We start from the raw sequence: 55262 nt of genomic DNA on the forward strand, positions 1-55262 counted from the left end.
GCGTTGTTGATCAACAGGTGCAACGGCGAACCCTCGGCTCGGAGCTCCTCGCCGAGCGCGGCCACCGATGCGAGCGACGCCAGATCCAGGTCGTGCAGCCTCACGCGGGCGCGCGGCGCGTCTGAGCGGATGCGGGCGGCCGCCGCATCACCCTTGGTGCGATTGCGGACGGGCAGCACGATCTCGGCACCGGCGCGAGCGAGGCGGGCGGCGATGCGCAGGCCGATGCCGTCGCTGCCGCCGGTCACGAGGGCGCGCCGGCCCGTGAGGTCGGGAACGTCGAGGTGGGGGACGGTGGGGGTCATGGGGGCTCCTCGGTCGGGGTGATCCGAGCATCGCGCCCACCGCGGGCGTCATCCAGGACCCCTCGATCCACGTCTCGCATACGCCTGGGGTGGACCGACGGTCCGTGGCTGCGAGCTGCGCATCACGGTAGGAAGGGCGCATGGAGATCGATCGCGAGGCGCTCGCCGCCTTCCTCAGGCGACGGCGCGAGGCATTGCAGCCCGACGACGTGGGGCTCGCTCGCGGGAGCCGCAGGCGTACCGCCGGGCTCCGCCGGGAAGAGGTCGCAGCGCTCTGCCACATGTCGACCGACTACTACGCGCGCCTCGAGCGGGCGACGGGTCCGCATCCGTCGGCGCAGATGGTGGCCTCGATCGCGCAGGGTCTGCACCTTACGCTCGCCGAGCGCGACCACCTCTTCCTCCTGGCGGGCCACCACCCTCCGGTCGCCGGTGTCTCGGGCGAACACGTCAGTCCCGGCATGCTGCGGATCCTCGATCGGCTCACCGACACACCGGCCGAGATCGTCACGGAGCTCGGTGAGACACTCCGCCAGACGCCGCTCGGTGTCGCCCTCACCGGAGACACGGCATCGCTGGCGGGCTCGGCCCGCAGCATCGGCTACCGCTGGTTCACGGATCCGGCCGCCCGCCGGCTCTACGACCCCGATGAACACGAGTTCCTCTCTCGGCTGTGGGCCTCTGGACTGCGCGAGATCGTCACCCGTCGCGGTCCGGACTCCCGTGCGTCGCGGATGGTGGCCGAGCTCGCTGGGCGGAGCCCGGAGTTCCGCGACGTCTGGTCGCGGGGCGAAGTCGGGGTGCGCCCGCGATCGACGAAGCGGTTCGTTCATCACGAACTCGGGCCGCTGGAGCTCGAATGTCAGACCTTGCTGGACCCGGCGCAGTCGCACTCCCTCCTCGTGTACACGGCTGCGCCGGGGTCGGAGAGCGCGGAGAAGCTGCGGCTTCTGTCCGTCATCGGCGCGGGGCTCTGAGCCGGGACGCGATGTCGGAGGTCCCGCCTAGCGTGAAGGTATGGACGAGGACGACACCTTCGACGACGACCGCCGCATCGCGCGGTCGTGGGAGGCGCCGCCGTCCGGGTTCGATGAGCCCGATCTGATCGACCAGGTCGTGGGCATGGCATCGCTCGTGTCGTCGTTCGCCGCCCAGCGGGCGGTCGCGATCGCCGAGGCGCGGTCGGCGGCACTCGTCGAGTCGGCCTCGCGCGGGGGAGACCGTGGCATCGCCGAGCGCTCGTTCCGGCTCGAGATCTCGCAGGCGCTGCGTGTGACCGAGTCGACGGCCGAGCGATTGGTGTCGCAGGCGGTCGCACTCACCGAGCGTTACGACCGCGTGCTCGATGCACGGGGGCGCGGCGCGATCACCGAGCAGCACGCCCGCATCCTGGTCGACATCCCGAGGCGGTGCGCGGCGTGCGCGCCACGGTCGCCGTCACCGTGCCGGTGCTGTCGTTGCTCGACGACGACGCCGCGGTGAGCGCGCCGGCCGAGCTCGACGGCGTCGGGCCCATCCCGATCCGCACCGCGCGAACCCTCTGCGGAGCCGCGGACGGCTGGATGCGAGTGCTCACCCACCCGGAGACGGGCGTCGTGCTGTCCGTGGGGCGCACGCGGTATCGCCCGCCCGCTGACCTGCAACGCCTCGTGCGGTGGCGGGCAGCACGCTGCACCGCGCCTGGATGCCGAATGTGCGCCGCTCGCTGCGAGATCGATCACACCGTCGCGTGGGAGCACGGCGGCGAGACGCGCGCCGACAACCTCACCCCGCTGTGCAAGGGGCACCACACCGTCAAGCACCACGGTGGCTGGCAGACACGACAACACCCCGACGGCGTGATCATCTGGACATCACCGGGAGGTCGTCGCTACCGCGTCGAACCGGAGCGACGAACACCCCGCTTCGTCCCCGCATCCGTGGGGAGGGTGTCCGGCGCGCCCGAGGGCGGGGCGCCCCCGTTCTGAGCAGTTCGACTCGCGCGGATCAGAGATCCGAGAAGTCGTTGGCGGGTGCCTGGAGCTCGCGCACCGTGTCGCCGTCGAGGCCGAGCATCACGAACTGGATGCCGACGGATCCGGGGTTCACCAGCGACTGGGTCCCGGAGATCTCCACGGAACCGAGATCAAGCCAGTCCGCGACACCGTCGCCGTTCTGGTCATAGCCGTCGCGGGCTCCCGCATCCACCGCGTCCGCCCGCGTCGAGCCGACCGCGATGCCCTCCTGCGTCGTCACCGGGACGCCGTGGAAGGTCGCGGTCTCGACCGTGATGCTGGCTCGGCCGTCAGAGCCCGACAGGATTGAGATCCCGCCGTAGTCGTAGCGCGTCATCTGCATGTCGTATCCGGGAGGGCCATCGACCGTCGCCTGCTCCGGATCCTGATCGCTGATCGAGCGCAGGAGGTCCTGCAGCTGCTGCGACTCCGTGTACGAGACGACGGTGGTGTCGCCGTCGTGGGCATAGGCGACGGCCTGGATGCCGACGATGAGCCGGTCGTCCGCGCTGGAGGGCGCGGTCGCCGTCGTCGTCTCGCTCGGAGCGGGTGCGGCGGCCGGAACGGTGGCGGTGCAGGCGGCGAGCAGCGCTGCGGCAGCGGCGAGCGAGAGGGCGGCGAGCGAGCGTCTCATGTCGTCCACGCTAGCCGGACGCTCACCGCGCAGAACGGGAATCGGCGGCTCGTGCCTTACTGGGAGTCTTCTGAGGACAGCGACATCCCTGCCGTGAACGATATATCGTGAAATATCGTTCATGATCTGAGGAGGTCACGATGAGCAATCCATTCGCGGGTGCAGGATTCGGTGGCGGGCTGCCGGGAAGTCTCTGGGACGCCATGGAGCAGATGCGGTCCTCGGTCGACAAGCGCGTCGGCTTCCGGGTCGGCCGCGGCGATGTCCGTGCCGCCGTCCTGCTTCTCCTCGCAGAGCAGCCGATGCACGGCTACCAGATCATCAGTGAGATCGCCGAGCGCAGCGGTGGTGCGTGGAAGCCCAGTGCCGGCTCCGTGTATCCGACACTGCAGCTTCTGGCCGACGAGGGCCTGATCGTCGCCGAGGAAGCGGGCGGGCGCAAGACGTACTCGCTCACCGAAGCGGGTGCCGCCGAGGCGGAGGAAGCAGCCGAGTCCGACGCTCCCTGGGAGGCGCCGGGGATGCGCGACAGCGGGCGCATGACGGCGCTGCCGAAGGCCGGCATGGAGCTCGCGCAGGTCGTCGCTCAGGTCGCCCGCACCGGGTCGCCGGAGCAGGTGCAGGCGGCCGTCGACGCGCTCGGCGAGACGCGTCGACGCCTGTACGCGATCCTCGCCGAGGACTGAACCCGGTGCCGTCCGCAGGTGACGGCGGAGCGGACCCGGTCGTGACCGATACTCGGGCACGCTACAACCGGATCATCCGCTTCGCCGCGCGCGCCCTCGTCCAGGTGTGGTGGTTCGAGCTCGTCCTGCCACGCCTGGGCCTGACGCGTGTGGCGAAGCGCGGCCAGCCGCAGCGGATGACGCGGCTGGCTCGTCGGTTCCATGCACTCGCGCTCGAGCTCGGCGGCCTCATGATCAAGGTCGGGCAGTTCCTGTCCTCCCGCCTCGACGTGCTGCCGCCCGAGATCACGAAGGAGCTCGAGGGCCTGCAGGACGAGGTTCCCCCGCTCCCGTTCGCGGCGATCCGCGCCGCCGCAGAGGCGGAGCTGGGGATGCCGCTCGAACGCGCGTACGCGCGCTTCGAACCAGCACCCGTCGCCGCAGCCTCACTCGGCCAGGCGCATCGCGCGCGCCTGCACGACGACCTCGCGCAAGAGGTCGGGTTCGCCGAGGTCGTCGTGAAGGTGCAGCGTCCCGGCATCGACGACATCGTGGCGGTCGACCTCGCCGCGCTTCGCCGCGTGGGCGGCTGGCTGCGCCGCATCCGCGTCGTGTCGGAGCGTGTCGACGCGCCGGCGCTGGTCGAGGAGTTCGCTGCCACCAGCCTCGCCGAGACCGACTACCTCCACGAAGCGGCGTGGGCGGAGCGCTTCGCCGCCGACGTCGCCGAGGATCCGCGCGTCGACGCACCCGTCGTGGTGTGGGAGCGCGTCACGCGCCGCGTGCTCACCCTGGCGGACGTCACCGCCATCAAGATCTCGGATGCGGACGCCCTCCGCGCAGCGGACATCGATCCGGCAGCGGTGGCGACCCTGTTCGCCCGCGTCATGTTCGACCAGCTGTTCCGTCGCGGGTTCTTCCACGCCGACCCCCACCCCGGCAACGTCTTCGTCACACCGGACGCCGCCGTGGAAGGGGGTTTCCGGCTGACGTTCATCGACTTCGGGATGATGGGGGAGGTGCCCGACACCCTGCGCGACGGACTCCGCGGTCTCCTGATCGCCGTCGCCGCGCGCGACAGCAAGCGCCTGGTGGAGGGGATCGCCCGGGTCGGCGTGCTCTTGCCGGACGCGGACACCGTGGAGCTCGAACGCGCCATGAGCACCCTGTTCGCGCGATTCGGCGGCATGGGGTTCGCGGAGCTCCGCGATGTCGATCCGCGGGAGTTCCGTGAGTTCGCCGAGCAGTTCGGCGACGTCACCCGTGAGATGCCGTTCCAGTTGCCCGAGAACTTCCTGCTCATCATCCGCTCGATGTCGATCACGTCGGGCGTGTGCAGCACGCTCGACCCGGCGTTCAACGTCTGGGATGCGGTCGAACCCTACGCATCCGAACTCCTGCGCGCCGAGAGCGGCAACCTGATGCGCGACATGCTGGGCGAGGTGGCATCGGTCGCCGCCATCACCGCCGGACTGCCGCGGCGCGCGGACGCACTCATCACGCGCCTGGAGGAGGGACGCCTCACGGTCGACTTCTCGCGTCTCGAACGACGCTTCGCGCGAACCGAGAAGCTGGCGACGCGCGCGGTGAGCGGCGTGATCTTCTCCGGCACCCTCATCGCGGGCGTCCTCCTGCGGCCATCCGACGAGGTGCTCGGCTCGGTCCTCATGCTGCTCTCGCTGCTGCCGCTCGGACACGTCGTGCTGGCCGGCTGGTTCGGCAGGCGCTGAACCGACCACCGCCGGACGCACGATACCGTGGTGGCCATGCCCCGCGCCCGATCTTTCGACGAAGAGCTCTTCCTCGATGCGGCCACCGAACAGTTCTGGGTCCACGGCTATCGGGGGTCCGCTCTGACCGATCTCTCGGCCGCGACCGGGGTGGCCAACGGCAGTCTCTACCAGGCGTACGGCAGCAAGTGGGCGTTGTTCCTGGTGATCTTCCGGCGTTACTGTGCCGGCCGCCTCGACTTCGTCGACGCCGCCCTCGCTCCGGGGCAGGATGTGGCGGACACCGTCCGTTCCTACCTCGCCGCCGTGCGCGCCGATTGTGCGGCACACCCCGACCGTCGCGGCTGTCTCATGCTGAACACGATCGCCGAGTTCGGATCCGACGAGGAGATCGCGCGGATCGTGGCCGGCACGCTGACCCGGATGGAGCAGCGCATGGCCGATGCTCTGGCAGAGGCGACCGGTCGCGACCGATCCGACGAGGACGTGCTCGCCGCGGCGGCCAACGTCGTCGCGCTGTCCCAGTCACTCATCCAGCTCTGGCGCATCGGCCGCGACGAGGGGGAGCTCGCTCGCATGAGCGAGCAGGTGGCGCTCGCCGCGTCGGGAGTGCTCGCCGCCTGATCGGATCAGCGGATCGCGATCGCCGCCTCGGGCGTCGCGACGCGGAAGGTCAGGCTCTCGATCAGGTACAGCTCCACCGCATCGCGGCTGTGCGCGGTGTATCCGAGTGAGATGTCCTGACCGGACTCCAGGATGAAGTCGCCGCCGCGCAGGCTCACCACGACCGCGCCTGTGATGCCGGGCGTCCAGGTCACCGGACCGCCGAGGATGCGTTCCAGGTGACGCTGCAGCACGGCGCCGCCCGCGTCACTCCCGCCGGAGACCTCGGTCCACGTCGCGGTGTCGACGGCGAGGCCGTACGGGCCACCGACCCCGGCGCCCGACAGCGTGGCGATCGCATCGGCCACCAGGGGAGCGAGCCGGCCCGGCGCTCCGGCGCCGCTCAGCGGCGGATGCGGTGACGACGGGATGATGCCGACGAACCCGGCGGCGTCCCAGCCGTGGAAGACCGCGGCGTTCTCCGCGCTCGCGAGCGCGACGGCCGCCTCATCCAGGGGAGTCAGGTCCGTGTCGACGGCGCCGCGGGCGTCGTCGTCGAGTTCGCTGCGCGACAGCGCGAAGTCCGCGCGCAGTTCCGCGAGCGGCAGCACCTGGCGGGTACGGCCGGTGACGCCCGCGAACGGCGTCGAGAAGCTCGTGCCGACGCGGCCCAGAGCGGTCGCCGAGTGCTGCCAGCCGAGTGGGCCCACGAAATCGACCAGCCGCCGGGCGCCCAGGGCCGGCTGCAGTCGGGTGCGTGCCTCGTCGTCCAGCGTGTCCCAGGTCGCGTCGGTGATGGGCGCGAGGTCGCGATAGAGGTGATCCATGAGAGTCCTTCCGATCGTCAGAAGCGCCCGCCGATGCCGAGCGAGGAGTCCGCGACGGGCGCGGGAGGCTGAGGTGTGGCGGGGGTCGTCTGCGTCGGGTCGTCGAGTCCGTCCAGCACGTCGGGACGCGGCGCGAAGAACACGCTGCCTGTCACCGCGGAGGAGAAGTCGAGCAATCGGTCGTGCAGCCCGGGCGGGTCGCCGATGAACATGCGCTCGAGCATCCGCTGGATCACCCAGAGATCACGACAGCATCCGATGAAGTAGGTGCCGAACTCGGCGGCGCCGGGGCGCCCGAACGGCATGTTGTCGCGGAGGATGTCGTGCTCGACGCCCTCGTCGTCGACGATGGTCGCCAGCGTCTTGTGCGCCTTCTGGCCGGTGGTCGCATCGTCGAGCTCGATGTTGTCCGCCTTTGACCGGCCCATGATCGCCTCCTGCACCTCGGTCGGCAGCGCGCGCCAGGCGGAGAGGGGATGCAGGTACTTCTGCGTCACGATGTAGGTGCCGCCGGCGTGGGCGGGATCCTCGTCACCGACGAGCACGGTGTCGGCGATGTCCTCGCCGACCGGGTTGGCCGTACCGTCGACGAATCCGAGCACATCCCGTCGGTCGAAGTATCGGAAGCAGGCCGTCTCGTCCTCGGTCGTCACGCTGTCGCCGAGCGCATCCATGAGCTGCCGCTCGAACTCGAAGCAGATGTCGGTGCGATCGGCGCGGATGTGGAAGAGCAGGTCGCCTGCCGTCGCCGGTGCCGTGTGCGCCTCGCCGACGATGGGCGCGAACGGTCGGAGCTGCGCGGGACGCGGTGTGCCCACGAGCCGCGGCCAGATCTCGCTCCCGATGCCAACGGTGCAGGTGAGCGTCGCAGAGGGATCGCGGAAGGCGACCGCCTTGATCGTGCCCGAGAGGTCCGCGAGGACTCCGCGAACGCGGTCGAGTGCCTCCGCTCCGGCAGCCACGCGCAGCACCAGGAACACGGCATGCGTCGACAGTGGCGAGCCGAACTGCTGCACGGCTCCCGGCACGAACGAGGAGGGGTCGGCGCGGCGCACGTTCTCTGCCATCGGGTTCCCTTCCGACGGCCCAGGAGAGCACCGTCATCGTCAGTATGGCCTCGCCCGGCGTGGGAGCGCTCCGACACCCGACGAACATCCGCCCGACACCCGGCGGGATCTCCGTCGGGGCGGAGTCGCCGCGGGGATGTGGAGCGCCCGCTCCATCACGTACATTCTTCTCTGCGGGGAGGAAGAATCATGGAACGAGAACGCGCACTGGGCGACTATCTGCGCGCCCGACGCAATGTCCGCCAACCCGAAGAGGTGGGCCTGGAGCGCGCCCCGGGCCGGCGTGTACCCGGACTGCGTCGCGACGAGGTGGCGCAGCTCGCCGGCATCAGCGCCGAGTACTACCTCCGCCTCGAACAGGGGCGCGGCGCTCGCCCCTCCGACCAGGTGCTGGGCGCGCTCGCGGGTGTCCTGGGTCTTGACGCGGAATCCCGCGCCTACCTCGGACGCCTCGCCGCAGGCGCTCCCGCTCTGCCGGCTCCGGAGGACGCGGCGGTCGCGGACCAGATCGCGCGCGTGCTGGCGCAGTGGACGCATACACCCGCGTACATGTCGGACCGTCACCGCGACGTCGTCGTGGCAAACCCGCTCGCGGCGGCGTTCGGGTTCGGCGGACTGGCGGCCGGGCAGAACGTCGTGATCAACCTCTTCAACGACCGGATGAAGCGCACGCTCGATCAGTGGGAATCGATGACCAGGGCGGCCGTCGCGACCCTCCGCCGCGATGCGGATCCGGATTCGCCCCGATTGAAGGAGATCATCGAGGAGCTCTCGAAAGACGAGGACTTCGTGCGCATCTGGGAACGTCACGACGTGTCGGGGCCGGAGGACGCGCAGATCTCGATCATCGTCGAAGGTCTCGGAACGCTCGACGTCGAGATCCAGAACTTCAGCGTGCGCTCCCTCCCGGGCTACATCATGACCGTCATGGCGGCGCCGCCGCGGTCGCTGGCGGCCACCGTCTTCTCACGGCTCGTCGAGCGGTTGACTGCGGCGGAAAGTGGTACTACCGGGGCCTCCCAACCCCTGCAACCCCCTCGGTAGCGTTCCGGGTGTCGATCCTCACGAAGGAGCACCCATGACGTATCCCCCCGCGTCCTCCCCTGTCCGAGCGGGCCTTCCGCGATGAACCTGCAAGACGTCGTCGACGAACTGGCCGAGACCCTCGGACGTTCCGTCGTGATCAACGACCTCGCCTATCGTCCGGTCGCGGCCTCCGCCCAGGGCGACGAGATCGACGAGGTCCGGGCGCGCGCCCTTCTTCGCCGCCAGACCGCGCCGAAAGAGCGGGCGTACCTGGAGAGCCTGCGCCTGCTGCAGTCGCGCCGACCGCTCACGATCGACCTGACGCGCTTCAACGCCCGCGAACGGCTCGCCATCCCGATCTGGAGCGACGACGAGCCGGTGGGTGTCCTGTGGCTCATCACGGGAGGAATGCCTGCCCTCACCGAGCATGACTACCGCGCGATCGACGCGGCCGTCGCCGTCTCACGCGACCTGCTGGTCACCCACTCGCGCACGGCCACGGTCTCCGTCCGCGCCACCGTCATGCGCGAGCTGCTGGCCGCCGATGTGCTCGCCCGCCGCGAGGCCCTCACCGCCGCGGTGCGGTCCTATGGCGTCGAGCGGGGACCGGGCAGTGTGGTGCGCGCGGTGTCCGTCGGCTACGACACCGGCGTGGTGCAGCGGGCGGCGCTCGGGCGGGCGCTGGAGAGCCTTCCCGGGGTGCGCCTCACCTTCTTGGGGGAGGACGGTGCCTCGTTGCTCTTTCTCGGGCACGCGTCCGACACCGACGCGACGGATGCGGCGATCGCCGCCGAGACGGCCGCGGCGGACGTGCTCCTTCGCGCCATCGGCTCCGCCAGCCTCACGCGCGAGGACAACGACCTGCGCGAGGTCGCCGATCGCGCCATCGCCGCTGCCGCTGTTGCCGAGGTGCTCCCCTCGCTGGGCGGTCGGGCCGCTGCGGAGGAGATCGGACCCTGGTTGCTGATCTCCGACATCATCGCCGACCCGAGCAGGCTCGCCCGATTCTCGCCGGCGGCGCACGTGCTGCTGAATGACACCGACCCGTTGCGTCGGCAGACGATCGAAGCGTTCCTCGACGGTGCGGGCCGGGTGCGAGAGGTCTGCGATGTGCTGCACATCCACCGCACCACGCTCTACTACCGGCTCGAGAACATGCCGGAACCGGTGCGCGAGGCGCTCGATGACGGCCTGTCGCGCAGCACGCTGCATCTCGCGCTGAAACTCGCCGCCTACTGGGAGCACTCGGGGAGGATTTGATGGCAGGCGCAGTGGTCACGACCTCGGACGGCGTGCGGCTGCGTGTATCGGACACCGGCGGAGACGGCGTCCCTCTCGTCATGCTGCACGGCTGGGGGCAGACGGCGGCGCTCTTCGAGGGCCAGTCGACGAGGGCGTGTGGCGGGTGGTGTCGGAGCAGGTGCACGTGTTCGAGCGGGATGCGGTGTCGTCGCACTTCCCCTTCCTCGAGGCGGCCGAAGCGTTCAACGGGGTCGTGGACGCGTTTCTGTGCGGCATGACGCACGACGCTTCGACAGACGTCGAGAAAAGGGGGGACACCCGGTCGCAGCTCTCGCGGCCCGTCCACGTCTAGCGTCGAAACGAACAGACGCGAGACGAGGTGATCGTGGTGGCCGAGATGCCGACGATCGTGCTGGTGCACGGCGCGTTCGCGGACGGAGCGAGCTGGTCGCCCGTCGCGTTGCGTCTCCAAGGCGCCGGTTTCGAGGTGCGGGTGCCCGCCATCTCCAACCGCAGCCTGGCCGACGATGCCGACTACGTCAGCGCGTTCGTCTCCCGCATCGCCGGTCCCGTCGTGCTCGTCGGCCACTCCTACGGTGCGACGGTGGTCGGAGTGGCGGGTCGCAGTGAGAACGTCGCGGCCGTGGTCTTCGTGAGCGGGTACGTGCTGGATGAGGGCGAGAGTGCGGCGGAGATCCACGCGCGGTTCCCCGCAGCGCCGGCGGTCGAGTTCTTCCGCGAGGTCGCCTACCCCGAGCTCGGGAACGGCACGCGCCGCGACATCTCGGTGGACGAGAGGGAGTTCGCCTTCCTCGCCGCCGCTGGCCTGCCCGACGACGAAGCCGCCGTGCTGGCCGTGACCCAGCGCCCGCTCGATGCGGCGGTCCTCAGCGAGCGGGCTCAGGCAGCGGCGTGGCGGACGACTCCGGCATGGGGCGTGATCGGCCTGTCCGACCGGGTCGTCAACCCCGACGCTCTGCGCTGGGCGTACGAGCGCGCGGGAGCCCGCCAGATCCTCGAACTGGAGGGTCCGCACCTGCTCATGCACACGCATCCGGCGGAGGTCGCCGCTCTCATCGTGCGTGTGGCGGCGAACCTCACCTGAACGCGGCGCGCGGGCCGATCAGTCCCGCAGCAGCGACTGCCAGTCGGCGGGTACCCGATCGGCGGGGCCGGGCGCGGGCTGCGACATGGGATGGGAATGGGCGGGCGCGAGCTCGGGACCGGTCGCCATCGTCTCGGATTCGTAGTCCCAGAACCACTCCTCGCCAGGCTCGAAGCTCTGGATGATGCGATGCCCGGTGGCGCGCCAGTGCGCCGTGGCGTGCTTGCCGAGAGAATCGTCACAGCACCCCACGTGGCCGCAGGCGGCGCAACGGCGCAGATGCAGCCACCAGCTGCCCGTCTGCTCGCACTCGACACATCCCGTGCCGCTGGGCGGCACATCAGCTCTGATCTGAGTCGAATCGTTCATGCCTGTGCCTTTCTCGCTCGCATCATCGTGGCAGCCACCACCGTGGCGATGAAGACCAGCGCTGCGAAGATCAGGAGGACCGCCGTCTGGTCGACGAAGGTCAGGAAGACGCCGACGGCGAGAACCGGAAGCGCCAGTCCGCAGTAGGCGATCAGGAAGATGAGCGCGAGCGTCTCGCCGCGGCGTGACGGATCCGCCAGGGCCGACGCGGTTGCGATCGACGCCTTGAACAACAGGCCTACGCCCACGCCCGACACGACGCCGCCGACCAGGAAGAGTGCCAGATTGGGCAGGACGGCGCCCGCGGCGACCAGCACGAGTCCCACCGCGCACGCCAGCCGGGCGATCCCCAGCTGCACGTGCACGGGCACGCGTGCGAGCAGCACCTGCGCCGCGGCCGCCGCACCGAACACAGAGAACGTCGTCGCGCCGGCGACGAGGTGATCGTGCTGGTCGAAGGTTCCGGCGAGGAAGGTCGGGGCAAGCGAGGTGAACAGGCCGAAGAGAGCGAAGCCGGCGAACGCGCCGAAACCCGCGGCGATGAAGATCCGGCGGGATGCGGGCGGCGCCGCCAGGCGCTGGGGGCGGTACGCGGGGCGCGGCTCCGGCGCCGCCACGGTCTCGGGGACGGCGAGCAGAGCGACCGCCGCGAGCAGCAGCACCACCAGGAAGACCGCATGGGGGAGCACGAGCGGATCGGGCAGGAACTCGGCGAACAACCCGCCGATGAGCGGGCCCAGAGCGAGTCCTCCGATGTTCGCGGCCCCCGCGACGGATGCCGCGACGATCGCGTTCTCGTCGGGTCGGGCCGCCTGGCGCAGCTCCCCGAGGTGGGCTGTCGCGGTGGCGGTGAGGATCCCGACGCTGACACCGTTGACCAGCCGGGCGGCGATCAGGCCCGGCACGCTCATGACGGCGAGGAACATGACCGCAGAGACCGCGGACACGAGCACGGCGATCACGAGCATCCGTCGCCGACCGGTCCAGTCGCTGATATGCCCGAGGAAGAAGAGACTGAAGACGACACCGACGGCGTACGCCGCGAAGATCACCGTGACGATCGACACGGGGAAGTGATCGAGCTCCTGATACAGCGGATACAGCGGGGTCGGCACGGTCGAGTACGCCATCACCAGCAGGAAGGCGATCGCCACGATCCAGAACCCGGCCCCGTGGGACACCTTCCGACCGGTGCTGCGTACCTGCGACATGCTCCGCCTCCCCGGCCGCCCGCGTGCACGGCCACATCCCTCACAGGCTAGGGCCGGGCGGACGCACGGGGTGCGACCCGTGTCGAGCATCGCCTCGACACGGGTGCCGTGCGGCGTCGGCGGAACCGGGCAGACTTCGATGGGCGGAGAGGGTTCTGCGCCGCCTGCGGCGGCGCTAGCCTGAGCCAACGACGAGACGGAGACGGTCATGGCGGAGTTCACACGCGGATTCGGCGGGCGGCGGCGGGAGTCCGACCCGAGACTCCCACCCGGTCAGTACCTCACGGCAGACTTCCCCGTCCTGTCGGCGGGGCCCACCCCGCGCATCCCGGAGAGCGAGTGGTCGTTCTCGATCCGCACCGAGTCGGGGGCGGTCACCTCCTGGAGCTGGTCCGAGTTCCTCGCGCTGCCGGCCGAGGACGTCCACACCGACATCCACTGTGTGACGCGGTGGTCCAAGCTCGACACGACCTGGCGCGGCGTCTCGATCGACACGCTCTTCGCCGGCATCGACACCTCGTACGAGTACGCCATGGCGCACTCGTACGGCGGCTACACGACGAACGTGCCCATGGCCGACCTGCGCGGCGGGAAGGCGTGGATCGCCTACTCGTTCGACGGCGAGCCCCTCGATCCCGAGCACGGTGGCCCTGCGCGTCTGCTGGTACCGCACCTGTACTTCTGGAAGAGCGCCAAATGGGTGCGCGGGATCAGCATGCAGAAGCACGACGACCCGGGATTCTGGGAGCAGAACGGCTACAACCTGCACGGCGACCCGTGGACAGAGGAACGCTACTGGTGAGAACCAGCGACTGGCTCGCCGCCCGGGTGGCCGCCGCCGTCCCCGACACCGCGCACGGCCGCGTGCTGACGCTGGCCGTTCCCGGGTGGCCGGGCAATGCCCCGGGCCAGCATCTCGACATCCGTCTCACGGCACCCGACGGCTACCAGGCGGAGCGCTCCTACTCGATCGCCTCCTCCGGACCGGGGGAGAGCGTCGAGATCGCGGTCGACGAGATCCCCGAGGGGGAGGTGTCGCCCTACCTCGTCCGTGTCGCCGAGCCGGGCGACGCGCTCGAGGTGAAGGGGCCCCTCGGGGCCTACTTCGTGTGGGATGACACCGACCCGTCACCCGTGCAGCTCATCGCGGGCGGCTCGGGCATCGTGCCGCTGCTCGCGATGGCGCGCGCGCGGGCAGCGTCCGGCGCCGGCGCGCCGTTCCGGCTCCTGTACTCGGTGCGCACGGCGGCCGACGCGCTGTACCGGGACGAGGTCGAACGGCTGGGCGTCGCCGGGCTGGATGTGACCTGGGCCTACACGCGCCAGGCGCCCACCGGATGGCCCGGACGCGTCGGCCGGCTCGATGCCGAGCGCATCGCGCAGGCCACGTGGATGCCGGCGCAGCATCCGCTGACGTTCATCTGCGGCCCGACGAGCTTCGTCGAGGCGGCCGCAGATGCGATGGTCGCGGCGGGACACGACCCCGCGCGCGTGAAGACCGAGAGGTTCGGAGGATCCTGATGGACAGCACTCCGCACGTCCGCCCCGACCCGCGCCGCGTCGCCCAGCGCGTCGACGGCAACGCGCTCGCCGGCATGCTGGACGCCTTCGCCGGTCTCGATCCCGCCCTCCTCGTGCTGACCTGCGGTCACTGCGGTCGCAGCGCCGCCCTCGCCGAATGGTCCGTGGAGATGGATGCGGCGGCCGCCATCGTGCGCTGCCGGGGCTGCACACGCACCTTCGCGACCATCTTCCGCCGCGACGGCGGCATCGAGGTGCGCGCCGCCGGGGGATCCATCTCCACCACGTCCGCCGTCTGAGCGGTCCTCGACTCCTGTCGGGGACAGGCGTCGGAGAGGGCGGGTAGCGTCGCCCGCATCCGACGCCGAACGGCGGCCGAGACGAGGGAGAGAGCATGCGACTCGAACGAACCGGAATGGTGTCCATCGACCTGACGGGCCAGACGGCGCTGGTGACCGCGTCGTCGGCGGGGATCGGCTTCGCGATCGCGCTGCGGCTGGCCGAGGCGGGCGCGGAGGTCATCGTGAACGGTCGCAGCGAGGACTCCGTCTCCCGCGCCGTGGCCGAGATCAATGCGCAGGTCGAAGACGCGGCGCGTGGCATCGTCGCCGACGCCGCCGATGAAGCCGGGGCGGCGACACTGGTGGCGGAGGCGGGACGCGTCGATGTGCTCGTGAACAACCTGGGGATCTTCGAGGCCGCCGAGGCGCTGGAGATCGACGACGCCGCCTGGCGGCGCTTCTTCGAGACGAATGTGCTCTCCGGGGTGCGCCTGACGCGCGAGCTGCTGCCGCAGATGATCCGGCGCGGCTGGGGTCGCGTGCTCAACATCGCGAGCGACTCGGCCGTCGTCATCCCCGCCGAGATGATCCACTACGGCACCTCGAAGACCGCCGTGCTCGGAGCCTCACGCGGATTCGCCAAGGCTGCCGCGGGCACGGGCGTCACGGTGAACGCCGTCATCGCCGGACCCACCCACACTCCCGGCGTGGAGGAGTTCGTGGCGCAGGTCGTCGGGCGGGACCTGCCGTGGGACGAGGCGCAGCGCGAGTTCATGCGCACGGCGCGCCCGCAGTCGCTGCTGGGGCGCCTCATCGAGCCGAGCGAGATCGCCAACATGGTCGTCTACCTCGCCTCGCCGCTCGCGTCGGCGACGACCGGCGCGGCGGTGCGCGTCGACGGCGGCTACGTGGACTCGATCGTCCCCTGAGCGGGAAGGGCCGCGACGATCCGCGCGACCACCTCCGGGACGCTGTCGCGCGTCGAGACCGTCACACCCCACTCGTCGGCCTCGAGCGGCTCGAGCGCGTCGAGCTGCGAGGCGAGCAGGGCGACAGGCATGAAGTGATCGGTGCGCGCCGCCATCCGCTTCGCGAGGGTGGCCTCGTCGAGTTCCAGTGCGGCGAAGAAGATCGGCGCCGTGGCCTCGGCGCGGATGAGGTCACGGTACCGGCGGCGCAGCGCCGAGCAGGCGATGACGACGGGACCCTTTTCGCTCGCCGTGCCGAAGGCGAGACCGACGCGTCCGAGCCACGGCGCGCGATCCTCGTCGGTCAGCGGCACACCGGCGGCCATCTTGGCCCGCGCCGCATCGTCGTGCAGATCGTCGGCGTCGAGGTAGACGCCGCCGAGACGCGCGGCCAGGGCGAGGGCGACCGTCGACTTCCCGGCGCCCGAGACGCCCATGACGACGATCCGCATCCGTCCTGCTTCGCTCATACGATCGAGCCTAGGACCGCCGGGTGAGCGCCTGTCACCAGCCGTGAGCGTTGAACCACGCGCTGCGCCGGCCGGCTTCGGCCGCATCGGCGGCACCGCGGAAGGCATCGTGCCGCGCGAGCAGGCCTTCGTCGAGCGGGACGAAGCCCCAGCAGGCCTCGCAGAGAGCCGCGCCGTGCGGAAATCCATCGGCAAGGCGCGGTGCGGGAGTGGCCGGCGCCCCTGAGCCGGAGCACAACGGCGCGTCCGCCTCCCGGTCCGACCACATCCGCGACGTGCCGGACCGGTTGTGCAGACCGGCGTGGCCGCGGGGTCTCGTGCAGACGGCGCCCCGGTGGCGGCTGAGGCACCACGATGCGAGAGCGGTGTTCACGCCATCACGGGGGCGACAGGGGCGCCGAGCGGACGTAGCATGGTCGTCATGTCCACGAAGCCCTCGCCGATCCAGCTGCTGAACGTCCGTCCCGCCGAGGACGAGAACGGCCAGCCGAGCCCGGAGGAGTCCTTCGGCTGCTGCGGCGGCGGCTCCTGCAGCATCGACTGACCCTCACGGACTCGCCTGCGTCAGTGCCCCGCGGGCGGAGCGTCGATCGAATCGGCGGGCTTGCGGATGAGCAGCGCGCCGATGATGGTCGGGATCGCCACGATCGCGGCGAACATGAAGGCGCTACGCGCACCCGCCGCCCACGCGGCGGCGTCTCCGGATGCCTCGTTGGCGACGAAGCCCGCGTTCATGATCGTGATCATCACGGCCACACCGGCGGCTCCCGCCACCTGCTGGACGGTGCTCACGATCGCGCTGCCGTAGGAGTAGAAACGGGGTGCCAGTGAACCGAGCGACGCGGTGAACAGGGGCGTGAACGACATCGCGAGACCCACCGAGAGCAGCGTCTGCGTGACCACGAGCTCCCAGATCGGGGTCGTCTCCGACAGCGTCGTGAACACCCAGAGCAGCGACACGGTGAGGATCGATCCGGGCAGCAGCAGCACGCGGGTGCCCCAGCGGTCGTAGATGCGGCCGATGAAGGGGCCGGCGAGGCCCATCGCGAGAGAGCCGGGCAGCACGATCAGACCGGTCGTGAGCGGGTCGAGGTTCAGCGCGCTCTGTGCGAACAGCGGCAGGACCGTGATCGTGCCGAAGAAGGCGAGCGACAGCACCGCGAAGTGCACGACCGAGATCGTGAAGTTCGTGAAGCGGAACACGCGCAGATCCAGCAGCGCACGGTCCTCCCGCTGCAGGACGAACTGGCGCCACACGAAGCCCGCAAGCGCCAGCACTCCGACGACCAGCGAGATGACGAGCGTCAACGACGAGGCGGTGGCCGCCGCATCCGTCGCGCCGCCGTGCGAGCCGCCGCCGATCTGGCTGAGGCCGAACACGACGCCGCCGAATCCGAACGCCGACAGCACGACCGAGAGCACGTCGATGCGGGCGTGCGTCTGCGCGCCGACGTTGGTGATCCATCGCGCGCCGATGGCGAGGGACACGAGGGCGATCGGCAGCACGATCGCGAAGATCCATCGCCAGCCGAAGTACTGCAGCACGAAGCCCGACATCGTCGGGCCGATCGCCGGTGCGAGAGCCATCACGATGCTGACGCGGCCCATCATCCGCCCGCGCGCGGCCGGCGCGACCACGGTCATGAGGGTCGTCATGAGCAGCGGCATCATGATGGCCGTACCGGACGCCTGCACGACGCGCGCGACGAGCAGTACCTCGAACCCCGGTGCGAGCATGGCGATGAGCGTTCCGAACGAGAACAGCGACATCGCCAGCAGGAAGACCGCGCGGGTCGTCAGTCGCTGCAGCAGGAAGCCGGTGATCGGGATCACGACGGCCATGGTCAGCATGAAGGCGGTCGTCAGCCACTGCGCGAGCACGGCGGTGATGCCGAGATCGGTGATGAGGTGCTTGATCGCCACACCCATCGTCGTCTCGTTGAGAATGGCCACGAAGGCGGCCACGAGCAGCAGCCAGATGATGCGGTTCTCGCCGGAGCGGACGGCGGGGGCGGAGTCGGTCGTGGTGGCCACGGAACCGGTCTGGACGGATTCGGCGTGCATGGTCGTCTCCTCGGAATCGAAAAGGGATGGGGACGGCCGCCGGAAGTGGCGAGCGAATCAGACAACGCGGCGTGCGGGTGGAGCATTCCCGAGACGGCGGAATCCGGTCGGGCCTGGTCGTCGCCCGAGACCGGCACCGATGCGCGTCGGACAAGACTACCGGTTCGGATCCGGGCCCGCGGGGGCGATCTAGGCTGAGCGCATGAGTATGGCCGGCCCGTCGCATCCGCCGGGGTTTCGTGGAGTGGATGCGGCCGCCCAGCGCCTGCGCAACGCCGAGGCTCCCCGCATCCCTCACCTCGGACGTCGGATCGCGGCGCTGTTTCGCCCCTACCGTGCGCGCCTGATCGTCACGGCGCTGCTCGTCGTCGCCGGTGCCGCCGTGGCGGTCGTGCCGGCGCTCATCGTCGAGCGGGTCTTCGACGACGCGCTCTTTCCCGCCGACGGGTCGGGTGTGGACATGGGCCTGCTGGTGCGCCTCGTCGCGATCATGGTCGTGCTCTTCCTCGCCTCGGGCGGACTGCAGGTAGCCCAGACCTGGTTCACCTCGACGGTCGGCAACAACGTCACCGGTGATCTGCGCGTGCGCCTGTTCGATCACCTGCAGTCGATGGAGCTCGGTTTCTTCACGCGCACGAAGACCGGGGTGATCCAGTCCAGGCTGCAGAACGACGTGGGTGCCGTGTCGGGCGTTCTGACCAACACCGTGACGAGCGTGCTGGGCAACACGGTGACCGTCGTCGCCTCCCTCGTCGCCATGGTGCTGATCGATGTGCGGCTCACCCTCATCGCTGTCTTCCTGATGCCGATCCTGGCGCTGATCCAGCGTCGCGTCGGACAGGTGCGCGCGCGCATCGCGGGGCAGACGCAGGAGTCCCTGTCGGAGCTGTCGGCGATCACGCAGGAGAGCCTGAGCGTGTCGGGGGTCCTTTTGGCGAAGTCGTTCAATCGGCAAGGCAGCGAGTCGGAGCGTTACGGAGCGCAGAACCGCATCCAGATCCGGCTGCAGGTTCGTCAGGCCATGAGCGGCCAGGGCTTCTTCGCGCTCGTGGGAGTCATCATGGCGAGCGTTCCCGCCGTCATCTACCTGGTGGCCGGCCTGTTCATGTCGGGCGGAGCGGATGCGGGGATCTCGGCCGGCACGATCGTGGCGTTCACGACCGTGCAGGCGCGCCTGCTGCAGCCGCTCATGGGCCTCATGCGCGTGGCCCTCGACGTGCAGACCTCCGCCGCCGTGTTCGCCCGCATCTTCGAATACCTCGATCTCCGGCCCGCGGTCCGTGACGCCCCCGATGCGATCGACGTCTCCGATGCGCCGGGCCCGGTCGGCCGCGTCGAACTGCGCGACGTCACCTTCCGCTACCCGGAGTCGGCCGCCTCCTCGCGACCCCTGTTGGACGAGGTGTCCTTCGTCGCCGAGCCCGGGCAGCACGTCGCGCTGGTCGGACCGAGCGGCGCGGGGAAGTCCACGGTGCTCTCGCTCATCCCGCGCTTCTACGACGTGGACGGCGGCGCGGTGCTGTTCGCGGGCGCCGATGTGCGCTCGCTCACTTCCGCATCCGTCATCGACCGCATCGGGATCGTCTCGCAGGAGACGTACCTGTTCCACGCGACCATTGCCGAGAACCTGCGTTACGCGAAGCCCGACGCGACGGACGAGCAGCTCGCCGCCGCCTGCGAAGCCGCCAACGTGCACCACGTCATCACGGGTTTCGAGAAGGGCTACGACACCGTCGTGGGCGAGCGCGGCTATCGGCTTTCCGGCGGGGAGAAGCAGCGCATCGCGATCGCGCGCGTGCTGCTGAAGGACCCGCCCGTGCTCCTGCTCGACGAGGCCACCTCGGCGCTCGATACGCGCAGCGAGCGCGTCGTGCAGCAGGCGCTGGACACGGCGGCCCGTGGCCGCACCACGATCACCGTCGCGCACCGGCTGTCGACCGTGGTGGCCGCCGACGTGATCCTCGTCGTCGACGACGGTCGCATCGTCGAGCGCGGCACGCACGCCGAGCTCGTCGCTGCGCAGGGGCTCTACGCCACGCTCGCGGCCGAGCAGCTCACCGTCTGAGCACCGCTCACCAGAGCAGGGCTGCGGAGATCAGCGGCTGCGCGTCGTCGGGGACGACGGCGGTCGCCGCATCCTGCCGCTCGGAAACCGACCGGGCGAAGGCGCCGATCAGTCGGCGGTACTCGTCGTCCGGATGCGTGGCCGCCACCCGCGCGAGCCGCGGGATGTCCATGCGCAGCAGCTGCCCCGCACGTGCCCGAGCGGCGGCCGTGTGTCCGGTGCCCTCGAGTACCCGCATCCCCTCGCTCATCGCGTCGAGACAGTCGCGCAGCACGTCGAGCCGTTCCTCGTGCTGCGTGATCGAGGAGCCGTCCGCACGCTCCCGCCAGTGCACGACGACGTCCGACAACACGTCGAACCGCCGCGCCCTCGCGTACATCTGCTGGGCCACCACCTGGTCCTCGTAGAGCCGTCCCTCGGGAAAGCGCAGGCCCGTGCGCTGCCAGAACTCGGTGCGGCTCAGCTTCGACCATGCGACGACGTTGGCCGTCACCTCCGGGTGCTCCTCGAGGGTGGTCGCCGTCCGCGCGGGCACCGTCGCGCGGCTGACCCACGGCTGCACGTCGCCGGCGGCGTAACCGCCCGACCCGTCCGGACGTAGACGGACATACGCGCCCACCGCGAAATCGCTGCCGCTGCCATCGAGGGTGGCGACGAAGCGCTCGAGAGCCGTGGGGAGCATGACGTCGTCGGCGTCCAGGAAGGCGAGGTAGGGCGTGTCGACCAGGTCCAGAGCCGTGTTGCGGGCGGCCCCGAGCCCGACGCGTCGTGCGAGCCTGACCACACGGAAGCGCGGATCGGATGCGGCGGCCGCGTCGAACAGGTCGCCGGTGCGATCCGATGATGCGTCGTCGACGAGCACCGCCGTCCAGTCCGACAACGTCTGCGCGCGCAGCGAATCGAGGGCGGCCTGCGCCCACGGCTCGACCTGGTAGCCGGGGACGACGACCGTGACGAGGGGACGCTGATTCACGTCGCCGATCGTACCGCTGCGACCGATGCGGCCACCGCCGCAGCGACCGGACCGAGATCGACCGTCAGGTCGTGGGGGAAGGTGAATCGCACGGCGGTCTGCGCCACCTCCGGCGCGATGCCCATCGCCACGAGCACGTGCGAGGGTTCGTCGCTGCCGGCCGCGCACGCCGATCCGCTGGAGGAGACGATGCCGCGCCGTTCGAGTTCGAGCAGCACGGCCTCGCCGCTGGTGCCCGCGAAGGTGAAGCTCGCCGTGGCGGGCAGCCGCTCGATGGGGTGGCCGGTCAGCGCGGCGGACGGCACGGCCGCGAGCACCGCGGCCACGAACGCGTCGCGCGCGGCTCCGACGCGGGCGGCGGATGCGGCGCGCTCCGCTTCGGCGAGTTCGAGCGCGGTGGCCAGACCCACCGCGCCGGCGACGTCCTCGGTGCCGCTGCGGCGGCCGCGCTCCTGTCCGCCGCCGTGGAGGATCGGCTCGACCGGGATGCGGCCGCGGATGGCCGTGGCACCGATCCCCTTCGGGGCGCCGAGCTTGTGGCCGGCGATGGTGATCGCGTCGGCTCCCGTACCGGACAGCGGCAGCCAGCCCGCCGCCTGCACCGCATCGAGGTGCAGGGGCACCCGGGCCGCGGTCGCGACGGCGGCGATGGCGCGCACATCCTGCGCGGTGCCGGTCTCGTTGTTCGCGTAGCCGAGGGTGAGGAGCGCGGTGTCCTCGCGGAGGGCGGCGGCGACCGCATCCGGAGACACCCGACCGACGTCGTCGACGTCCAGGACCGTCACCTCGAAGCCGTGGAGGCGTTCGAGGGCGGCCACCGACTCGAGGATCGATTCGTGCTCGACCGCCGTCGTGACGACGTGGCGACGGCCTCGGGCGAGCATCGCGCCGAGGGATATCCCCTTGACGGCGAGATTGTTGCCCTCCGTGCCGCCGGAGGTGAAGATCACGTCGCCCGTGCGCACGCCCAGCACGGCCGCCACTCGCGCCCGGGCGTCGGCGAGGGCAGACGCTGCCTGCTCGCCGACCTCGTGGTGGCTGGACGGATTGCCGAACGCGCCTCGCCAGTACGGCATCATCGCCTCGATCACCTCGCGGCGCACGGGCGTCGTGGCGGCGTTGTCGAGGTACATGGCTCCACTCACACCGGGTCGGCGAGGCGCAGATCGATGTCGAGACCGAGGTCGAGGCCCCGGGCCGCGTGCGTCAGCGCACCGACGGAGATCACGTCGACACCCGTCTCCGCGATCCGGCGCACGGTCTCGAGCGTGACGCCGCCGGAGGCGTCCACGATGGCGCGACCGGCGATCTGCTCGACGCCTCGTCGGAGGTCCTCGATCGAGAAGTTGTCGAGCATGATGGTGCCGACACCCGCGGCGAGGACGTCGTCGATCTGGTCGAGACGGTCGACCTCGACCTCGACGTGCGTCGTGTGCGGGAGGCGTGCCAGTGCCTCCTGCAGCGCCTGCGTGACGGGGACGCCGGAGGCGGCGAGGACGGCGAGGTGGTTGTCCTTGGCCATCACGGCGTCGGACAGGCTGAAGCGGTGGTTGTGGCCGCCGCCGCTGACGACCGCGTGGCGTTCGAAGGCGCGAAGTCCCGGCGTGGTCTTGCGGGTGTCGGCGATGCGCGCACCGGTGTGGGCGACTTCGGCGACGTAGGCAGCCGTGAGCGTCGCGATGCCCGACATCCGCTGGACGAAGTTGAGTCCCACCCGCTCGGCCGTGAGCACGGAACGAGCGGGGCCGGTGACGGTGGCCAGCGCCGCACCGGCATCGAACCCGTCGCCGTCGGCGACGAGCAGGTCGACCCGCGTCCGGGGATCGACCAAGCGGAACGCGGCGGCGAACACGGCGCCGCCGGAGAACACCCCGCTCTCGCGGGCGACGAGGGATGCGGTGGCGACCGCATCCGCGGGGATGAGCGTCTCGCTCGTGACATCGCCCCAGGGGGCGTCCTCGTCGAGGGCCGCGGACACGACCCGGTCGATGGTGGCGGATGTCAGCATGCCTCGGCCTCCTGGGCGATGGCGGCGGCGAAGGGCGCGCCGTCGCGACGGAAGTGGGCGCCGACCGAGACGGTACGACGGCGCGCCGCGGCCACGAGGTGCTCGGCGACCAGCAGGAGGTTGGCGTCCTCCTGCGCCGCCACGGTCCGGGCGGCGGGCGCGTCGCGGCGCCACGCGGCGATGACGGATGCGGCGTGAGCCAGGCCCGTCTCGTCGCGCTCCAGTCCCGCGTGATCCCAGAGCAACTGCTGCAGGCCCGTCCGGCTGAACCCGGGCGCGTCGCTCGCGGGCTCGGCAGCCGCCGCCGGTGCTGCGGCCGGGAAGTCGGCCGCTCTCACGGGATCGGCGAGCAGGGCCGCCGCCGCCCGTGCGCCGAACACGGCGCCCTCCAGCAGCGAGTTGGATGCCAGGCGGTTCGCGCCGTGGACGCCGGTGCGCGCCGTCTCGCCGACGGCGAAGAGCCCGGGGACGCTGGTGCGCCCGTCGAGATCGGTGAGGACCCCGCCCATCAGATAGTGCGCGGCCGGGGTGACCGGCACAGGTGTCGTCGACCAGTCGATTCCGCGTGCTCTCAGCGCGCTGTCGATCGTGGGGAAGCGGGCGGCGAGGGCCTCGGACCCGCCGAGACCCGTCGCATCCAGCACGACGGGGATGCCCGGCTGGGAGGCGGACTGCCGGGCGATCGCGCGAGCGACCACGTCGCGGGGCGCGAGCTCGCCGTCGGGGTGCGCATCGAACGCGAAGCGTCGGCCGGCCGCATCGCGCAGCACGGCGCCCTCTCCTCGGACGGCCTCGGAGACGAGGAACGGGTCTTCGCCGTCGAAGGCGGTGGGGTGGAACTGCACGAACTCCAGATCGGCGACGGCGGCGCCCGCGCGGATCGCGGCGGCGATGCCGTCGCCGGTCGCGACCGAGGGGTTGGTGGTGTGGGCGTAGAGCTGGCCCGCGCCGCCCGTGGCCAGCACGACGGCGTCCGCGTCGATCCGCTCGCGCCTCCCGGACGCATCGACCACATCGACGCCCGAGACCCCGCCCGCCTCGAGGACGAGGTCGGCCAGGAACGTGTGCTCACGCACGCTCACGGCGCTGTCGGCGAGTCGGGCGAGGAGCGCGGCTTCGATCGCCGCCCCCGTCGCGTCGCCGCCCGCGTGCAGCACGCGGGGCGCCGAATGTGCTGCCTCCAGGCCCCGTCGCAGCTTACCGGCACTGTCGCGGTCGAACGGAACGCCCGCTGCCAGCAGGGCGCGGATCGTCTCGCCACCGGCTTCGACGAGCACCCGCACCGCGTCCGGATCGTTCAGGCCCGCGCCGGCCGTCAGGGTGTCGTCGAAGTGGGCGCCGGGGGAGTCGCTCGCCGCCGTGACGGCGGCGATCCCGCCCTGCGCGTGCGCGGTGCTGCCCGCATCCGCCGCAGCCTTCGTGATGAGCGTGACCTCGGCGCCACCCTCGGCTGCGGCGAGCGCCGCCGTGAGCCCGGCGATGCCGCTGCCGACGACGACCGCTCTCATGCGGCGCTGCCGGAGGGCTTGGCGGCCAGCATCCGCTCGAGGGCGACACGAGCCGGGTCGGCGACGGAGGCGGGCACGGTGATCCGGTTGAGCGTCTCACCGGCGACGAGCCCCTCCAGCACCCAGGCGAGGTAGCCGGGGTGGATGCGGTACATGGTCGAGCACGGGCAGACCACCGGGTCGAGGCAGAAGATCTCGTGCTGCGGGTACTGCGCGGCGAGGCGCTGCACCAGGTTGATCTCGGTGCCGATCGCGAAGGTCGTGGGCTCGGTGGCGGCCGCGATCGCCTTGCGGATGTAGTCGGTGGAGCCTGCCTCGTCGGCGGCGTCCACGACAGCCATCGGGCACTCCGGGTGGACGATCACGCGGACGCCCGGGTGCTCTCGGCGTGCCTTGTCGATCTGGTCCACCGTGAAGCGGCGGTGCACCGAGCAGAAGCCGTGCCAGAGGATGACGCGGGAATCGGTGAGCGTCTGCTCGTCGCTGCCGCCGAGCGGCTTCGTCGGGTTCCACATCGGCATCTGCTCGAGCGGTACGCCCATGGCCTTCGCGGTGTTGCGTCCGAGGTGCTGGTCGGGGAAGAACAGCACCCGGCGGCCCCGCGCGAAGGCCCACTCGAGCACGGTGCGCGCGTTGGAAGAGGTGCAGACGATGCCACCGTGGCGTCCGACGAAACCCTTGATCGCCGCGGACGAGTTCATGTAGGTGACCGGCACGACCGGCACGAGGCCATCGGCGTCGGGGGTGTCCATGTCGCCGTAGAGCTCCTCCAGCTGCTCCCAGCACTCCTCGACCTGGTCGATGTCGGCCATGTCGGCCATGGAGCACCCGGCGGCCAGGTTGGGAAGGATGACGGCCTGCTCGGGCTGCGAGAGGAGGTCGGCGGTCTCGGCCATGAAGTGCACGCCGCAGAAGACGATCGCCTCGGCGTTCGGGTGCTCGAGCGCGGCGTTGGCGAGCTGGAACGAATCGCCCACGTAGTCGGCGTGGCGCACGACCTCCTCGCGCTGGTAGAAGTGGCCGAGCACGACCACGCGTTCGCCGAGCGTCTGCTTCGCGCGGCGGATGCGGGCGTCGAGCTCGTCGTCGCTCGCGTCGCGGTAGGCCGCAGGCAGCATGCCTTGACGCGGGGACCCGGTGGGGATCACATCGCCCATCGAGGCGCCGGGTCCGTATCCGGGGCGCGCGTCGAAGTCCCACGGGCCCGCCGCGAGGTCGGTGTTGCAGGTGGACCCCGACCCGGCACCCGAGACGATCGCCTGGATCTCGTGATCGACGGACGGATCGATGGGACGCGGCTGGATGGTCAGCGTCGTGCTCATGTCGTGCTCGATTCGTGACTTCGCGGGCGGCCGAGCGGGCCACGATCGGCCAGCTCGACGTCCTGGTTGTAGCGGTACAGCCGTGCCGGCCGGTGACTTCCGGTGCGGAACGACTCGGTGGGGATCAAGGTGTTGCTGTTCTCGACCTGCCGGCGGAAGTTGGCGGGGTCGAGCTTGCGGTCCAGGATCGCCTCGTTGACCTCGCGCAGATCCGCGAGGGTGAAGGCGTCCGGGAGCAGACCGTGCGCGATGCGGCTGTAGCCGACCTTGTTGCGCAGCCGCCACAGGGCGTAGTCGATGATCGCGTTGTGGTCGAAGGCGAGGGGCGGAAGATCGGTCGCCGTGAACCAGTCCACGTTCTCGGGCGCGTCTCCCGCCGCCTCGTGCGCGGCGCTCTGCGCATCGACCTCGTCGGAGCGCAGCAGCGCCCAGTAGACGATCGAGACGACGCGACTGGGGGAGCGGCCGATGTCGCCGAACGCGTACAGCTGCTCGAGATAGCTCGCGCTGAGACCGGTCGTCTCGGCGAGTGTGCGAGATGCCGCCTCATCGAGGTTCTCCGCGGCGTCGAGCCAACCGCCCGGGAGAGCCCACAGCCCTTCGTGCGGATCGCGGGTGCGCTTGACGAGGGGGAGGACGAGCCGCGGATCCTCGTCGCCGTCGCGCCGCAGGCTGAAGATCACGGTGGAGACCGCCACGCGCGTCTCGGTGGACTCGGCGTCGGCGGTGTCGGGAGAGGGGTTAGTTCGTGTCATGGTGACCTTAACTCGGGATGATCTTAATGTCATCGCGACCAGAAGTAAAATCCGTCGTCGTCACCGGGGGCTCGCGGCACCCTGTCAGCGCGGCCGCCTACGCTGACCGCATGCCGCCGATCGTGATCGACATCCTGCTGGTCGTGGTGCTGGTGATCGTGCTGATCCAGGGGTGGCGGCGAGGACTCCTGGCGAGCGTCGGGACGATCGCCGGGCTCGTGCTCGGGGCGGTCGCCGCGTGGTGGCTCGTGCCGGTCGTGTCCCGCTGGGTCCCCGACGCCGCCTGGCGCGGCTGGGCGGCGCTGGGTGTCGCCGTGGGACTGCTCGTCCTCGGGGCGTCGCTCGGCTCTGCGCTCGGCCGCGCATTGCGCCGGGGAGCTGCCCGCATCCGCCTGCGGGGGATCGATCGGGTCCTGGGCGCCGGGGCGATGACGGTCGTCGCGGCCCTCGTGCTCTCCCTCGTCGGACAGAGCGTCGCCGCCCTCGGCATCCCGTTCGTGTCCTCGGCCCTCGCGTCGTCGAGTGTGCTGCGCACGATCGACACGCTCACCCCTCGCCCCGTCGACGAAGCGTTGGCGCAGGTGCGATCGAGCGTCCTCGACGACGGGCTCCCGCAGTTGGGGGCGCTGTTCGGAGAACTGACCGCCCCCGCAGAGGTGGCGCCGCCCGTCGACCTCGACGACCCGGCTCTCAGTGCGGCTGCGCAGTCCGTGGCGCGCATCGCCGGCACGGCGTACTCCTGCGGACGCAACCTCACCGGGAGCGGCTTCGTCGTGGCGCCGGATCGCGTCGTGACCAACGCCCACGTGATCGCCGGCGTCGAGCGTCCGATGGTGGAGCTGCCGGGGCGCGCGGCGCGCGAGGGACGCGTCGTGTACGTCGACGCCACGGCGGACCTCGCCCTCATCGCGGTGGACGACCTGGACGCGGCGGCGTTGCCGTTGGGCACCGATCTCGGCCCGGGCGCCGCGGCCGTCGTGCAGGGCTACCCGTACGGCGGCCCGTTCACGATGGGCAGCGCCACGGTGCAGACCGTCGGTGTGGTCTCGGTGCCCGACATCTACGACCAGGGGCGCGATCAGCGCGAGGTCTACGCCCTGGCGGCGACGGTCCGCCCCGGCAACTCCGGCGGTCCGCTGCTCAACGCCGCGGGCGAGGTCGTGGGCATCGTCTTCGCGCGCGCCGACGACGGGTCCGAGGTCGGCTACGCGTCGACCGCGGCAGAGCTCACCCCGCTCGTGCAGGCTGCGCCCACCCTGACGGATGCCGTCGGGTCCGGCGCCTGCGTGCCCTGATCGCCCGCGCGGGCGCGTCGGGCTATGCTGGCCCGACAACGTGAATATCGGCCCCACGACCGGTGCGGGAGAGCCTCGGAGATCTTGTCCGAGCACCGAAGGAGCAAGCCTCCCCGCCAATCTCTCAGGTACGCGTACCGCCTCGGTCGGGCGACTCTGAAAAGCGATCCTCGCGGATCCGCCGACGGTGAAAGATCGCGCTCCGCGTGTTCGAAACTCTCAGGCCCATGACAGAGGGGGAGTTCTCAGGCCCTCGCCTACCCCGCATCCACCCGGGAGAACTCATGACCGATCCACGCTCCACCCCGCTCCGAGACCGCCACGAGGCGGCCGGAGCCGCCTTCACGGACTTCGGCGGATGGCTCATGCCCGTCCGCTACGGGTCCGATCTCGCCGAGCACCGTGCCGTACGCGAAGCCGCGGGGCTCTTCGACATCTCCCACATGGCGGAGTTCCTCGTGACGGGAGCGCACGCCGGGGCCTTCCTCGACTACGCGCTCGCCGCGCGGCACTCGACGATGCGGCTCGGGAAGGCGAAGTACTCGCTCGTGCTCGCGGAAGACGGCGGCATCGTCGATGACGTCATCGTCTACCGTCTCGCCGACGACTGGTTCATCGTGATCGCCAACGCCGGCAACCGCGATGCGGTGGCCGAGGCGCTCGCCGACGCGCGCGCATCCTTCACACCGCCCGCTCCCGCCGTGGGCGCCGACGGATCGTTCGGATTCGTCGCGGGCGTGCACGTCACCGTCGAGGACGCGTCGGACGACTCGGCGCTGCTGGCCCTGCAGGGCCCGGCGGCCATCGCGGTGCTCGAGGCGCTGCCGGGCCTGGAACTCGCCGAACCCGCGCGGCGCCAGGGCGATGCGCCGACGCCGTGGAGCTTCGACGACCTCGGCTACTACAGCGTGCGCGCGGCGGACTTCGCGGGGCAGGCCGTGCTCATCCTCCGCACCGGCTACACGGGGGAGGACGGCGTCGAACTGCTCGTGCGTGCGAGCGCGGCGGGAGAGCTGTGGGACGCCCTTCTGGAAGCGGGTCAGCCGTTCGGTCTGATTCCCGCGGGCCTCGCCGCGCGCGACACCCTCCGCCTCGAGGCGGGGATGCCGCTGTACGGACACGAACTGAGCCGCGACGTGCGGCCCGCGCAGGCCGGGCTCGCACGCGTGGTCGCCGCCGACAAGGACGCCTTCATCGGCAAGGGGGCGATCGAGCCCGCATCCGGTGCACGCGTCCTGGTCGCGCTCTTCTCGGAGGGGAAGCGCGCAGGGCGCGCGGGCTATCGGGTCCTCGACGCCGAGGGAACCGTGGTCGGTGAGATCACGAGCGGCGCGCTCAGCCCCACCCTCGGACACCCGATCGCGCTCGCCTACGTCGACGGCGACCGGAGCCTCATCGGCACAGACCTGTTCATCGATGTACGCGGCACGCGAATCCCCGCGACCGTGACCGAACCGCCCTTCTACCGGAGGAAGAAATGACCGTCGATCCCACCACGCTGTCCTACACCGCAGAGCACGAGTGGGTGCTGATCGAAGGCGGCGTCGCCACCTTCGGCATCACCGACTACGCCGCCGAACAGCTCGGCGACGTCGTCTTCGTCGACCTTCCTGCGATCGACGCGCCCGTGGTCGCCGGGCAGGTCTGCGGCGAGATCGAGTCGACGAAGTCGGTGGGAGAGCTCTACGCCCCTCTCAGTGGACGCGTCATCCAGGTCAACGGCGAGGTCGACTCCGACCCCTCGCTCGTCAACGCCGATCCCTACGGGGCGTGGCTCGTGCGCATCGAGCTCGACGGCGAGAGCGCGCCCCTGCTCGACCGCGCCGGATACGAGGCGCTCATCGAGGGCGCCGCGTGAGCGTTCCCTTCACCGCGCGCCATATCGGCACGGATGCGGGCGCGCAGCGGCAGATGCTCGACGCGCTGGGTTTCGCCAGCGTCGACGCGCTGCTGAAGACGGCGGTTCCCGCATCCGTCCACGCGGGCCCGCGCGCCGGCAGGAGCATCCCGGACGCGGCCACGGAGGCGCAGGCGCTGGCCGAGCTCCGCGCGCTCGCCGATGCGAACCGCCCGGCACGCGCGATGATCGGCCTCGGCTACTACGACACGTTCACGCCCGCGGTCATCGCTCGCAACGTCTTCGAGAATCCGTCCTGGTACACCGCGTACACGCCCTATCAGCCGGAGATCTCGCAGGGCCGGCTCGAAGCGCTGATCAACTTCCAGACGATGGTGACCGACCTCACCGGCCTCGCCACCGCCGGCGCGTCCATGCTGGATGAGGCGACCGCGGTCGTGGAGGGGATGCTGGTCGCGCGCCGCGCCTCGAAGTCCGCGTCGGACGTCTTCCTGGTCGACGCGGATGCGCTTCCGCAGACCAAGGCGCTGCTGCATCACCGCGCCGCCGCCGTCGGCATCGAGATCCGCGAGATCGACACCCGCACCTGGGAGCCGGCCGCCGCATTCGACGCCGTGTTCGGCGCCTTCGTGCAGTACCCGGGAGCCGGTGGTCGCGTGTGGGATCCGACCGAGCTCGTCGCCTCCGTCCAGGCGCAGGGCGGTCTCGTGGTGGTCGCGGCCGACCTTCTCGCGCTCACACTCCTGCGTTCGCCGGGCTCGTTCGGCGCCGACATCGCCGCGGGGACCACCCAGCGTTTCGGCGTTCCGCTCGGCTTCGGCGGACCGCACGCCGGGTACCTCGCCGTGCGCGCGGGACTCGAGCGTCAGCTTCCCGGGCGCCTGGTGGGCGTCTCGCAGGATGCGGCGGGCCACCCCGCCTACCGCCTCGCGCTGCAGACGCGTGAGCAGCACATCCGACGGGAGAAGGCCACATCCAACATCTGCACCGCGCAGGTGCTGCTGGCCGTGATGGCCGCGATGTACGCCGTCTACCACGGCCCCGAGGGTCTGCGCGCGATCGCGACCGACGTGGCCCGGAAAGCGCAGGCACTCGCCGAGACGCTGCGCGCAGGCGGCCTCGAGGTCGTGCACGACGCATTCTTCGACACGCTCCGTGTCGTCGTCCCCGGCACGGCTGAGCGCGTCATCGAGCGAGCCCGTCGCCGCGGGTACCAACTCTTCTTCGCGGACGAGGCGACCGTGGGGATCTCGGTCGACGAGACGACCACGGCCGCCGACCTCGCCGCGGTGGCGGCGGCGTTCGGTCTGCCCGACGAGACCGTGATCGACCTCGAGGGGGCGGTGCCCCTGGCCGGCGTCGTGGCCGACCTCCACCGCCGGGACGAGTTCCTCACGCATCCGGTCTTCCACGCCCACCGCTCGGAGACCGCGATGATGCGCTACCTGAAGACGCTCGCCGACCGCGACTACGCGCTCGATCGCGGCATGATCCCGCTGGGCTCGTGCACCATGAAGCTGAACGCCGCCACCGAGATGGCGGCGGTGTCGTGGCCCGAGTTCTCGCGCGTGCATCCCTTCGCGCCGGAGGCCGACGTGCGGGGGACGCTCGCGCTGATCGAGCAGCTGGAGACCTGGCTCGCCGAGGTCACCGGCTACGACGCGGTGTCGCTGCAGCCCAACGCCGGCTCCCAGGGGGAGCTCGCGGGGCTGCTCGCGATCCGCGGCTACCACCTCGCGAACGACGACGCGCAGCGCACCGTGTGCCTCATCCCGTCGTCCGCGCACGGCACGAACGCCGCATCCGCCGTGCTCGCGGGGCTGCGGGTCGTCGTGGTCGCGTGCGACGAGGCGGGCAACGTCGACCTCGACGACCTGCACGCCAAGATCGCGCAGCACGCGGACGAACTGGGCGCGCTCATGATCACCTATCCGTCCACGCACGGCGTGTACGAGCACGAGGTGCTCGCCATCACGCAGGCCGTGCACGACGCGGGCGGACAGGTGTACATCGACGGCGCGAACCTCAACGCGCTCCTCGGCTTCGCGCGATTCGGCGACCTCGGGGGCGACGTCTCGCACCTGAACCTGCACAAGACCTTCGCGATCCCGCACGGCGGCGGCGGACCGGGTGTCGGCCCCGTCGCCGCCAAGGCGCACCTCGCGCCCTATCTCCCGTCGCACCCGCTCGCCCAGCGCGCCGACCACGCGGGCGGCTTCGTGTTCGAGGGCGGTCCCGTGTCGGCCGCGCCGTACGGTTCCGCATCCATCCTGCCGATCTCGTGGGCCTACGTGCGGATGATGGGCGCAGCGGGTCTGGGTGAGGCGACCGGTGCCGCCGTGCTGTCGGCGAACTACATCGCCCACCGCCTGAAGGCGCACTTCCCGGTGCTGTACGCCGGCGAGGCCGGGCTGGTGGCCCACGAGTGCATCCTGGATCTGCGTCCCCTCCGCGAGCGCACGGGGATCACGGTCGACGACGTCGCGAAGCGGCTCATCGACTACGGCTTCCACGCGCCGACGATGTCGTTCCCCGTCGCGGGCACGCTCATGGTCGAGCCCACCGAGTCGGAGGACCTCGCGGAGATCGAGCGCTTCATCGAGGCGATGATCCAGATCGCCGCCGAGGCGGAGCAGGTCGGCGCCGGACGCTGGCCGGCAGCGGACAACCCGCTCGTCGGCGCCCCGCACACCGCGCAGTCGGTCATCGGCGGCGAGTGGACGCATCCGTACTCGCGTGAGGAGGCGGTGTATCCCGTTCCCTCGCTCGTTCGCACGAAGTACTGGCCGCCCGTCCGTCGTATCGACAACGCCTACGGCGACCGCAACCTCGTGTGCGCCTGCCCACCCCCGGAGGCCTTCGCCTGACCCGCCGCCCCACTTCCCGCGAGACTGCATCTCCCGCACGAGATCACGGTATTCACCCGTGATCTCGTGACGGCAGTGCAGTCTCGCGGAGGGGTGGGCAGGGCACAGAGGGGCACAGCGGCGAGGGGGCGTGGCGCTCAGCGCAGGGCGCGGGCGAGCGCATGCAGGGCGAGGGCATCGGGCGCGCGCTCGCGGCGGACACCTGCCGCATCCAGGATCGCGCCCAATCGTTCGGGCTCGCGGACATCGGCCCATCCCCACCGCGCGAAGCCGTGGACCCGGCGACGGATGCGGTCCTCCCGCCGCTTCTCGTCCTGCAGCGCGCGCACCGGGTCACCGAAGCGTCCGTCGTACTTGAGGAGGCCATCGGCTTCTCCGACGGCTCCGATGTCCGGCCAGGCGAAGTCGGCGCGGTCGGCGACGCCACCACCACCGTGCACCAGCCACTGCAGTTCGGGTGTCGCGAAGCCCAGCCACTCGATGGCTGCCCGGCTCAGCGACTCGAGCGTCGTCTCGGCGCGCGGATCCGCGCGATGCAGCGCCCATCGGGCCAGCCGACGGCCACGGCTGGAGGATGCGAGCTCGTTGTGAGCCACGAGGACCTCCGGCGTCAGGTCCGGATGCGCGCGCAGCGTGGCATCGGCGACGTTGAGGGCGAGCGCGGGATTGCGAACCCGTGCCAACGCGACGACGGTCTCGATGGGACCCGTCGTGAGGATGCCGCCCTCGTCCGTGATCTCGACGCCGCCCCGGCGCGTGTGGATGCGGACCCGCTCCGCTTGCCGTGACGTGCCGTCCGCGGGACGCAGGATGTGCACGTCGGCCGCCTCGCCGACGAGCGGGATACCGCGCAGCGCCGCCGCCGACTCGAGTGCGAAGACCGCATCCGGCATCTGCAGCGCCACGGCGTGCACGCGGGTGAGATAGCGATCCCAGGGAGCGAGCGCGCTCCACGCGAGCGCCGGGGCGTACACCCCGCGGTGCACGCGCACGATGTCGCCGCGGCGGAGCGCGAGGTCGGGGCGATGCATGTCGTGCGCGCGCAGCAACGGCGCGGGAGAGGGGAGCAGCTGGGCGCCGGTGCGCAGGGGAATGGGCTGGGTCATCGCTCCACGCTGCGCGCGGCGGTCGTCACCGCGTGCGCCCGGTCCCGCATCCGTGTGCAACACTCCGGCCTCGGGCGGTTGTGCAGGCTCGGTCCCGAGCAGCTGTGCAGGCCCGGTCCCGGAGCTCCGGTCCGCTCCTGCAGCGGCGCCCCCACCGTGCTTTGACCCCGCGAAACTGCATCTTCAGCACGAGATCACCGTCATTACCCGTGATCTCGTGCGGGAAATGCAGTCTCGCGGGAAGAGAGGGGAGAGCGGAGCGGAAGGGATGCGGCGGCTAGAAGATCCCGGGCCAGAGGGACGCCACGAGGGGGTATCCGACGAAGGCGAACACATCGATGAGGGTGTGCGCGATGACGAGGGGCATCACCCGGCCCCAGCGCCGGTAGCACCATCCGAACACGACGCCCATCGCGAAGTTGCCGACCACCGAACCGACGCCCTGGTAGGCGTGGTACGCCCCGCGCAACGCCGCTGTCGCCAGGATGATGGACCACCAGCCCCATCCGAGACGGCGCAGGCGATCGAAGAGGTAGCCGAGGAAGATGACCTCCTCGGTGAGCCCGGCGCGCGCGGCCGAGAGCAGCAAGAGCGGCACGGTGTACCAGGCCGCATCCAGGGGGGAGGCGACGACGCCGACGGTGATGCCCGCGAGGCGCCCGGCCACGTAGAGCGCGATCCCGGGGATGCCGATGATCGCGATCAACGCGACACCGAGTCCGAGATCGCCGCCGAACCGGCGGAAGTCGAGGCCGATCCGTCGCAGCGCGTTGGTCCCCGGTTCCCAGAGCAGGTAGACGACGAGCGCGACCAGCGCGAGCGAGAAGAAGATGTCGAGCAGCTGGTACAGCGCGTCCCAGAGCGCCTCGGTGTCGCGCGCGGGGTTGAGCTGGGTCTGCTGCGAGGAGATCGCCTGGTTCTCCTGCAGCGAGCGCTGCAGGGTGCGGATGAAAGAGAGCAACGAGTACAGCGCGGATTTGCCGACGGTCACGGCGAGCACGAGCCAGATCTCCCACCGCACGCGTGAACGGGCGGACCCCGTCGCGCGAGGCGGATCGAAGGCCCTCACGGTGCGCCAGAACGGTTCGCGCGCGGGCAGGCTCGTCATCCGCTCAGCTTGGCATAGCGGATGCGGACCGGTCCCGCTTTCGAAGGCGCTCAGATTGCGCGCATAGGGTGTGTGCGGCTTACGCATACGACCGCGTGCGGCATCACGGCCGCCGCGGAGAAGGAGGACGGATGCGGCGTCGTGCGCTCGTGACCACCCTGGCTCTGCTCGGCCTGCTGGCGGGCGTGGTGGTCGGTTGCTCGGCCGAGGAGAACCGCGTCCTGCCGGGCTCGTCCCTGACCGTTGCCACGGCCGCGCCCGTCACCTCGCTCAACCCGTTCGTGCTGGGGCAGGACACCGCTGCCGACCGCGACCTCTCAGCGCTGACGTCGGGGAGCTTCTGGCGGCGGGAGGCCGACGGCGCCCGCTCTCCGAACGAGAGCTTCGGCACCGTCCGGGTTCTCACGCGCGATCCGCTCACCGTCCGGTACACGGTGGGCGGCTCGGCCACCTGGTCCGACGGCGCGCCGCTCGATGCCGCGGACCTGTTGCTCACGTGGGCGGCTCGTACGACGCACCGCACGGATGCCGCGGGCGAGACGCGCTGGGATGCGGGCGCCGGAGCCGGCCAGGGCCTCGACCTCGTGTCGCAGGTGCCCGAGATCGGCGACGACGGGCGCAGCCTGACCCTGGTCTACGACACGCCCTACGCGGACTGGCAGATCGCCTTCGACGCGCCGCCGGTCGCCGCTCACGTGCTGGTGGATCTCGCCTACCCGGGGCGTCACGCGGATGCGGCGGCGGCGAAGGCCGCGTTCACGGATGCCGTCGTCACCGGCGATCTGGACTGGCTCGCACCCGTGTCGCGCGCCTTCCGTGAGGACTTCCGTCTCGACGGCGACGTCCCGGACGGGGCGCACATCACGGCCGGTGCCTACGACATCGCGCGCATCGCCGACGACGGCCGGTCGATCGACCTCACCGCCGCCGATCGCCCCAGCGCCGCGCGCGTCGAGCGGGTGCGCGTGCGCGCGATCCAGGACCCGGCCGAACGCGTCGCGGCCGTTGCCGGAGGTGGTGTGGATCTGGCCGCGGCGGCGGCGGACGAGGGCCTCGTCGACGCGGCGGCCGCTGCAGGAGGCTCCCGCGTGTCAGCGGCGGATGCCTTCGACCACCTGGATCTGCAGACGGCGGGCGGGGGAGTGTTCGACCCCGCGTCCTACGGCGGGGATGCGGATCGCGCGTACCGCGCCCGCACCGCGTTCTTGACCACGGTTCCGCGAGAGCAGATGCTGGACGACCTCGTCCACCCGCTGCTCGCCGATGAGCCCCTGCGGCAGGGCATGGTCGAGGCCACGGGGTCACGGCTCTCCGCGTCGCCCTCGTCGACACCCGAAGGTGCGGCTCCGCAAGCGACGGATGCGGCCGGACTGACCGTTCGTGTGCTCTACCCGGCGGGCGATGCGCGCCGGGCCGCGGAGTTCGCCCTCATGGCCGAGTCCGCATCCCAGGCGGGCGTCACCCTCGTCGATGTCTCCTCTTCCGACTGGATGCGCGTGCTGAGGGACCAGCCGGACGCATACGACGCCGCCCTGTTCGCCTGGAGCCCCGACCCCGCGGCAACCGTCGCGCAGGCGACGGTGTTCCACACAGCGGCGGCGCAGAACGTGTACGGCTGGAGCGACGAGGAGGTCGACGCGCTGGTCGTCGACGCATCCTCCGCCCTGGACCGAACGCAGCGCGACGCGCTTCTGTCCCGACTGGATGAGGCCGTGTCCGATGAGGCGTGGGCGCTGCCGCTGTTCGCCGTGCCGCAGCTCACGGTGTGGTCCGACGCGCTCGCGAGGCCTCCGGCGGAGGCGCCGGGCGACCGCATCCTCTCCTCCTTCGCGACGTGGCAGCCCTCGGCCGATGCCCCGAGGTCGAGCGGGGAATAGTTCCGGCCCGCGCGGCCGGCTGTCGTCGGCGGGCTTGAGCAATCTGCTCGGTTCACGAGGGGGTTCGTTAAGGGTGTGTAACTATTCGCGCGGTCGTTTTGACCAAGCAGTGGGTCGTGCTTAGTGTTTCGGTATCCGCGGCACGATGCTTTCACAGCTCGTCGTGCCTGCATCATCCCTTTCCCAGGAGGAACAGTGAAGCGCAGCAAGATCGCTCTCGCGAGCGTGGCGCTGGCCGGTATCGGGGCTCTCGCCCTCGCCGGCTGCGCGAGTGGCGGCTCGGACGAGCCGACCTCTACCGGTGGCGACGCCGGTGCCATCATCAAGGTCAACGGTTCGGAGCCGGAGAACCCGCTCTTCCCGGCCAACACGAACGAGACCGGCGGCGGCAAGATCGTCGACTCGATCTACGCGGGCCTGGCCTACTACGACGGCGAAGGCAACATCGTCAACGATGTCGCCGACTCGATCACCGTCGACGACGCCAACACCATCACGGTGAAGCTGAAGGAGGGCCAGAAGTTCAGCAACGACGAGGCCGTCACCGCCGACAGCTTCATCAAGGCCTGGAACTACGGCGCGCTGAAGTCGAACGCCCAGAAGAACGCCTCCTGGTTCTCCGACATCGAGGGCTACAGCGAGGAGACCGACTCCGAGCTCACCGGTCTGACCAAGGTCGACGACACGACCTTCACGATCAAGCTCTCCAACCCCGTCGCCGCCGACTTCGTGCAGCGCCTGGGTTACTCGGCGTACTACCCGCTTCCCGAGGTCGCCTTCGAGGACCCGACCGCCTTCGGTGAGAACCCGATCGGCAACGGCCCGTACAAGCTGGCCAGCGAGGGCGCGTGGCAGCACGACGTCGAGATCAACCTCGTGAAGAACGACTCCTACACCGGTGGCCGTGAGGCCAAGAACGGCGGCCTGGACATCGTCTTCTACGCCAACCTGGACGGCGCCTACGCCGACCTCCAGTCGGGCAACCTCGACGTCCTCGACGCGATCCCCACCAGCGCACAGGCGACCTTCGAGTCCGACCTGGGCGAGCGTGCGGTCAACCAGCCCGCCGCCATCTTCCAGTCGTTCACGATCCCGGAGAGCCTCGAGCACTTCTCGGGCGAAGAGGGCAAGCTGCGCCGCGAGGCGCTGTCGCTCGCGATCGACCGTGACGCGATCACGAAGACCATCTTCAACGGCACGCGTACGCCGGCCAGCGACTTCTCGTCGCCGGTCATCGGTGGATGGTCCGACTCGCTCGAGGGCGCCGACGTCCTCAAGTACAACCAGGACAAGGCGAAGGAGCTGTGGGCCGAGGCCGACAAGATCTCGCCCTGGAGCGGCACGTTCCAGATCGCGTACAACTCCGACGGCGGCCACCAGGCCTGGGTCGACGCGACGACGAACTCGATCAAGAACACGCTCGGCATCGATGCGTCCGGCGCTCCGTTCGTCGACTTCGCTTCGCTGCGCACCGAGGTGACCAACCGCACGATCACCACCGCGTTCCGCACCGGTTGGCAGGCCGACTACCCGGGTCTGTACAACTTCCTCGCTCCGCTGTACGGCACGGGCGCCTCCTCGAACGACGGTGACTACTCGAACCCCGAGTTCGACAAGCTGCTCGCCTCCGGCGCTGCTGCTGACAGCGTCGACGCGGCCACGGCCGACTACGAGAAGGCTCAGGAGATCCTGCTGCAGGACCTCCCCGCCATCCCGCTGTGGTACTCGAACGTGAACGGCGGGTACGCTGACACGGTTCAGAACGTCGTGTTCGGCTGGAACTCGGTTCCGCTGTACTACCAGATCACGAAGGGCTGATAGCTCTTCTGATCGCGACCGCGAGGCGGTGACGATCCCGTCACCGCCTCGCGGCCTGTCCAGAGACCTGCGTCCGCGTCACCCACGCGGGCGCCGGTCTCTCGTCGGGCGGGGGGTTCTTGCACCGATCGTGCGAGGATACTCCTCGGCCACTTTCTCGGAGGGAGAGAGGATGCTCGCTTACATCCTCAGACGCATCCTGCAGGTGATCCCGGTGTTCCTGGGATCCACGCTGCTCATCTATTTCCTCGTCTTCGCGATGCCGGGAAACCCGATCCTGGCTCTGTTCGGCGACAAGACGCCGAGCCAGTCGGTCATCGACGCACTCGAGGCGCAGTACCACCTGAACGAACCGTTCATCGTGCAGTACTTCTACTACATCACCGGCATCTTCCAGGGAGACCTGGGCAACACGTTCTCGGGCCAATCGGTCAATGACGTCCTCGCCCGAACGCTGCCGGTGACCGGTCGGCTCGCGGTGATGGCCATCGGCATCGAGTTCTCGCTCGCCATCATCATCGGCACGGTCTCGGCCCTGCGTAAGGGCAAGATCTTCGACAACGTCGCACTCGTCATCTCGCTGCTTTTCGTCGCGATGCCGATCTTCGTCCTCGCCTTCCTCGCGCAGTACTTCCTCGCCCTGCAGTTCGGCTGGTTCAAGCCGACGGTCGGTGGGAACAACAACTGGGGCGACCTGTGGCTGCCGGCACTGGTGCTGGGGTTCAGCCTCTATGCGACGAGCATGCGGCTCATGCGCGGCTCGGTCATCGACACGCTGAACCAGGACTGGGTGCGTACCGCGTACAGCAAGGGCCTGCCGCGTCGACGCGTCATCCCCGTGCACGTGCTGCGCAACTCGCTCATCCCGGTCATCACCAACTCGGCCACCAACTTCGGTGTCCTGCTGGTGGGTGCCACCGTCACCGAGGCGATCTTCAACGTCCCCGGCGTCGGCAACACGCTCTTCCAGGCGACGTTGCGCCACGAGGGTCCGACGATCGTGTCGTTCGTCACCGTCTTCGTGATCATCTACGTTCTCGTCAACCTGGTGATCGACCTGCTCTACGGTCTGCTCGACCCGAGGATCCGCTATGTCAAGTAACTCCGAACTGCCGACGCATTACGTCGCCGAGGTCAAGGACGCGTCGCTGACGGTCGACGCCGTCCGCATCGCCGACGAGAAGCCCTCCAGCCTCTGGCGGGATGCGTGGCGCGACCTGCGCAAGCGTCCCACCTTCTGGATCTCGCTCGCCGTCGTCGCCTTCATCCTCTTGATGGCCGTGTGGCCGACGCTGTTCACCCAGACGCCGCCCAACGACAACTGCCAGCTGTCCAACAGCAACGGCGGCCCGGCCGCCGGCCACCCGCTGGGATTCACGTTCCAGGGGTGCGACATCTACGCGCGCATCGTGTGGGGATCCCGCACGTCGCTGTCCGTCGGTCTGCTCTCGACCCTCATCGGCTCCTCGATCGGTCTGATCATGGGTGCGCTGGCCGGCTTCTACGGCGGATGGCTCGACTCGCTGCTCTCCCGCATCGGTGACATCTTCTTCTCGATCCCCTACATCCTGGCCGCCGTCGTCGTGATGAGCGTTTTCGCGGACTTCCGCAACGTCTTCACCCTTGCGTTCGCGATCGGCGGGTTCGCGTGGGCCTCGACCGCTCGCGTCGTGCGCGCCGAGGTGCTGAGAGTTCGGCAGGCGGACTTCGTGACCGCATCCCGGGCACTCGGGCAGTCGCGTTTCCGCACGATGGTCTCGCACGTCGTGCCCAACGCGATCGCTCCGCTCCTGGTCATCTCGACCCTGAGCCTGGCGGCGGCCATCGTCGCCGAGGCGACGCTGGCGTTCCTGGGTGTCGGCCTCGGCCCCGACGTGATGTCGTGGGGCCGTGACATCTCCGAGGCGCAGCAGTCCCTGCGCATCGCTCCCATGGCGCTCATCTACCCGTCGATCGCGCTGACGCTCACCGTCCTCGCGTTCATCCTCCTGGGCGAGCTGATCCGCGACGCCCTCGACCCGAGAGCGAGGGCCCGCCGATGAGCGAGAGCGCCGCAACCCCGTTGCTCAGCATCCGCAACCTCCGCGTCGCCTTCGACACCCAGTCGGGCAGCCGAGAGGTGCTCCACGGTGTGAACCTCGACGTGTTCCCCGGAGAGACGGTCGCGATCGTCGGCGAGTCCGGTTCGGGCAAGTCCACCACCGCCTCCGCGGTCGTGAACCTGCTCCCCGGCACGGGCCACGTCACCCAGGGCAGCATCACGCTCGACGGGCGTGAGTTGACCGGCCTCAGCCGCACCCAGATGGAGCGCCTGCGCGGTCGGGAGATCGGCTACGTGCCGCAGGACCCGATGTCGAACCTCAACCCGGTGTGGTCGATCGGCTTCCAGGTCAAGGAGGCGATCCGTGCGAACGGTATCGCCACCGGCCGCAAGGAGGTCACCCAGCGGGCGATCGAGGTGCTGCAGCAGGCCGGACTGGCGGATGCGGCCAAGCGCCTGCACCAGTACCCCCACCAGTTCTCGGGCGGTATGCGCCAGCGCGCGCTCATCGGCATCGGCCTCGCGGCCGACCCGAAGCTGCTGATCGCCGACGAGCCGACGTCTGCACTGGACGTCACGGTCCAGCGCGTCATCCTCGACCACATGGCGAAGCTCACGCGGGAGAAGGGCACCTCGGTGCTGCTGATCACGCACGACCTGGGTCTTGCGGCCGAGCGCGCCGAGAAGATCATCGTCATGCAGAACGGCGAGATCGTCGAGTCCGGCCCGAGCCGTGAGATCCTCCAGAACCCGCTGCATCCCTACACGCAGCGCCTCGTCGCGGCGGCTCCCTCGCTCGCCTCGCAGCGCATCCAGGCGCGTGCGGAGAGTCGGGGCATCGAGACGACCGACGACATCGAGGGTCTCGCTCCCGCGATCCGCGTGACCGACCTGACCAAGGAGTACAAGATCCGCCAGGGCGGCTTCCGCAGTGAAGCCTTCCGCGCTGTCGACGGTGTCTCGTTCGAGATCCCGCGCGGCAAGACGCTGGCCCTGGTCGGCGAGTCCGGATCGGGCAAGTCCACGGTCGCGAAGATGGTGCTGAAGCTCGAGGATCCCACCGCGGGGTCCATCGAGATCGACGGCACCAACATCGCGAGCCTCTCCAATCGGCAGGCCTTCGCGCTTCGTCGTCGGATGCAGCCGGTGTTCCAGGACCCGTACGGCTCGCTCGATCCGCTCCGCAACATCGGCAACACGATCGCGGAGCCGATGGAGATCCACAAGGTCGGCGACGGCGCCTCCCGTCGTGAGCGCGTGCGTGAGCTGCTCGACCAGGTCTCGCTCCCGCAGGAGCTGGCGACCCGTTACCCGAACGAGCTCTCCGGTGGTCAGCGTCAGCGCGTGGCCATCGCCCGCGCGCTCGCACTCAAGCCCGACATCGTCGTGCTCGATGAGGCGGTCTCGGCCCTCGACGTGCTGGTGCAGGACCAGATCCTGCAGCTGCTCGCCGAGCTGCAGTCCGAGCTCGAGCTGACCTACCTCTTCATCACCCACGACCTCGCCGTCGTGCGTGTGGCCGCCGACATGGTCGCGGTGATGGAGAAGGGGCGCATCGTGGAGCAGGGCACGGTCGACGAGATCTTCGCCAACCCGGCCGAGGAGTACACCCGCCGCCTGCTGGATGCCATCCCCGGCGCGACCATCCCCCTCGGAGGCGGCAACTGAACCGCACCGTCTACCGGTCGACGTCGGCGACCGTCGGGATCATCATCTCGGCGGTCGCCGCCGCCTTCCTCCTCGGCGACGCGCTGATCCGCGCCGGGCTCGTGAGCGCGCTGCTGCTCGCCCCGTGGATCCTGCTTGCGCTGTGGGGGATCTACGTCGGCGTCTTCGCGTCCAGCGTGACCAGCTCCGCCGACGGTCTGCGCGTGCAGAACTTCCTGCGCATCACCCGCATCCCCTTCTCCGCGATCGCCGACATCCGCATGCGCTACCAGCTCGTCATCGAGACGACCGAGGGGCGCACGCTCACCTGCTACGGGGGACCGGTCTCCGCCCGCAGCGGCGCGCGCCGTTCTCCGAGCGACGGCCGGCCCGCGGCCGGCTCGCAAGACGCCGAGCGCGTCATCGACGACTGGCAGTCGGCCCGCGAGCCCACCGCCGTGCCCGGCCCGGTGCGGCGCATGTGGGACCTCCCGGCGCTCGTGGCGCTCATCGCACTGGTGGTCTGGGCGGGCATCGCCGTCGCGGTCGTCGGGGCCGGCTGACCGTCTCACAGCCGCCTGCGGTAGACTGAAGGGCCCGGAGTCCCGGGTCACCCTCCCTCACTGCAAGGAAACCTGTATGGCGCGCGCCCTCCGCTCCGATCTGCGTAACGTCGCGATCGTCGCCCACGTCGACCACGGCAAGACGACTCTCGTCGATGCCATGCTCCGTCAGACGGGCTCGTTCGGTGAACACGCGCACGTCGAAGAGCGCGCGATGGACTCCAACGACCTGGAGCGTGAGAAGGGCATCACGATCCTCGCCAAGAACACGGCGATCACGTACAACGGCATCCACACCGACAGCCCGATCACGATCAACGTGATCGACACCCCTGGCCACGCCGACTTCGGCGGCGAGGTGGAGCGCGGCCTGTCGATGGTGGACGGCGTCGTGCTGCTCGTCGACGCATCCGAGGGCCCGCTTCCCCAGACCCGCTTCGTGCTGCGCAAGGCGCTCGAGGCGAAGCTGCCGGTCATCCTGCTCGTGAACAAGACCGACCGCCCCGACGCGCGCATCGCCGAGGTCGAGGAGGAGGCTCACGACCTCCTGCTGGGTCTGGCCTCCGATCTCCAGGACGACGTTCCCGACCTCGACGTCGACGCTCTGCTGGACGTTCCCGTGGTCTACGCCTCCGGCCGTGCCGGCGCCGCGTCGCGCACGCGCCCCGAGAACGGGTCGCTGCCCGACAACGAAGACCTCGAGCCGCTGTTCGAGGCGATCCTCGAACACGTGCCGGCGCCGTCCTACGACGACGAGGCACCGCTGCAGGCGTGGGTGACCAACCTCGACTCCAGCCCGTTCCTCGGCCGCCTGGCTCTCCTGCGCGTCTTCAACGGCACCCTCAAGAAGGGCCAGACCGTCGCGTGGGTCCGCCACGACGGTTCGCACTCCAACGCGCGCGTGACGGAGCTGCTCAAGACCAAGGCGCTCGAGCGTTTCCCGGCCGAGTCCGCCGGCCCCGGTGACATCGTCGCCATCGCCGGATTCGAGGACATCACGATCGGCGAGACGATCGCCGACCCCGAGGATGTCCGCCCGCTGCCGGCCATCACGGTCGACGACCCGGCGATCTCGATGACGATCGGTACGAACACCTCGCCGCTCATGGGCAAGGTCAAGGGCCACAAGCTCACGGCGCGCATGGTGAAGGACCGCCTCGACCGGGAGCTCATCGGTAACGTCTCGCTCAAGGTCGTCGACATCGGCCGCCCCGACGCCTGGGAGGTCCAGGGCCGCGGTGAGCTGGCGCTGGCCATCCTCGTCGAGAACATGCGTCGCGAGGGCTTCGAGCTCACCGTCGGCAAGCCCCAGGTCGTCACGAAGCGCGGCGAGGACGGCAAGCTGAAGGAGCCGTTCGAGCACCTCACGATCGACGCTCCCGAGGAGCACCTCGGCGCGATCACGCAGCTCATGGCGGCTCGCAAGGGCCGCATGGACAACATGACGAACCACGGCACCGGATGGGTCCGCATGGAGTTCGTCGTCCCCTCGCGCGGCCTCATCGGTTTCCGCAGCGAGTTCCTGACCATCACGCGCGGCACGGGTATCGCGAACGCGATCTCCCACGGCTACGACGACTGGGCCGGCTCCATCACGACGCGTCAGAACGGCTCGATCGTCGCCGACCGTCAGGGCGTCGTCACCCCCTTCGCCATGATCGCGCTGCAGGAGCGGATGAGCTTCTTCGTCCAGCCGACCGAGGAGGTCTACGAGGGCATGGTCATCGGCGAGAACTCGCGCGCCGACGACATGGACGTCAACATCACCAAGGAGAAGAAGCTGACGAACATGCGTTCGTCGACCTCCGACTCCTTCGAGTCGATGACGCCGCCGCGTGTGCTCACCCTCGAGGAGTCGCTCGAGTTCGCCCGCGACGACGAATGCGTCGAGGTCACCCCCGAGAAGGTGCGCATCCGCAAGGTCGTGCTCGACGCGACCGAGCGCGGCCGTGCCGCATCCCGTCTGAAGCGCCAGGACGCGAACGCCTGAGTCGGACTCAGCGGACCTCGGAGACGAGGACCGCACTGGTATCGCGGGTGAGCGCCTCGAAGATGTGAGGCGCATCCCCGCGATACCGGAGGTAGTCGCCCGGCGAGAGTTCGACGGGGGAGTCTGCGGGCCCTGCGGCCGCGCGTCCGGTGATCAGCACGACGTGCTCGACGGTGCCGAGCGTGTGCGGCAGCGACCGACGCGGTTCGCCCGGCTCCGCGCGAAGCAGGTAGAGGTCGCTGCGCGAGTTCGGCGAGCCCGCCGCGAGCAACAGGGCGCTGTAGGGCGAGTCCGCCGCGCGGATGCCGTCGCCCGCCCCCGCCCGGATGAGGCGCAGTCCGTCGTCGGGCTCTTCGACGAAGACCGCGAACGGCACGCCCAGAGCAGTCGCGATCGCCCAGAGCGTCTCCACGCTCGGGTTGCCGGCGCCCGACTCGAGTTGCGAGATCGTGGCCTTTCCCACTTCGGCCCGGCGGGCCAGCTCTGAGATGCTCATCCCCGCGCGCTCCCGCTCGCGTCGGAGCGACCGTGCGATGCGCGGACCGATGCTCTCCATTCGTTCAGTATGACGTACGAGCGTTCGGTTTGACGAACGTTCCCCCCGGCGGACATCATGTGGTGATGGATGTGGAGAGCCTGCCCGACCCCGGCCGCCGCGCGGTGCGCCAGGGCCTTGCGGTCGCCCTGGCGACAAGTGCGTACGGCATCTCCTTCGGCGCCCTCTCGGTCGCTGCCGGCCTCGATGTCTGGCAGACGTGCGTCCTGAGCCTGCTCATGTTCACCGGCGGATCGCAGTTCGCCTTCGTCGGCGTCATCGCCGCCGGAGGGATCGCTGCCGCGCCCGCGGCGATCGCCTCCGCGGCGCTTCTCGGGGTGCGTAACGTCGCGTACGGTATGCGGCTGTCGCCGCAGTTCGACGGGATGTGGCGCAAGATGGCCGCTGCCGGGTTCACGATCGATGAATCGACCGCCGTCTCGCTCGCGCAGGCGGATGCGCGTGCCCGCGCTCTCGGATTCTGGGTCACCGGCGTCGGCATCTACGTCGGCTGGAACATCTCGACGCTGGCGGGCGCGCTCCTGGGCGACGTCCTGGGGGACCCGCGCGCGTACGGACTGGATGCCGCGGCCGCCGCGGCCTTCCTCGCGCTGCTGTGGCCGCGCCTGGTGGGCAGGCAGGCCATCGCCGTCGGCATCGCCGCGGCCGTGGTCGCGACGGTCCTCACACCCGCGCTCATGCCGGGGGTTCCCGTGCTGATCGCCGCCCTCGTGGCGGTCGTCGTCGGGTGGGGCGGTCGCTCCGGGGCGAAGGCGGCGTCGTGACGTTGTGGAACGCGGTCCTTCTCGCCGCGGTGATCTGCCTCGCCCTCAAGGCCGTGGGATACGCCATCCCGACGCGCTTCGTCGAAGCACCGAGGCCCGCCCGTATCGCGGAGCTGCTCACCGTGGCGCTGCTGAGTGCGCTGGTCGCCGTGCAGGCACTCGGAGCGGGACAGGCGATCGTGCTCGATGCTCGCCTGCCCGCACTCCTGGTCGCCGCCGGCCTCCTCGCGCTCCGCGCCCCGTTCCTCGTCGTCGTGGTCGCGGCCGCCGCCGTCGCGGCGCTGCTTCGTCTGGTGGGCTGGGCGGCCTGAGACGACTCCCATCCCCGACGACTAGGATCCCGGGGTGGGCTCGCTTGCATCTCGTATCGCCGCCTGGGCGATCGCACTCGTCGTCGGGGTCGTCTACGGCGCCGCCGGATCCTTCGCGCATGCGGCATTCATCGGACCGGTGCCGATCGGACTCCTGCTCGGGGTGATCGGGGCCGGCGCGCTGCTGATCGCCGTGCGGCTGCTGACGGGGGACAGGTGGACGACCCTCGCGGCAGCGCTGGGCATCATGGTCATCACGTACGTGTTCGCACAGCCGTCGACGGGCGGGTCGGTGTTGTTCACCGTGGCGCACGAGACGCTCGCGCTGATCTGGATGGGCGCCGTCCCGCTGGTGGCGGCGGTCGTCGTGGCGTGGCCGCGCGCGCCCCGACGGTCAGTCGAGGCGAACTAGACTGATCCCGTGACGTATGTGATCGCCCTTCCGTGCGTCGATGTCAAGGATCGTGCCTGCATCGACGAATGCCCCGTCGACTGCATCTATGAGGGCGATCGCTCGCTCTACATCCACCCCGACGAGTGCGTGGACTGCGGCGCCTGCGAGCCGGCCTGCCCCGTGGAAGCCATCTACTACGAGGACGACCTGCCGGAAGAGTGGCAGGACTACTACAAGGCCAATGTCGAGTTCTTCGACGACATCGGCTCGCCCGGTGGCGCCGCCAAGGTCGGCGTGATCCACAAGGACCACCCGGTCATCGCCGAGCTGCCGCCCCAGGGCGAGTGAACGCCTAGATGAGCGTCGCCGACCTCGCCGACTATCCCTGGGACGCCGTCGCGCCGTACGCCGAGACCGCGCGCCGTCATCCCGACGGCATCGTCGATCTCTCGATCGGCTCTCCTGTCGACCGCACCCCGGCGGTCGTCGAGGCCGCCCTCGCGGCCGCGACCGACGCGCATGCCTATCCGCAGACGGTGGGTACGCCCCCGCTGCGCGAGGCGATCGTCGACTGGTACGCGCGCCGCCGCGGCGTCGCGGAGCTCACCGTCTCGCACGTGCTGCCGACTGTCGGTTCGAAAGAGCTGGTGGCCCTGCTTCCGCTGCTGCTCGGGCTCGGCGTCGGAGACACCGTCGTGCATCCGGTCGCCGCGTATCCCACCTACGAGGTCGGTGCACGCCTGGTCGGGGCGACGGCGGTGGCCGAAGACGACCCGGCCTCGTGGCCGGAGGGCACGAAGCTCGTCTGGATCAACTCTCCCGGCAACCCGGACGGACGGGTGTGGAGCGTCGTCGAGCTGCGTCGGGCTCGCGAGCGGGCCCGAGAGCTCGGCGCGGTACTCGTGTCGGACGAGTGCTACGCGGAGCTGGGATGGGAAGCGCCGTGGGCGGATGCCCCCGTGCCCTCGGTCCTGGATCCCGCCGTGGTCGCGGGCGATCTGTCCGGCGTGCTGTCGGTCTACTCGCTGAGCAAGCAGTCCAATCTCGCCGGCTATCGTGCCGCCTTCCTCGCGGGGGATCCCGCCCTGGTCGCGCGGCTGCTGACGGCGCGCAAGCACCTGGGGCTCATGCTGCCGGCCCCCGTGCAGGCCGCGATGGTGGCCGCGCTCGGTGACGACGCGCATGTCGCCGCGCAGAAGGCACGCTACGGTGCCCGGCGGGCGGTGCTCAAGCCGGCCATAGAGGCCGCAGGTTTCCGCGTCGACCGCAGCGAAGCCGGACTCTATCTCTGGGCGACGCGCGGCGAGGATGCGTGGGAGAGCATGGCCGCCCTCGCGGGTCTCGGCATCCTGGCCGGCCCCGGACACTTCTACGGACCGCACCATCCGCACCACATCCGACTGTCCCTCACGGCGACGGATGAGCGGATCGCGGCGGCCGCGGCGCGCCTGCACGCCGTAAGTTCATAGCTTTTCTCCTACGGATCGCACGTTCCTTTGGTGCCAGTCACCGTAGGCCGCTGCCACGGCTAGGCTGTAATCGCAGGGGCGCGCCGACACGTAGCGTGCCCGGGCAGGTCGCCACCGGGCGACCGAGGATCCCCACCTTTCGCCGACGATCCATCGCAAGGAGGCGCCGTGACCGAAGCCGGCTCGCAGCAGAAGACCGCACGTCTGACCGTCGCAGAGCACACCGCGGAGCTGCCTGTGCTGACGGGCACGGACGGTGCGCCCAGCATCGATGTGTCGTCGTTGACGCGTCAGACCGGACACACGACCCTCGACTACGGGTTCGTGAACACCGCGGCGACCAAGTCCGCGGTCACCTTCATCGACGGCGACGAGGGCATCCTCCGCTACCGCGGGTACCCGATCGAGCAGCTCGCGAAGAACTCGACGTACCTCGAGGTCGCCTGGCTCCTCATCTACGGCGAGCTGCCCAGCGCGAGCGAGCTCGAGGACTTCGACAACCGCATCCGGCGTCACACGCTGCTGCACGAGGATCTGAAGCGCTTCTTCTCGGCGCTGCCGCACACCGCGCACCCCATGTCCGTGCTGTCGGCCGCCACGGCGGCGCTCTCGACCTACTACGAGAACCAGTCGGATCCGCACAACCCCGAGTTCGTCGAGCTCAACACCATCCGGATGCTCGCGAAGCTTCCTGTGATCGCGGCTTACGCGCACAAGAAGAGCGTCGGCCAGGCCTTTCTGTATCCCGACAACTCGCTCAGCTTCGTCGACAACTTCCTGAAGCTCAACTTCGGCGTGCTCAGCGAGCAGTACGAGATCAGCCCCGTGATGTCGCGGGCGCTCGAGCGCCTGCTGATCCTGCACGAGGACCACGAGCAGAACGCCTCGACGTCGACGGTGCGTCTGGTGGGATCCACCGGGGCGAACATCTTCTCCTCGGTCTCGGCGGGTATCAACGCCCTCTCCGGGCCGCTTCACGGCGGTGCGAACGAGGCCGTGCTCGACATGCTGGGCCGCATCCGTGACTCCGGCGAGAGCGTGCAGCGCTTCGTCGAGCGGGTCAAGAACAAGGAAGACGGCGTGAAGCTCATGGGCTTCGGACACCGCGTGTACAAGAACTACGACCCGCGCGCGAAGCTCGTCAAGGAGTCCGCCGACGAGGTGCTCGCCGAGCTCGGCGTCAGTGACCCGCTGCTGGATCTCGCGAAGGAGCTGGAGGAGATCGCCCTGCGCGACGACTACTTCATCTCCCGCCGGCTGTACCCGAACGTCGACTTCTACACCGGCGTCATCTACAAGGCCATGGGCTTCCCGACCCGGATGTTCACCGTGCTGTTCGCGATCGGTCGCCTTCCCGGGTGGCTCGCGCACTGGCGCGAGATGAACCAGGACCCGCAGACCAAGATCGGCCGCCCCCAGCAGCTGTACGTGGGGGCCCCCGAGCGCAACTACCCGGGCGTGGGCTGACGATGCCGCGGCTTCTCGTGCGGCCGCCGTCTTCGCGGCTGGCCGAGGGGGAGCTCACGCACCTCGAGCGAGTCCCGGTGGATCCCACGCTCGCGCGCGAGCAGTGGGAGGCGTACGTGGACGTGTTCCGCGCTCGCGGGTGGGAGATCGTGCCGGTCGCCGAGGCGGACGAGCAGGCGGACGGCGTGTTCGTCGAGGATGCCGTGGTCGTGTTCGGCGATCTGGCCGTCCTCTGCCGCGCCGGAGCCGACTCGCGCCGGGGCGAGCGCCCGACGATCGAAGCCGCGACCGCGCGGACCGGGCTGGCGACGGCGGAGATCGTCGCCCCGGCGACACTCGACGGCGGCGACGTTCTGAAGATCGGCCGCACCGTCTACGTGGGCCTGTCGGCGCGCACGACCGAGGACGCCGTGGTGCAGCTGCGCGCACTGCTCGCACCTCGAGGGTGGGACGTGCAGGGTGTTCCCGTGACGCGGGTGCTGCACCTGAAGTCGGCAGTGACCGCGCTTCCGGACGGCACCGTCATCGGTTACCCGCCGCTGGTGGATGACCCCGATGCGTTCCCGGCGTTCCTCGCGGTTCCCGAGGAGCACGGCACGGCTGTGGTGGTGCTCGACGAGAACACCGTGCTCATGTCGGCGGACGCCCCGGCATCCGCTGCCCTCTTCCGGGAGAGGGGCCTGGAGGTCATCACGACCCCGGTAACCGAGTTCGAGAAGCTCGAGGGCTGCGTCACCTGTCTGTCGGTGCGGCTGCGCGACTGACGCCGTCAGCGCTCCAGCGTGGCGGCGTAGTCGGGGACCATCGCGTCCAGGCTGCGCGGCGGACGCTCGTATCCGCGTGAGGCGGGTCGCTCCGGGATCTCCACGGTTTCGTGCGGGATCGGCTGCCACGGGATCTGCTCGAGCAGATGGTGGATCATGTTGATCCGACCACGACGTTTGTCCTCGTTGTCCACCTCGTACCAGCGCGCCTCGGGGATGTCGGTGTGCACGAGCATCGCATCCTTCGCCCGGGAGTAGTCCTCCCACTTGGTGATGGACAACACGTCGTTCGGGCTCAGCTTCCAGCGCCTCATCGGGTCGCTCGCCCGCGAGCGGAAACGCGCCTCCTGCTCGACGTCGGACACGCTGAACCAGTACTTGAGCAGCAGGATGCCGTCTTCGACCAGCATCCGCTCGAACAGCGGCGCCTGGCGCAGGAACCTCTGGTACTCCGCATCGGTGCAGTAGCCCATGACACGCTCGACGCCGGCCCGGTTGTACCAGGAGCGGTCCATCAGCACGATCTCGCCCGCCGCGGGCAGGTGCGGGACATAGCGCTGGAAGTACCACTGCGACTTCTCGCGATCCGTGGGCGTCGGCAGAGCGACGATGCGGCTGACGCGGGGGTTCAGGTACTCCGACACCCGCTTGATCGTCGAGCCCTTGCCCGCAGCGTCGCGGCCCTCGAAGATCACCACCACGCGCGCTCCGGTCGCCTGCACCCAGGCCTGCATGTCGACGAGCTGAGCCTGCAGACGAGCGAGCTCGCGCTCGTAGAGCTTCTTCGGCAGCCGCGCCGCGCTCATGCGTGCAGCGCCTCGTTGAGGGTGACTCCCACGCCCGCGCGTCGCACGGCCTCGATCGCCCCGGTCACCGAGTTCCTGCGGAACAGGATGCCGTCGCGTCCGGACAACTCCGCGCCCTTCACGACGGGCCGTGTGCCGTCGGCGCGCGGCTGCTCGTCGGCGAGGACGATCTTCGAGCCGGCGGTGACGTAGAGGCCGGCCTCCACGACGCAGTCGTCGCCGAGGGAGATGCCGATGCCCGCGTTCGCGCCGAGGAGCGTGCGAGAGCCGATGGAGACCCGGTGGGTGCCACCGCCCGAGAGGGTGCCCATGATCGACGCCCCGCCTCCGATGTCGCTGCCGTCACCGACCACGACGCCCTGGGAGATGCGACCCTCGACCATGGAGGCGCCCAGGGTGCCGGCGTTGAAGTTGACGAATCCTTCGTGCATGACCGTGGTGCCGGGGGAGAGGTAGGCACCGAGGCGCACGCGCGAGGCATCGGCGATGCGCACCCCGGGCGGGGTGACGTAGTCGAGAAGCCGCGGGAACTTGTCGAGGCTGTGCACCTGGATGCCGGCGCGGGTCAGCGCCGGGCGCAGGCGCTCCGCGTCGGCGGGAAGCATCGGCCCCGCGGTCGTCCACGCGACGATCGGCAGGTGCCCGAAGATGCCCTCGAGGTTGATCTCGTTCGGCGCCACCACGCGGTGGGAGAGGGCATGCAGACGCAGATAGGCGTCGACCGTGGATGCGGGAGCCGCATCCACATCGATCGTCAGCTCGACGGGAGCGACCGTGACCTGACGGCGGGCGTCTGCGCCGGCGAACTCCGCGAACTCGGCGGTCGAGCCGGCCTGCGTCTCGGCCGCCACCGTCGGGAACCACGCGTCGAGAACGGTGCCGTCCTCGCTCGTCGTCGACAGACCCGTGCCCCATACCGTGCGCTTCATGCTCATCTCCTCAGGTTATCGGCCCGAGGAGCCTCGATAGACTGAGCTCATGCCCGTGCTGGATCTGTCCGCGTCCGCCGTCGAGCTCACGCAGGCGATCTGCGACATCCCGAGCGTCTCCGGCGATGAGGCGACGCTGGCGGACGCCATCGCCGCCGCCCTCGCGCCCCTGCCGCACCTCGAGGTCTTCCGCGACGGCGACACCATCATCGCCCGTACCCGTCTCGGCAGACCGCAGCGTGTCGTGATCGCCGGGCACATCGACACGGTTCCCCTGAACGACAATCTCCCGACCCGCCTGATCGACGACGAGGGCGAACCGACCCTCTGGGGGCGTGGCACGGTCGACATGAAGGCGGGCGTCGCGGTTCAGCTGAAGCTCGCCGCCGAGCTCACCGATCCCCGCGTCGACATCACCTGGATGTGGTACGACCACGAAGAGGTGGAGGCTTCCCTCAACGGGCTCGGCCGTGTGGCGAGCCTGCGCCCGGACCTCTTCGAGGCCGACTTCGCGATTCTGGGCGAGCCCTCGAACGGCCAGGTCGAGGGAGGCTGCAACGGGACGCTGCGCGTCGTGGCGCGCACGCACGGCGTCCGGGCCCACAGCGCTCGCGCCTGGGTGGGGGAGAACGCGATCCACGCCGCTGCTCCGATCCTCACCCGCCTCGCCGCTTACGAGCCGGCGACGATCGACGTCGAGGGACTCGCCTACCGCGAGGGTCTCAACGCCGTGCGCGTGACGGGTGGCGTGGCAGGCAACGTCATCCCCGATCTCTGCGAGGTGGAGATCAACTACCGCTTCGCGCCGAGCAGGTCCGTGGCCGAGGCGGAGGCGCACGTGCGCGAGGTGCTCGCGGGCTTCGAGGTCGAGCTGACGGACTCGTCCGCGGGCGCCCGGCCCGGTCTGGACGCTCCCCTTGCGCAGGAGTTCGTGCGCGCGGTCGGTGCCCAACCGCATCCGAAGTACGGCTGGACGGATGTGGCGCGCTTCTCGGCGCTGGGTGTGCCCGCGGTGAACTACGGCCCGGGGAACCCGAGTCTGGCCCACCACGACCAGGAGCGCGTGTCGATCGCGCAGATCGAGGACGTCGAGCGCGGACTGCGCACGTGGCTGAGCACCTGACGCGCGTCGGCCGCTGGCCGGTCGCCGCGCGGATCGGTCTGATCTACGTCACCGCCCGTCTCGTGACACTGGGCTTCTTCACTCTCGCCTCCGCCCTGTCGACCCCGGCATCCCGGTTCGGCGTCGATCCCGGCATCGGCAAGCTGCTCATGGGCTGGGACGCGCAGTGGTACTGGGTCGTCGCCGCCAACGGGTACCCCTCGCCGCTGCCGTTGACCGAGGCGGGCCAGGTCGCCGAGAACGCGTGGGCCTTCCTGCCGCTGTACCCGTGGCTGTCGCAGGGTGTGGGTCTCTTCGTCGGCGGATGGCCCGTGGCGGGTCCTCTCGTCGCGCTCATCGCCGGCTACTTCGCGGCGCTCGCGTTCTATCGCCTGATGCGCCGACGGCTGGACCGCTCGACGTCGACCTGGGCGGTCGTCTTCTTCGTGGCGGGGCCGCTGGCCGCGCTCTTCCAGATCGCGTACGCGGAAGCGCTGTTCCTCCTGTGGCTGATGCTGGCGCTGGACGCCCTGCTCCGGCGCCGTTACGTGTGGCTGTACCTGCTCATCCCTCTCATGGGGTTCACGCGCCCCGGCATCCTCGCCTTCGCTCTCACGCTCGGGCTCGTCGGTGTCTGGCGCTGGCTGCGCAGGCGCGCGGATCCGCTCCCCGCACGCGAGATCGTGCACCTGGTCGCCCTCGCCGCTCTGGCGACCGTCGTGGGCTTCTCGTGGCAGGTGATCGCGGCGGTCGCCACGGGCGACCCGGGCGCATACCTGGCGACGGAGCTCGCGTGGCGACGCAACTGGATCCCGGATGCGGCCGCGCACTTCTTCCCCTTCGACGGCTTCCTCGCAGGAACCGCCTTCTGGGCGCGGCTGTGGGGCTGGCCGCTGTGGCTCGGGTTCGCGCTGCTGGCGGCGATCGTACTGGCGGCGGGCGCCGCCCTGCTGTTCGCGCCGGGAGTGCGCCGACTCGGGATGGAGGTGCGGTTGTGGTCAGCGAGCTACCTGCTCTACCTGCTCGCCGTCTTCTTCCCGCAGTCGAGCACCTTCCGGCTGCTCGTCCCGCTCTCGCCCCTGTGGGGCGCCGTCGCGGTCGGGCGCCGTCCGGCCTGGCGCATCGGCGTACTGGTCGCCGGGCTGGCCGGGCAGTGGTGGTGGATCTACAACATGTACGCGCTCGGGAACACGCTCTGGCAGATCCCCTGAGTGCGCAGGCGACCGGTCGTTATGCTCGGCGACATGAGCGAGACACGCAAGCCCGAGCCTCGTAGGGCACTATGGACCGTCGTCCTCTGTGTCGGACTGATGGCCGTTGTGTGTGGGGTGGCCGTCCTGGTCACGTTCTTCGTTGCCGGCGAGGTGTACTGGTCGGCGGTGCCCGGTCTCGTCGGTAGCCTGCTGGGTGGTGGAGTGTGCACCTACACGGCTATCCATAGGCTCCGCACATCTCGATAGGGGACATGCGGCGAGAGCGGTGGCGCGACGTATCGCGCTCCGGGCTGTCGGGAACACGCTCTGGCAGATCCCCTGAGGACAAGCGTCGGGCGCGCTCTCACGCACGATAAACTGGCAACTCACCATTGACGAAGAGGAGCCACGATGGCAGCCATGAAGCCGAGAACCGGAGACGGGCCGATGGAGGCTGTGAAGGAGGGGCGCCTGATCATCGTTCGTGTTCCGCTCGAGGGCGGCGGGCGTCTTGTGGTGTCGGTCAACGACGCCGAGGCCAAGGAACTGCACGACGTGCTCGCGGGGGTCGTCGGCGCCTGAGCTGTTCACTTCCTGCTTCACTGCGGTCGGTCCTTCGGGGCC

General features: G+C 70.2%; 55 protein-coding genes and 1 riboswitch (1 of these 56 running past the window's edge). Of the genes, 36 read left to right on the plus strand and 19 right to left on the minus strand.

Going from position 1 to position 55262, the window contains the following annotated elements; genetic code table 11:
• Positions 1-305 carry the 5' end (the start) of an SDR family oxidoreductase gene (locus tag LXM64_RS06210; RefSeq protein WP_234075071.1) on the minus strand. 640 nt of this gene lie to the left of the window's left edge, so 305 of the gene's 945 nt are visible here — the first part of the coding sequence; the start codon lies at positions 303-305; the stop codon falls past the left edge of the window.
• Between the two features lie 140 nt (positions 306-445).
• Between LXM64_RS06210 and LXM64_RS06215 the strand changes: the two genes are divergently transcribed.
• Genes LXM64_RS06215 through LXM64_RS06225 form a run of 3 tightly spaced genes read left to right on the plus strand, consistent with a single transcriptional unit; the run spans position 446 to position 2272 of the window.
• Entirely contained in the window at positions 446-1282 is an 837-nt protein-coding gene (locus LXM64_RS06215; RefSeq protein ID WP_234075072.1) for a helix-turn-helix transcriptional regulator, read from the plus strand.
• Positions 1283-1322: 40 nt separating this feature from the next.
• Entirely contained in the window at positions 1323-1787 is a 465-nt protein-coding gene (locus LXM64_RS06220; protein ID WP_234075073.1) for a hypothetical protein, read from the plus strand.
• On the plus strand, positions 1724-2272 hold the full coding sequence (locus LXM64_RS06225; protein ID WP_234075074.1) for an HNH endonuclease signature motif containing protein: 549 nt from the start codon (positions 1724-1726) through the stop codon (positions 2270-2272). Before LXM64_RS06220 ends, LXM64_RS06225 begins: the two co-directional genes overlap by 64 nt.
• Positions 2273-2291: 19 nt before the next feature.
• Here LXM64_RS06225 and LXM64_RS06230 read toward each other — a convergent pair whose 3' ends face one another.
• Complete coding sequence (locus LXM64_RS06230; protein WP_234075075.1) at positions 2292-2933, minus strand: hypothetical protein; 642 nt, start codon at positions 2931-2933, stop codon at positions 2292-2294.
• Positions 2934-3073: 140 nt separating this feature from the next.
• Here LXM64_RS06230 and LXM64_RS06235 point away from each other — a divergent pair, with 140 nt between their 5' ends.
• Genes LXM64_RS06235 through LXM64_RS06245 form a run of 3 tightly spaced genes read left to right on the plus strand, consistent with a single transcriptional unit; the run spans position 3074 to position 5952 of the window.
• Positions 3074-3619, plus strand: coding sequence for a PadR family transcriptional regulator (locus LXM64_RS06235; RefSeq protein ID WP_137417445.1), 546 nt, complete (start codon positions 3074-3076; stop codon positions 3617-3619).
• A gap of 5 nt (positions 3620-3624) precedes the next feature.
• A complete protein-coding gene (locus LXM64_RS06240) occupies positions 3625-5328 on the plus strand; it encodes an ABC1 kinase family protein (RefSeq protein ID WP_234075076.1) in 1704 nt (567 codons plus the stop codon).
• 36 nt (positions 5329-5364) lie between these two features.
• Positions 5365-5952 carry a TetR/AcrR family transcriptional regulator gene (locus LXM64_RS06245; protein WP_234075077.1) on the plus strand — a complete coding sequence of 196 codons (588 nt, stop codon included), beginning with the start codon at positions 5365-5367 and terminating at the stop codon, positions 5950-5952.
• A 5-nt stretch (positions 5953-5957) separates the two neighbouring features.
• On the opposite strand, the gene LXM64_RS06250 is transcribed toward LXM64_RS06245, so the two are convergent.
• Positions 5958-6758 carry a family 1 encapsulin nanocompartment shell protein gene (locus LXM64_RS06250; protein WP_234075078.1) on the minus strand — a complete coding sequence of 267 codons (801 nt, stop codon included), beginning with the start codon at positions 6756-6758 and terminating at the stop codon, positions 5958-5960.
• Between the two features lie 17 nt (positions 6759-6775).
• The gene (locus LXM64_RS06255) at positions 6776-7825 is read right to left on the minus strand and encodes a Dyp-type peroxidase (RefSeq protein WP_234075079.1); all 1050 of its coding nucleotides are present in this window, start codon (positions 7823-7825) and stop codon (positions 6776-6778) included.
• A gap of 189 nt (positions 7826-8014) precedes the next feature.
• Between LXM64_RS06255 and LXM64_RS06260 the strand changes: the two genes are divergently transcribed.
• From LXM64_RS06260 to LXM64_RS06270, 3 genes are all read left to right on the plus strand, one after another.
• Complete coding sequence (locus LXM64_RS06260) at positions 8015-8869, plus strand: helix-turn-helix transcriptional regulator (protein WP_234075080.1); 855 nt, start codon at positions 8015-8017, stop codon at positions 8867-8869.
• Positions 8870-8950: 81 nt separating this feature from the next.
• Positions 8951-10111 carry a helix-turn-helix domain-containing protein gene (locus LXM64_RS06265; protein WP_234075081.1) on the plus strand — a complete coding sequence of 387 codons (1161 nt, stop codon included), beginning with the start codon at positions 8951-8953 and terminating at the stop codon, positions 10109-10111.
• 379 nt (positions 10112-10490) lie between these two features.
• Complete coding sequence (locus tag LXM64_RS06270) at positions 10491-11198, plus strand: alpha/beta fold hydrolase (protein WP_234075415.1); 708 nt, start codon at positions 10491-10493, stop codon at positions 11196-11198.
• Between the two features lie 18 nt (positions 11199-11216).
• On the opposite strand, the gene LXM64_RS06275 is transcribed toward LXM64_RS06270, so the two are convergent.
• Positions 11217-11567, minus strand: a complete 351-nt coding sequence (locus tag LXM64_RS06275) for a UBP-type zinc finger domain-containing protein (protein ID WP_234075082.1) — start codon at positions 11565-11567, stop codon at positions 11217-11219.
• The gene (locus LXM64_RS06280) at positions 11564-12778 is read right to left on the minus strand and encodes an MFS transporter (RefSeq protein ID WP_234075083.1); all 1215 of its coding nucleotides are present in this window, start codon (positions 12776-12778) and stop codon (positions 11564-11566) included. The genes LXM64_RS06275 and LXM64_RS06280 overlap by 4 nt, the downstream gene beginning before the upstream one ends.
• Positions 12779-12986: 208 nt before the next feature.
• Between LXM64_RS06280 and LXM64_RS06285 the strand changes: the two genes are divergently transcribed.
• From LXM64_RS06285 to LXM64_RS06300, 4 genes are all read left to right on the plus strand, one after another.
• Complete coding sequence (locus LXM64_RS06285; RefSeq protein ID WP_234075084.1) at positions 12987-13580, plus strand: sulfite oxidase-like oxidoreductase; 594 nt, start codon at positions 12987-12989, stop codon at positions 13578-13580.
• Positions 13577-14299: an FAD-binding oxidoreductase gene (locus LXM64_RS06290; protein WP_234075085.1), complete on the plus strand. Its 723-nt coding sequence runs from the start codon at positions 13577-13579 to the stop codon at positions 14297-14299. Before LXM64_RS06285 ends, LXM64_RS06290 begins: the two co-directional genes overlap by 4 nt.
• Complete coding sequence (locus LXM64_RS06295) at positions 14299-14598, plus strand: DUF6510 family protein (RefSeq protein ID WP_234075086.1); 300 nt, start codon at positions 14299-14301, stop codon at positions 14596-14598. Before LXM64_RS06290 ends, LXM64_RS06295 begins: the two co-directional genes overlap by 1 nt.
• Before the next feature lie 119 nt (positions 14599-14717).
• Positions 14718-15509: an SDR family NAD(P)-dependent oxidoreductase gene (locus tag LXM64_RS06300; RefSeq protein WP_234075416.1), complete on the plus strand. Its 792-nt coding sequence runs from the start codon at positions 14718-14720 to the stop codon at positions 15507-15509.
• Here LXM64_RS06300 and LXM64_RS06305 read toward each other — a convergent pair.
• Entirely contained in the window at positions 15485-16018 is a 534-nt protein-coding gene (locus LXM64_RS06305; protein WP_234075087.1) for a gluconokinase, read from the minus strand. The two genes, LXM64_RS06300 and LXM64_RS06305, sit on opposite strands and share 25 nt — an antisense overlap.
• 421 nt (positions 16019-16439) lie before the next feature.
• On the opposite strand from LXM64_RS06305, the gene LXM64_RS16055 reads away from it, so the two are divergent.
• Positions 16440-16562 carry a hypothetical protein gene (locus LXM64_RS16055; RefSeq protein WP_267955138.1) on the plus strand — a complete coding sequence of 41 codons (123 nt, stop codon included), beginning with the start codon at positions 16440-16442 and terminating at the stop codon, positions 16560-16562.
• Between the two features lie 20 nt (positions 16563-16582).
• On the opposite strand, the gene LXM64_RS06310 is transcribed toward LXM64_RS16055, so the two are convergent.
• On the minus strand, positions 16583-18082 hold the full coding sequence (locus LXM64_RS06310) for a DHA2 family efflux MFS transporter permease subunit (protein WP_234075088.1): 1500 nt from the start codon (positions 18080-18082) through the stop codon (positions 16583-16585).
• Between the two features lie 202 nt (positions 18083-18284).
• Between LXM64_RS06310 and LXM64_RS06315 the strand changes: the two genes are divergently transcribed.
• Complete coding sequence (locus LXM64_RS06315; RefSeq protein WP_234075089.1) at positions 18285-20147, plus strand: ABC transporter ATP-binding protein; 1863 nt, start codon at positions 18285-18287, stop codon at positions 20145-20147.
• A gap of 7 nt (positions 20148-20154) precedes the next feature.
• On the opposite strand, the gene LXM64_RS06320 is transcribed toward LXM64_RS06315, so the two are convergent.
• The 6 genes from LXM64_RS06320 to LXM64_RS06345 are packed head-to-tail and all read right to left on the minus strand — an operon-like array spanning position 20155 to position 26713.
• Positions 20155-21120 carry a glycosyltransferase family 2 protein gene (locus LXM64_RS06320; protein WP_234075090.1) on the minus strand — a complete coding sequence of 322 codons (966 nt, stop codon included), beginning with the start codon at positions 21118-21120 and terminating at the stop codon, positions 20155-20157.
• Entirely contained in the window at positions 21117-22253 is a 1137-nt protein-coding gene (locus LXM64_RS06325) for a cysteine desulfurase family protein (protein WP_234075091.1), read from the minus strand. The genes LXM64_RS06320 and LXM64_RS06325 overlap by 4 nt, the downstream gene beginning before the upstream one ends.
• Before the next feature lie 8 nt (positions 22254-22261).
• A complete protein-coding gene (gene nadC, locus LXM64_RS06330) occupies positions 22262-23128 on the minus strand; it encodes a carboxylating nicotinate-nucleotide diphosphorylase (RefSeq protein WP_234075092.1) in 867 nt (288 codons plus the stop codon).
• A complete protein-coding gene (nadB, locus tag LXM64_RS06335) occupies positions 23122-24636 on the minus strand; it encodes an L-aspartate oxidase (RefSeq protein ID WP_234075093.1) in 1515 nt (504 codons plus the stop codon). The genes nadC and nadB overlap by 7 nt, the downstream gene beginning before the upstream one ends.
• Entirely contained in the window at positions 24633-25958 is a 1326-nt protein-coding gene (gene nadA, locus LXM64_RS06340) for a quinolinate synthase NadA (protein ID WP_234075094.1), read from the minus strand. Before nadA ends, nadB begins: the two co-directional genes overlap by 4 nt.
• A complete protein-coding gene (locus LXM64_RS06345; protein WP_234075095.1) occupies positions 25955-26713 on the minus strand; it encodes an NUDIX hydrolase in 759 nt (252 codons plus the stop codon). The genes nadA and LXM64_RS06345 overlap by 4 nt, the downstream gene beginning before the upstream one ends.
• Before the next feature lie 110 nt (positions 26714-26823).
• Here LXM64_RS06345 and LXM64_RS06350 point away from each other — a divergent pair, with 110 nt between their 5' ends.
• The 4 genes from LXM64_RS06350 to gcvP all read left to right on the plus strand — a co-directional run bounded on the left by LXM64_RS06350 (position 26824) and on the right by gcvP (position 32733).
• Entirely contained in the window at positions 26824-28008 is a 1185-nt protein-coding gene (locus LXM64_RS06350; protein ID WP_234075096.1) for a MarP family serine protease, read from the plus strand.
• Between the two features lie 55 nt (positions 28009-28063).
• A riboswitch (glycine riboswitch) is annotated at positions 28064-28158 on the plus strand.
• A gap of 134 nt (positions 28159-28292) precedes the next feature.
• A complete protein-coding gene (locus LXM64_RS06355; protein ID WP_234075097.1) occupies positions 28293-29489 on the plus strand; it encodes a glycine cleavage system aminomethyltransferase GcvT in 1197 nt (398 codons plus the stop codon).
• Positions 29486-29866 (plus strand): glycine cleavage system protein GcvH, encoded by a 381-nt coding sequence (gcvH, locus tag LXM64_RS06360; protein ID WP_137417423.1) that lies wholly within the window; start codon positions 29486-29488, stop codon positions 29864-29866. The genes LXM64_RS06355 and gcvH overlap by 4 nt, the downstream gene beginning before the upstream one ends.
• A gap of 53 nt (positions 29867-29919) precedes the next feature.
• Positions 29920-32733, plus strand: a complete 2814-nt coding sequence (gene gcvP, locus LXM64_RS06365; protein WP_234075417.1) for an aminomethyl-transferring glycine dehydrogenase — start codon at positions 29920-29922, stop codon at positions 32731-32733.
• A 137-nt stretch (positions 32734-32870) separates the two neighbouring features.
• On the opposite strand, the gene LXM64_RS06370 is transcribed toward gcvP, so the two are convergent.
• Both LXM64_RS06370 and LXM64_RS06375 read right to left on the minus strand, forming a co-directional pair.
• The gene (locus LXM64_RS06370) at positions 32871-33839 is read right to left on the minus strand and encodes a hypothetical protein (RefSeq protein ID WP_234075098.1); all 969 of its coding nucleotides are present in this window, start codon (positions 33837-33839) and stop codon (positions 32871-32873) included.
• A 277-nt stretch (positions 33840-34116) separates the two neighbouring features.
• Positions 34117-34947, minus strand: coding sequence for a CPBP family intramembrane glutamic endopeptidase (locus tag LXM64_RS06375; protein ID WP_234075099.1), 831 nt, complete (start codon positions 34945-34947; stop codon positions 34117-34119).
• A gap of 131 nt (positions 34948-35078) precedes the next feature.
• Here LXM64_RS06375 and LXM64_RS06380 point away from each other — a divergent pair, with 131 nt between their 5' ends.
• The 7 genes from LXM64_RS06380 to typA all read left to right on the plus strand — a co-directional run bounded on the left by LXM64_RS06380 (position 35079) and on the right by typA (position 44883).
• Complete coding sequence (locus LXM64_RS06380) at positions 35079-36824, plus strand: ABC transporter substrate-binding protein (protein WP_234075100.1); 1746 nt, start codon at positions 35079-35081, stop codon at positions 36822-36824.
• Between the two features lie 195 nt (positions 36825-37019).
• The gene (locus tag LXM64_RS06385; protein ID WP_234075101.1) at positions 37020-38642 is read left to right on the plus strand and encodes a peptide ABC transporter substrate-binding protein; all 1623 of its coding nucleotides are present in this window, start codon (positions 37020-37022) and stop codon (positions 38640-38642) included.
• Between the two features lie 172 nt (positions 38643-38814).
• A complete protein-coding gene (locus LXM64_RS06390) occupies positions 38815-39744 on the plus strand; it encodes an ABC transporter permease (protein WP_137417417.1) in 930 nt (309 codons plus the stop codon).
• A complete protein-coding gene (locus LXM64_RS06395) occupies positions 39734-40684 on the plus strand; it encodes an ABC transporter permease (RefSeq protein WP_234075102.1) in 951 nt (316 codons plus the stop codon). The genes LXM64_RS06390 and LXM64_RS06395 overlap by 11 nt, the downstream gene beginning before the upstream one ends.
• A complete protein-coding gene (locus tag LXM64_RS06400; protein WP_137417415.1) occupies positions 40681-42351 on the plus strand; it encodes a dipeptide ABC transporter ATP-binding protein in 1671 nt (556 codons plus the stop codon). The genes LXM64_RS06395 and LXM64_RS06400 overlap by 4 nt, the downstream gene beginning before the upstream one ends.
• A gap of 101 nt (positions 42352-42452) precedes the next feature.
• Entirely contained in the window at positions 42453-42893 is a 441-nt protein-coding gene (locus LXM64_RS06405; RefSeq protein ID WP_234075103.1) for a PH domain-containing protein, read from the plus strand.
• 76 nt (positions 42894-42969) lie between these two features.
• Positions 42970-44883, plus strand: a complete 1914-nt coding sequence (gene typA, locus LXM64_RS06410; RefSeq protein ID WP_137417413.1) for a translational GTPase TypA — start codon at positions 42970-42972, stop codon at positions 44881-44883.
• A gap of 7 nt (positions 44884-44890) precedes the next feature.
• Here the strand turns inward: typA and LXM64_RS06415 are convergent, their stop codons facing one another.
• Positions 44891-45439 (minus strand): helix-turn-helix domain-containing protein, encoded by a 549-nt coding sequence (locus tag LXM64_RS06415; protein WP_234075104.1) that lies wholly within the window; start codon positions 45437-45439, stop codon positions 44891-44893.
• A 65-nt stretch (positions 45440-45504) separates the two neighbouring features.
• Here LXM64_RS06415 and LXM64_RS06420 point away from each other — a divergent pair, with 65 nt between their 5' ends.
• From LXM64_RS06420 to ddaH, 7 genes are all read left to right on the plus strand, one after another.
• Complete coding sequence (locus tag LXM64_RS06420; RefSeq protein WP_234075105.1) at positions 45505-46203, plus strand: AzlC family ABC transporter permease; 699 nt, start codon at positions 45505-45507, stop codon at positions 46201-46203.
• Complete coding sequence (locus LXM64_RS06425; protein ID WP_234075106.1) at positions 46200-46514, plus strand: AzlD domain-containing protein; 315 nt, start codon at positions 46200-46202, stop codon at positions 46512-46514. The genes LXM64_RS06420 and LXM64_RS06425 overlap by 4 nt, the downstream gene beginning before the upstream one ends.
• A 34-nt stretch (positions 46515-46548) precedes the next feature.
• Entirely contained in the window at positions 46549-46926 is a 378-nt protein-coding gene (locus LXM64_RS06430; RefSeq protein ID WP_234075107.1) for a DUF6113 family protein, read from the plus strand.
• 9 nt (positions 46927-46935) lie between these two features.
• Positions 46936-47256, plus strand: a complete 321-nt coding sequence (gene fdxA / locus LXM64_RS06435; RefSeq protein WP_137417408.1) for a ferredoxin — start codon at positions 46936-46938, stop codon at positions 47254-47256.
• 8 nt (positions 47257-47264) lie between these two features.
• The gene (gene dapC / locus LXM64_RS06440) at positions 47265-48377 is read left to right on the plus strand and encodes a succinyldiaminopimelate transaminase (protein WP_234075108.1); all 1113 of its coding nucleotides are present in this window, start codon (positions 47265-47267) and stop codon (positions 48375-48377) included.
• A gap of 168 nt (positions 48378-48545) precedes the next feature.
• Complete coding sequence (locus LXM64_RS06445) at positions 48546-49844, plus strand: citrate synthase (protein ID WP_234075109.1); 1299 nt, start codon at positions 48546-48548, stop codon at positions 49842-49844.
• 2 nt (positions 49845-49846) lie between these two features.
• Entirely contained in the window at positions 49847-50608 is a 762-nt protein-coding gene (gene ddaH / locus LXM64_RS06450; RefSeq protein WP_234075110.1) for a dimethylargininase, read from the plus strand.
• Between the two features lie 5 nt (positions 50609-50613).
• Here ddaH and ppk2 read toward each other — a convergent pair whose 3' ends face one another.
• Both ppk2 and dapD read right to left on the minus strand, forming a co-directional pair.
• On the minus strand, positions 50614-51414 hold the full coding sequence (ppk2, locus tag LXM64_RS06455; RefSeq protein WP_137417404.1) for a polyphosphate kinase 2: 801 nt from the start codon (positions 51412-51414) through the stop codon (positions 50614-50616).
• On the minus strand, positions 51411-52349 hold the full coding sequence (dapD, locus tag LXM64_RS06460; RefSeq protein WP_234075111.1) for a 2,3,4,5-tetrahydropyridine-2,6-dicarboxylate N-succinyltransferase: 939 nt from the start codon (positions 52347-52349) through the stop codon (positions 51411-51413). The genes ppk2 and dapD overlap by 4 nt, the downstream gene beginning before the upstream one ends.
• 43 nt (positions 52350-52392) lie before the next feature.
• Here dapD and dapE point away from each other — a divergent pair, with 43 nt between their 5' ends.
• From dapE to LXM64_RS06475, 3 genes are all read left to right on the plus strand, one after another.
• Entirely contained in the window at positions 52393-53466 is a 1074-nt protein-coding gene (gene dapE, locus LXM64_RS06465; protein ID WP_234075112.1) for a succinyl-diaminopimelate desuccinylase, read from the plus strand.
• A complete protein-coding gene (locus LXM64_RS06470) occupies positions 53451-54656 on the plus strand; it encodes a hypothetical protein (RefSeq protein WP_234075113.1) in 1206 nt (401 codons plus the stop codon). Before dapE ends, LXM64_RS06470 begins: the two co-directional genes overlap by 16 nt.
• A 393-nt stretch (positions 54657-55049) precedes the next feature.
• Positions 55050-55220, plus strand: a complete 171-nt coding sequence (locus tag LXM64_RS06475) for a DUF3117 domain-containing protein (protein ID WP_137417400.1) — start codon at positions 55050-55052, stop codon at positions 55218-55220.
• The last annotated feature ends 42 nt before the right edge of the window (positions 55221-55262 follow it).

The organism is Microbacterium binotii (genome assembly GCF_021398715.1).
GTDB lineage: Bacteria > Actinomycetota > Actinomycetes > Actinomycetales > Microbacteriaceae > Microbacterium > Microbacterium binotii_A.

Excerpts from the sequence above, each read along its gene's own strand:
- LXM64_RS06215 (WP_234075072.1), top strand. The coding sequence starts at position 446 with ATGGAGATCGATCGCGAGGCGCTCGCCGCCTTCCTCAGGCGACGGCGC.
- LXM64_RS06220 (WP_234075073.1), top strand. The coding sequence starts at position 1,323 with ATGGACGAGGACGACACCTTCGACGACGACCGCCGCATCGCGCGGTCG.
- LXM64_RS06230 (WP_234075075.1), bottom strand. The coding sequence starts at position 2,933 with ATGAGACGCTCGCTCGCCGCCCTCTCGCTCGCCGCTGCCGCAGCGCTG.
- LXM64_RS06235 (WP_137417445.1), top strand. The coding sequence starts at position 3,074 with ATGAGCAATCCATTCGCGGGTGCAGGATTCGGTGGCGGGCTGCCGGGA.
- LXM64_RS06245 (WP_234075077.1), top strand. The coding sequence starts at position 5,365 with ATGCCCCGCGCCCGATCTTTCGACGAAGAGCTCTTCCTCGATGCGGCC.
- LXM64_RS06250 (WP_234075078.1), bottom strand. The coding sequence starts at position 6,758 with ATGGATCACCTCTATCGCGACCTCGCGCCCATCACCGACGCGACCTGG.
- LXM64_RS06255 (WP_234075079.1), bottom strand. The coding sequence starts at position 7,825 with ATGGCAGAGAACGTGCGCCGCGCCGACCCCTCCTCGTTCGTGCCGGGA.
- LXM64_RS06260 (WP_234075080.1), top strand. The coding sequence starts at position 8,015 with ATGGAACGAGAACGCGCACTGGGCGACTATCTGCGCGCCCGACGCAAT.
- LXM64_RS06265 (WP_234075081.1), top strand. The coding sequence starts at position 8,951 with ATGAACCTGCAAGACGTCGTCGACGAACTGGCCGAGACCCTCGGACGT.
- LXM64_RS06270 (WP_234075415.1), top strand. The coding sequence starts at position 10,491 with ATGCCGACGATCGTGCTGGTGCACGGCGCGTTCGCGGACGGAGCGAGC.
- LXM64_RS06275 (WP_234075082.1), bottom strand. The coding sequence starts at position 11,567 with ATGAACGATTCGACTCAGATCAGAGCTGATGTGCCGCCCAGCGGCACG.
- LXM64_RS06280 (WP_234075083.1), bottom strand. The coding sequence starts at position 12,778 with ATGTCGCAGGTACGCAGCACCGGTCGGAAGGTGTCCCACGGGGCCGGG.
- LXM64_RS06285 (WP_234075084.1), top strand. The coding sequence starts at position 12,987 with ATGGCGGAGTTCACACGCGGATTCGGCGGGCGGCGGCGGGAGTCCGAC.
- LXM64_RS06295 (WP_234075086.1), top strand. The coding sequence starts at position 14,299 with ATGGACAGCACTCCGCACGTCCGCCCCGACCCGCGCCGCGTCGCCCAG.
- LXM64_RS06305 (WP_234075087.1), bottom strand. The coding sequence starts at position 16,018 with ATGAGCGAAGCAGGACGGATGCGGATCGTCGTCATGGGCGTCTCGGGC.
- LXM64_RS16055 (WP_267955138.1), top strand. The coding sequence starts at position 16,440 with ATGTCCACGAAGCCCTCGCCGATCCAGCTGCTGAACGTCCGTCCCGCC.
- LXM64_RS06310 (WP_234075088.1), bottom strand. The coding sequence starts at position 18,082 with ATGCACGCCGAATCCGTCCAGACCGGTTCCGTGGCCACCACGACCGAC.
- LXM64_RS06315 (WP_234075089.1), top strand. The coding sequence starts at position 18,285 with ATGAGTATGGCCGGCCCGTCGCATCCGCCGGGGTTTCGTGGAGTGGAT.
- LXM64_RS06325 (WP_234075091.1), bottom strand. The coding sequence starts at position 22,253 with ATGTACCTCGACAACGCCGCCACGACGCCCGTGCGCCGCGAGGTGATC.
- nadC (WP_234075092.1), bottom strand. The coding sequence starts at position 23,128 with ATGCTGACATCCGCCACCATCGACCGGGTCGTGTCCGCGGCCCTCGAC.
- nadB (WP_234075093.1), bottom strand. The coding sequence starts at position 24,636 with ATGAGAGCGGTCGTCGTCGGCAGCGGCATCGCCGGGCTCACGGCGGCG.
- nadA (WP_234075094.1), bottom strand. The coding sequence starts at position 25,958 with ATGAGCACGACGCTGACCATCCAGCCGCGTCCCATCGATCCGTCCGTC.
- LXM64_RS06345 (WP_234075095.1), bottom strand. The coding sequence starts at position 26,713 with ATGACACGAACTAACCCCTCTCCCGACACCGCCGACGCCGAGTCCACC.
- LXM64_RS06350 (WP_234075096.1), top strand. The coding sequence starts at position 26,824 with ATGCCGCCGATCGTGATCGACATCCTGCTGGTCGTGGTGCTGGTGATC.
- LXM64_RS06355 (WP_234075097.1), top strand. The coding sequence starts at position 28,293 with ATGACCGATCCACGCTCCACCCCGCTCCGAGACCGCCACGAGGCGGCC.
- gcvH (WP_137417423.1), top strand. The coding sequence starts at position 29,486 with ATGACCGTCGATCCCACCACGCTGTCCTACACCGCAGAGCACGAGTGG.
- gcvP (WP_234075417.1), top strand. The coding sequence starts at position 29,920 with ATGCTCGACGCGCTGGGTTTCGCCAGCGTCGACGCGCTGCTGAAGACG.
- LXM64_RS06370 (WP_234075098.1), bottom strand. The coding sequence starts at position 33,839 with ATGACCCAGCCCATTCCCCTGCGCACCGGCGCCCAGCTGCTCCCCTCT.
- LXM64_RS06375 (WP_234075099.1), bottom strand. The coding sequence starts at position 34,947 with ATGACGAGCCTGCCCGCGCGCGAACCGTTCTGGCGCACCGTGAGGGCC.
- LXM64_RS06380 (WP_234075100.1), top strand. The coding sequence starts at position 35,079 with ATGCGGCGTCGTGCGCTCGTGACCACCCTGGCTCTGCTCGGCCTGCTG.
- LXM64_RS06390 (WP_137417417.1), top strand. The coding sequence starts at position 38,815 with ATGCTCGCTTACATCCTCAGACGCATCCTGCAGGTGATCCCGGTGTTC.
- LXM64_RS06395 (WP_234075102.1), top strand. The coding sequence starts at position 39,734 with ATGTCAAGTAACTCCGAACTGCCGACGCATTACGTCGCCGAGGTCAAG.
- LXM64_RS06400 (WP_137417415.1), top strand. The coding sequence starts at position 40,681 with ATGAGCGAGAGCGCCGCAACCCCGTTGCTCAGCATCCGCAACCTCCGC.
- typA (WP_137417413.1), top strand. The coding sequence starts at position 42,970 with ATGGCGCGCGCCCTCCGCTCCGATCTGCGTAACGTCGCGATCGTCGCC.
- LXM64_RS06415 (WP_234075104.1), bottom strand. The coding sequence starts at position 45,439 with ATGGAGAGCATCGGTCCGCGCATCGCACGGTCGCTCCGACGCGAGCGG.
- LXM64_RS06420 (WP_234075105.1), top strand. The coding sequence starts at position 45,505 with ATGGATGTGGAGAGCCTGCCCGACCCCGGCCGCCGCGCGGTGCGCCAG.
- dapC (WP_234075108.1), top strand. The coding sequence starts at position 47,265 with ATGAGCGTCGCCGACCTCGCCGACTATCCCTGGGACGCCGTCGCGCCG.
- ddaH (WP_234075110.1), top strand. The coding sequence starts at position 49,847 with ATGCCGCGGCTTCTCGTGCGGCCGCCGTCTTCGCGGCTGGCCGAGGGG.
- ppk2 (WP_137417404.1), bottom strand. The coding sequence starts at position 51,414 with ATGAGCGCGGCGCGGCTGCCGAAGAAGCTCTACGAGCGCGAGCTCGCT.
- dapD (WP_234075111.1), bottom strand. The coding sequence starts at position 52,349 with ATGAGCATGAAGCGCACGGTATGGGGCACGGGTCTGTCGACGACGAGC.
- dapE (WP_234075112.1), top strand. The coding sequence starts at position 52,393 with ATGCCCGTGCTGGATCTGTCCGCGTCCGCCGTCGAGCTCACGCAGGCG.
- LXM64_RS06475 (WP_137417400.1), top strand. The coding sequence starts at position 55,050 with ATGGCAGCCATGAAGCCGAGAACCGGAGACGGGCCGATGGAGGCTGTG.